This is a genomic window from Streptomyces sp. NPDC004111, from assembly GCF_042874215.1.
In the GTDB taxonomy this organism is placed as follows: Bacteria; Actinomycetota; Actinomycetes; order Streptomycetales; family Streptomycetaceae; genus Streptomyces.
The window spans coordinates 97,820-146,290 of record NZ_JBIAMU010000008.1; the positions used below are offsets into that span (position 1 = coordinate 97,820).

Here is a 48,471-nt window from a genome sequence, read left to right on the forward strand (position 1 = left end):
CGGACAGGTTAATCATCCCCTCCGCCGCCTGCCGGGGGGGGGGGGGGGGGGGGGGCCCGGGGGGGGCCGGGGGGGGGGGGGGGGGGGGCGCCGGGGGCCCCCCCGGGGGGGGGGGGGGCCACCGCACCTCTCGGTACGGGGCGGCCGGGTGTGCGGGGGCGCTCCGACTCACGTACCAGAAGCGGGAGTTACTTGATACCCGCCGCGTCGCAGGCCTTCTTGTACTCCGGCGTGCAGATCTCGGACGCCTTGTAGACCTTGTCCTTGATCAGCGTGTCGTCGATGTTGTCCTTGGTGACGATCTGCGCGTCGTACAGCTTGGACGGGGTGCCCTTGAACTCTCCGGAGATGCTGTCCACCTTGAGCGGCGCGAGGTCGTCGAACTTCTCGCCCTTGAGGATCCGCACCGCGATCTCGGCGGTGGTCTCGGCCTCCGGCTTGATCTGCTTGTAGATCGAGAAGGACTGGGCGCCGGACAGGATGCGCTGGAGACCGGCGAGCTCGGAGTCCTGGCCGCCGACCGGGACCTTGACGCCCTGCTTGTTCAGTGCGGTGATGATGCCGCCGGCCATGCCGTCGTTGGCCGAGTAGACGCCCTGGAAGCCGTCCTTGCCGAGCGAGTCGATGGCGGCACCCATCTTCTTGTTCGCCTCGTCCGGGGACCAGTCCGGGATGTCCTGGGAGTAGACGATCTTCTTCGTCTCCTTCTTCAGGACCTCCTCGGCGCCCTTCTTGAAGAAGCCGGCGTTCGGGTCGGTCGGGGACCCGTTGATCATGACGACGTTGGAGTCCTTGGCCTTCGCGCCCAGGGCCTTGACCAGGGCCTGGCCCTGGAGGGTGCCGATCTTCTCGTTGTCGTAGCTGACGTACGCGGAGATCGGGCCCTCGGTGAGGCGGTCGTACGCGACGACCTTGACGCCCTGCTTGGCCGCCTGGGTGATCCACGCCTTGGGGGCCTTGAAGTCGACGGCGTCGAAGATGATCACCTTGACGCCCTGCGTGACGAGCGCGTCGAACTGCTTCTTCTGCGTCTCGATGTCCTGCGCGGCGTTGTTGTACTTGACCTCGCAGTCCGCGCAGAGTTCCTTGATCTTCGCCTCCATGATGGGGCGGTCGAAGGTCTCGTAGCGGGTGGTCTTGTTCTCCGGCAGCAGCAGGCCGATGGTCTTGCCCAGGCTGCCGCTGCCGCCCTTCGTGCCACCGTCACCCTTGTCGCTCTCGCCCGCCTTGCCGCAGGCGGAGAGCGAGACGGCCATGGAGATCGCGGCCGTGGCTATGACGACGCGACGCGTCATTGCGTTCATGTGGATTGCCTCCCTGACGAGGCCGCGTCGTTGCGGCCGAGGTGTCGAGAAGTCAACTCGCGCGTCGCCATAGCGTCAAGGAGTAAACCCTTAACGAGATAACAACGGTGCCATTCGTTATCTAAGTGAAGGCGGGGGCCGAACGCTCGTCCGTGGCAGCCGAGTTGGCCGCTCGGGACGTGTCGAGAAGCGTGGAATCTCCCATTTCGCTCAGCACCAGAGCGAGCGCGCCGAGCACCTCCGCACGGCCGCCGAGCGCCCCCGGCAGCACGCTCAGCTGCCGCGCCGCACTCGGGATCGCGTACCGCGACACCGAGTCGCGGATCGGGCCGAGCACCAGCTCACCGGCCTCGGCGAGATCACCGCCGAGGACGACCCGGCTGGGATTGAGCAGATTGCACAGGTTCGCCACCCCGCTGCCGATGTGCCGGCCGACGTCCGCGATCACCCGGCGGCAGCCCGGGTCGCCGTCCTTGGCGAGCCGCACGACGCGCTCCATGGTCAGGTCCGGGCCGTGGCCCGGCATCAGCAGCGGCAGCACGTAACGGGCCGCCGTGAAGGTCTCCAGGCAGCCGCGGTTGCCGCAGCGGCAGACCGGGCCCGACTCGTCGAGGGTGATGTGCCCGATCTCGCCCGCCGTGCCGCCGGGCCCGCGGTAGACCCGGCCGTCTATCACCAGACCCGCGCCGACACCGCTGGCGACCTTGATGTACGCGAGGTCCTTCACCCCGCGCCCGGCGCCCCACACCAGCTCGCCCAGCGCACCGAGGTTGGCGTCGTTGTCCACGTACACCGGAACCCCGAGCCGCGCCGAGAGCTCCTCGCTCGGGTTGATGCCCTGCCAGCCCGGCAGGATCGCCGTGGAGCCCAGCCGCCCGGACTCCACGTCGATGGGGCCCGGCACGCCCAGACCGACGCCGATGACCTTGTCCTGGGTGATCCCGGTGGCCCCGATCAGCCGCTTCACCAGCTGTTCCGCCCGGTCGAAGCCCTGGGCCGCGGAGGCGTCGACGTCCAGCGGCTCGGACTCCTCGGCGAGTACCTGGTGGGCCAGGTTGCCGACCGCCACCCGCAGGTGGGTGTGGCCGAAGTCGACGCCGATGACGACGCCCGCGTCACCGCTCAGGGACACGCTGCGGGCCCGGCGCCCGCCCGCCGAGGTCGGGGTGACCTCGACCGTCCCGCCGTCCTTCAGCTCGCGCACGATGTTGGAGACCGTGGCCGCGGAGAGACCGGTGCTTCTCGCGATCTCCGCCTGGGTCAGCGAGCCCGCCATGCGCACCGCGCGCACGACCCGCTCCAGGTTGGCCCGGTGCAAAGAGGTCTGCGACCCCGGAGTCTCCATCGACTCATCCACTCCTGATCCCGGCGGACGGCACGACGGCCGTCCGCTCCGGGGCCGCGCCTGTGGGGCCCCGCCGTTCTTCCAACATGTGAACCCTAAGCAGAGACTTTGCCGCCCGCTCCCGTCAAGGCCTGGACCGAAGAGCTTGCGCCGCGCTCCCCCGTTCACCTCCCGCACACACAAAAGCGCCTGCCGACCGTGGTCGACAGGCGCTTGGTCGCGTACGCGCGGGGTCTCGGGCCCTACTTGACCGATCCCGCGGTCAGTCCGGACACCACGTGCCGCTCGATGAACGCGAACAGGACGACGACCGGCACGATCGCCACCACGGACGCGGCGAAGAGGTAGTTCCACTGCACCGTGTAGGCACCGATGAAGTTGTTGATGCCCACCGTCAGCGGCTGGCTCGCCGGGTCGGTGGTGAGGGTCAGCCCCATCGCGAACTCGTTCCACGTCGTGATGAACGTGAAGATGAGCGCGGTCACCACGCCGGGCAGCGCCAGCGGCAGCGTCACCCGGATCATCGCGCCGAACCTGCTGGTGCCGTCCACCATCGCCGCCTCCTCCAGCTCCGCCGGAATGGAGCCGATGTAGGCGGTCAGGATCCACACCGCGAAGGCGAGGTTGAACGCCGCGTTGGTGATGATCAGCGTCCAGACCGAGTTCAGCATGCCCAGCTGGAAGAACTCCCGGTACAGACCGATCAGCAGCGCCGTCGGCTGGAACATCTGGGTGACCAGCACCAGCAGCAGGAAGAACTTCCGCCCCCGGAACTTCATCCGCGCCGTGTAGTACGCGGCCGGCAGCGCCACCAGCAGCACCAGCACCGTCGCGCCGCCCGCGACCAGCAGCGTCACCTGGAGGTTCTGGCCGAGCGTGGAGTCCTTCCAGACGTTGACGAAGTTCGCCCACTCGAAGCTGCTCGGCAGATAGGTGCGGTCGCGCAGCTCCGACTTCGGACGCAGCGCGGTGATGATCATTTCGAGGTACGGGGCCAGGAAGAGCGCGGCCAGACCCCAGGCGACGACGGCGATCACCAGGGTGCGCGGCTTGAAGGTGCGCTTGGGGGGCCTGAGAGAGGGCCCCGTCGTCTTCGGCCGGGCGGCCGTAGCGGTGGCCATCAGTCCTCCTCGTTCCAGCGGCTGACCTTCAGGAAGATCAGCACGAGCACCACGACCAGCACGAAGTTGACGACCGACATGGCCGCCGACTCCCCGAGGTCGGTCTCCTTCAGCTTGTACATGAACACCATCGACGTGGAGGTGTCGTAGCCGGGACCGCCCTGGGTCATGGCCCAGATGATCGGGAAGGAGTTGAAGACGTTGATCAGGTTGATGACCACGCCGATCAGGAACGCCGGACGCAGCATCGGCAGGGTGATGTGCCGGTACGTCTGCCAGGTCCCCGCACCGTCGATGCGCGAGGCCTCGTAGACCTCACCGGGAATGGTCTGGAGCCCGGCGAGCAGCGTGTAGGTGGTGAAGGGCAGCGACACGAAGACGGCGACGGCCATCATCCACGGCCAGGCGGTGGACGAGTCGCCCAGCCAGTCCTTGGGCCCGTCGATCAGCCCGAGGTCCATCATCAGCGTGTTCAGCACGCCGGCCGTCTGGTTGAGCATCCACTTGAAGCCGACGGCGGTCATCAGCACGGAGGCCGCCCAGGGGGCGATCAGCGCCCACCGGGTGATCGTGCGGCCGGGGAACTTCTGGTTGAAGAGCTGGGCGAGGGCCAGCGACAGAAGCATCGTGAAGGCCACGACGACGACCGTCCAGATCACCGTCCACAGCAGGACGGCGCCGAGGTCGGTCTCCTCGAAGAGCTTCTTGTACTTGTCGGTCCCGGCGCTGCCGCGCACCTTGCCGGAGACGGAGATGTTCAGGAACGACGTGCGGATCAGCTCGACGACCGGCCAGACGACCACGAAGAGGATCAGCAGGATGACGGGCGCAATCCAGGGCAGCGGGCCGAGCCTGGCCAGTCCGCTGCGGCGGCTCACCGGCCTGGGCGCGCGCCCGCCCCGTCCCCCGCCGGTCTCGGCGGGGGACGGAGGGGCCTTGAGTGACACGGTTTCTCCTGGGAGAGGGTGCGAGGTACGAGCTGAACGGGCTTGTGCCGCGCCTTACTTGGCGTTCTTGGCCGCGTCCTCGGCCTTCTTCTGCAGGTCGTCCAGGACCGTCTTCGGGTCCTCGCTGGCGGCCTTGCCACCGGTCTTCTTGATCTCGGCGGAGATGACGTCCCAGGCGGTGTCGTTGACCGGGTAGAACTTCGCCGTCGGCAGCGCCTCGAAGAAGGGCTTCAGCGACTCGTGCTTCGGGTTGGCCTTCATCTCGGCGACCGCGTCGGTGGTGACCGGCATGAAGTTGTACATCTCGGCGAACGCCACCAGGTTCTTCTTGGTGTACGTGAAGTCGAGGAACTTCTTCACCGCTTCCTTCTCGGCCTTGCCGTCCTTGAACGCCATGGTCCAGTCGGCGACACCGAGGGTGTTCTGCAGCGGTCCGGTCTTGCCGGGGATGGTGGTGACGCCGTAGTCGACCTTGCCCTCCTGGGCCATCTGGACGACGCTCGGGTGACCGTTCATCATGCCGACCTTGCCGCCCGCGAAGTCGGCGAAGGCCGTCTTGCGGTCGGTGGAGGCGGGGTTGGGGTAGGTGAGACCGGGCTTGACCAGGTTGTCCTGGAGCCACTTGAAGGTCTCGATGTTCTGCGGGCTGTTGATCGTGTACTTGCCGCCGGCGTCGGTGTAGCCGCCGCCGTTGCCCATCTCCCACATCATGCTCTCGCCCTGGGCCTCCTCGGGGCCGAGCGGGAGGGCGTAGGGGGTGTCCGCGGCCTTCTTGTCCTTGATCTTCTTCGCGGCCTCGGCGACCTCGGCCCAGGTGGTCGGCGGCTTGGTGATGCCGGCCGCCTTGAAGACCGTCTTGTTGTAGAAGAGCACCCGGCTGGAGGAGACCCACGGGATGCCGTACGCGGCGCCCTTGACCTCGCCCGCCTTGGCGAACGCGGGGACGATGTTGGCCTTGGTGGCCGGGGAGAGCACGTCGTCGACCTTGTAGAGCAGGTCGTCGGCGACCTTGTCCGCGTAGCCGCCGGTCTGCAGGATGTCGGGCTCGTTGCCCGCCTGGACCATGCTGGTGACGCTCTTGTCGATGTCGTTCCAGTTGATGATCTGGACATCGACCTTGTAGCCGGCGTTGGCCGCCTCGAAGTCCTTGGCGACCTTGTCCCAGAAGATCTTCGAGGCGTTGGAGGCCTTGTCGCCGTAGTCGGCGGCGACGACCTTGATGGTCTTGCCCTTGCCCTCGCCGCCGCCACCGTCACCGTCGCCACCGCAGGCGGTGAGCCCCAGTGCCATCACGAGCGTTGCCGCACCGGTGGCGATAACCCGATTCCTCATGCTGTCCAACCCTTCGACATCAGCGTCGATTTGCAGTCTCGTCCCGGGGTCGGCCCCGGACCCACCGGCCCGGGTGAAGATCTCCCCGCAGCGCCGTGGCGCAGACACTACTCAGCCTCCGCGAAGACGCAACAGGCCTAGACCACTTTCGTGTCCAAGCCGAAATGAGGCTTCAAAAGGGTTCCTGCACAAGTCGCCCGGAGGCCTACTTGAGGGCACCCGCGGTGAGGCCCGCCTGCACCTGGCGCTGGAACACCGCGTACACCACGAGCACCGGGACCATGGCGATCGTCAGGCCCGCGAAGAGCGCTCCCCAGTCGCCCCGGTAGCCCTGGGCGATGGCGAGCGAGGCCAGGCCCTGCGGCAGCACGTAACTCGTCTCGTTCTCGCTGTTGAGCAGCAGCGGCAGCAGGTACTGGTTCCACTGGCCCAGGAAGTTGAAGATGCCGATGCTGACCAGGCCCGGCTTGGCCATCGGCAGCATGATCTGGAAGAACGTCCGGGTGTGCGAGGCGCCGTCCATCATGGCCGCCTCCTGCACGCCGGTGGGCAGCGTGCGGAAGAAGGAGGTCAGGAAGAAGGTGGTGAAGGGCAGCGAGTAGGCGATGTACGAGATGATCAGGCCGAGCTTGGTGTCCAGCAGCTGGAAGTTCTCCATCACCGCGAACAGCGGGATCAGCGCCAGGATCACCGGGAACATCATGCCGCCCGCGAAGAGCATGAAGACCAGCCGGTTGCCGGGGAAGGTGAAGCGGGCGATCACATAGGCGGCCATCGACCCGAGCAGCATGGTGCCGGTCAGCGATCCGGCCAGGATGACCAGCGAGTTGAGCGCGTACTGGCCGATGTGCGCCTTGGTCCAGGCGTTGGCGAAGTTCTCCCAGTGCAGCGAGGACGGCAGCCCCATCGGGTCGTTCAGGATGTCGCCCGAGGTGCGGAATGCGGTGATCGCGACCCAGATCAGCGGTCCGGCGGCCATCACCACCCACAGGACGAGGAAGGCGTGCGAGAAGACGTTGAGGGTGGCGCCCTCGCGGACCTGCTTGGGCGGTGCGGCTGCGGGCGCGGGCGCGGCGGATCCGTCGGACCGGGCCCCGGCGTCGAGTGTCGTCATGGTGCTGTGGCTCCCAGGTCTTCTCAGTATTCGATCCGGTCGCGGTTCCCGACCCGCATGATGATCATGGAGAACACCACGCTGAGGACCAGGAGCACGACGCCGATGGCGGTGGCGTAGCCGAACTGGCCGTCCCGGAACCGCTCGTAGAGGAAGACCGGGGTCACCTTCATGGCGTGCTTGGGCATCATCACGAGGACGATCGCGAAGGAGTCCAGGGCCTGGATGCCCATGTAGATCCAGCCGGTGCGCACGGTGTCCCAGATCAGCGGCAGCGTGACCTTGAAGAAGGTGGTGCCGCGGCCCGCCCCGTCGAGCAGGGCGGCCTCGTAGATGTCCTTGGGGATGGCGCCCATCGCCGCCGAGAACAGCACCACGTAGAAGCCGACGAAGCTCCAGCAGATGACCGTCAGCACCGCGATCAGGGCGAGGCTGTACTCGCCGCCCAGCCAGGCGGGCCCCTTGATGCCGAGGGAGTTCAGGCCGCCGTTGAGCAGACCGCTGTTGGTGTTGAAGACCCGGCCCCAGACCACCGCGATGATCGCGACGGAGAGGACCTGCGGGAAGAAGTAGACGACCTTGTAGAACGAGGAGCCGGCGACGCCCGCGATGGCCTGGCCCTTACGGTGCCGGCCGCCCGCGGTGATCATGTAGGCGAAGAACATGCCCAGGATCAGGGTGATGACCGGGGCGATCACCAGCAGCGTGAGGCTGGTGGTGACCGAGTCCCAGAACCGCTCGTCGTTCCACATCTTGACGTAGTTGTCGAAGCCGATGAAATTCGCGATCGGCCCGCCCGCCCAGTCGGTGAACGAGTAGTAAATCGCCTGAATGAAGGGCGAGATGACGAACAGCGCGTAGAAGGCAAGCGGAATCGCCAGGAATCCCACGATGAAACGGTATTTGTCGAGCGTGCGGTATCTGCGGTCGTAGCGCACCCGTTCCGGGGTGAATCGGGGCGGCAGGAGAACTGCCAGCAGGAACAACAGCCGGTTGGGGGGCTTTTCCGCCCGTGTCTCAATGCTCATGCCGCTCCGATTTCACCCGCTCGTACGCGCGCCCGCGGCGCGCGTCACGTACTTCGATGCGGGCCCGCCGAGTACCGGGCCCGCGTCAACCCTGTGTTTGCGTCAGGCCTTCTTGATCTTTGTCACGTCGGGGTCCTTGGCGACCCGGTCGGCGGCCTTCTGCATGGTGTCCAGGGCCTCCTTGGTCGACATGTCGCCCATCATGAATTTGCCCATCACCGCGTTGAAGTCCTCGGTGAAGAGTTCGCCGTACCACTCCTTGAAGAAGGGGATGACGATGTTGTCGCCGGCCGCGGTGATGGCCTTCTGCGCGCTGTCGGTGCCCGGCGGGAGCTGTACGCCCTCGATCGCGCCGGTGACGGCGGGAATGGAGCCGACCTCCTTGAAGAAGTTCTTGGCCGCCTCCTTGCTGTACATCATCCGCATCCACTCCAGACCGCCCTGGAGGTTGGCCGCCTTGGCCGGGACGATGAAGGGCTCGCCGGGCGGGGCGTACAGCGTGCCGAAGGGCATGACGTCGCTCTTGCCGAGCGACGGGGTGGCGCCGACCCGCATCTCGAAGCCCTTGGGCGTGGTGTCCTTGGCCTCGTTCTCCACCCAGGAGCCGTTGGGCACGAAGACGCACTTGCCCTTGGTCCAGGCGGTCTGCATCTCGGTGTGGGCCTCGGTGCCGTCGAAGCCGGTGAGGACGTACTTCTTGGCGACGAGCTCCTCGAACGCCTCGAAGACGGACTTCACGGCGTCGTGCTTCCAGGCGTTGGGCTCCAGGTAGTCCATGGCGTCCAGCACCGGACGGCCGCCGGCCTGCGCGAACATGCCGTACATGGAGAAGAGCATGTAGCGGGGGTGGCCGCCGGGGTAGCTCCAGCCGTGGATGCCCTTGGCCTTGGCCTTCTTGCAGACCTCGATCATCTGGTCCCAGGTCTTGGGGTACTCGACCTCCAGGGTCTCCTTCAGCATCCGGTCCGAGTACCAGTTGCCGTACGCCGTCATGGCGATGTTCAGCTGGTAGCAGCCCTTGGTGCCGAAGGCGCCCATCGGCTGCATGGCGGGCGAGAGGGTGTCGCGGACCTTGACCTTGGGGTCGTCCCAGGAGGGCGCGTCGAGCAGCTCGGAGAAGTCGGCGACCTGCTTGTTGTGCACCAGCTTGCTGATGTTCATCTGGTCGGCGCCGGAGTTGTTGATCACGTCCGCCGACGGATTGCCCCGGACGATCTTCGGCTGGAGCTGGGTGGCGATCTTCTCCGTGGACTTCTGTCCGGCCTTCGACTTGGGGTAGTGCTTCTGGTACATGTCGGTGACGAACTGCGCGTACTTGTCACCGTAGCCGCCGTTGAAGATGTACACCGACAGCGCGGCGTCCTCCTTCACGGCGAGCGGGTTCTTGTCGGACTTCGTGCCCTTCTCGGCCTTTTCCCCGGATCCGCCGCCGCTCGCACACGAGCTGAGGGCACCGACTCCGGGCACCGCGAGCAGACCGGCGGCCGCCGTCCTCTTCAGTACGTCACGACGGTTGACGTGGGTGGGTCCCATGCTCAAGTCCTCGCCCTCTTCAGGACTCAGGCGGTGTACCGGAGTTGCCCCGCACAAGAAGCACCAGGAATGCGCCTCGGGCGAAGGTCCCGCCACCGCGGTCGGTCGACTCGAATGATTCAGCGGAATTTCCGGAGTGCGCGAAGGGGCTTCTTCCACCGCCCCCGTGTTCCCCGTTCCCCCTGGTCCGCAGCCGGTTTCGACGGCAGTGCGGACGCCGATAGGTATAGTCCACTTCCCGCCAACTGGGCAAGATCGAAAGCAAGGTTGAGCAGCCATCTTTCCCTAGTTGAGACCTCTTGGATATCTAGGCCCACTTTTGTCCAACGGGTCTTGTCACAACACCCTTGACACCACTGGCAACTTGGCTCCCTACTGGGGGTACGTACGCTCATGACAACGTTGTCCAAGTAAAGGGAGCCTGCGGGATGCCGCCCAGTCGGAGAACCGGAACCAGACCTGGCGGGGGCGCCTCGGCGGCCCTCGCGAGCCTCGCCGCGGGTGCGCTGTCACTCGCCCTGCTGGCGCCGTCGGCCGCCGTCGCCGTACCGGCACAGCCCTCCCAACCCCCGCCTGCCGCGGGGACGTTCAGCTCCTCCTTCGAGGCGGACGAACCCGCCCCCACCTGGCGCAACACCGTCGAAACGGACGCACAGGGGCGCAAGCGGACCGCCGGTGTCGACGGCGGGGACGTGGCCGGCATCCCCGGCAACGTGACGGACCGGGTCACCGCGCTGCGGGCCAGCGCCGAGAACACGGCGGGCGGCGAGGTCAAGGAGAACCTGGTCGACGTCACCCCCGGCAGCAAATGGCTGACGTTCCTGCCGATGGGCTGGGTCGAGTTCGACCTGGACGAACCGGCCAAGGTCGTCACGTACGCGCTGACTTCGGCCAACGACGCCGCCGAGCGCGACCCCAAGGACTGGACCCTCCAGGGCTCCACCGACGGCAAGACCTGGAAGACGCTGGACACCCGCAAGGACGAGACCTTCACGTCCCGCTTCCAGACCAGGACGTTCTCCTTCGCCAACGACACCGCCTACCCGCACTACCGGCTGGAGATCACCCGTAACGGTGGTGCGCCCATCCTCCAACTGGCGGACGTGCAGTTCTCCAACGGGGACACCTCCTCCCCGATCCCCGAGGACATGCGCAGCCAGGTGGACCGGGGCCCCTCCGGCTCCCCCACCGCCAAGTCGGGCGCGGGCTTCACCGGCAAGCGGGCGCTGCGCTACGCGGGCACCCACAAGGCGGACGGCCGCGGCTACTCGTACAACAAGGTCTTCGACGTGAACACCCGGGTGGGCCGGAACACCGAGCTGTCCTACCGGGTCTTCCCCTCCCTCCCGGCGGGCGAGGACGGCAAGGACACCGACCTCTCCTACCCGGCCACCAACGTGGCGGTGGACCTCGCCTTCACCGACGGCACCTACCTGAGCGACCTGCGCGCCCTCGACCAGCACGGCGCGGTGCTCTCCCCGCAGGGCCAGGGCGCGTCCAAAACGCTGTACGCCAACCAGTGGAACCACAAGGCGTCGAGGATCGGCGCGGTCGCGGCCGGCAAGACCGTCGACCGGATCCTGGTGGCGTACGACAACCCGAAGGGCCCGGCCAAGTTCCGCGGCTGGATCGACGACGTACGGATCGCGGAGAAGGCCCCCGAGAAGCGGCCGGCCCGCCTCTCGGACTACGCGAACACCACCCGGGGCACGAACTCCTCCGGCTCCTACTCGCGCGGCAACAACATCCCCGCCACCGCCGTCCCGCACGGCTTCAACTTCTGGACCCCGGTGACCAACGCCGGATCCACGAGCTGGCTGTACGACTACGCGCGCGGCAACAACAGCGACAACCTGCCCACCCTCCAGGCGTTCAGCGCGAGCCACGAGCCGAGCCCCTGGATGGGCGACCGGCAGACCTTCCAGGTGATGCCGTCGGCCGCCGCCGGCACCCCGGACGCCTCCCGCACGGCCCGCGCGCTGCCCTTCCGCCACGAGAAGGAGACCGCGAAGCCGCACTACTACGGGGTGACCTTCGAGAACGGGCTGCGCACCGAGATCACGCCGACCGACCACGCGGCGATGATGCGCTTCACCTATCCCGGTGACGACGCCAGCATCGTCTTCGACAACGTCTCCAACGACGGCGGTCTCACCCTGGACGCGGCGACCAGCTCCTTCACCGGCTTCTCCGACGTCAAGAGCGGCCTGTCCACCGGCGCCACCAGGCTCTTCGTGTACGGCGTCTTCGACGCGCCGGTCACCGCGAGCGGCAAGCTGAGCGGCGGCGGTGGCGCGGACGTGACCGGCTACCTCCGCTTCAAGCCGTCGGCCGACAAGAAGGTCACGCTGCGGCTGGCGACCTCGCTGATCAGCGTCGACCAGGCGAAGGCGAACCTGGCCGCCGAGATCCCGGCGGGCTCCCGCTTCGAGCGGATCCGCGACCGCGCGCAGGACGCCTGGGACGACATCCTGGGCCGCGTCGAGGTCGAGGGCGCGAGCCACGACCAGCTGACCACCCTCTACTCCAGCCTCTACCGGCTCTACCTGTACCCCAACTCCGGGCACGAGAAGGTGAACGGGAAGACCAAGTACGCGAGCCCCTTCTCGCCGCAGACCGGACCCGACACCCCCACCCACACCGGCGCGAAGATCGTCGACGGTGAGGTGTACGTCAACAACGGCTTCTGGGACACCTACCGCACGACCTGGCCCGCGTACTCCTTCCTCACGCCGAAGAAGGCGGGGAAGCTGGTCGACGGGTTCGTGCAGCAGTACAAGGACGGCGGCTGGATCTCCCGCTGGTCCTCGCCGGGGTACGCGGACCTGATGACCGGCACCTCCTCGGACGTCGCGTTCGCCGACGCGTACGTCAAGGGCGTCGACTTCGACGCGAGCGCCGCGTACGAGGCGGCCCTGAAGAACGCCACCGTCCTGCCGCCCTTCTCCGGCGTCGGCCGCAAGGGCATGGACACCTCCCCCTTCCTCGGCTACGCCTCGACCAAGACCCACGAGGGCCTGTCCTGGTCGCTGGAGGGCTACCTCAACGACTACGGCCTGGCGAAGATGGGCGAGGCGCTCTACAAGAAGACGAAGAAGGCCCGCTACAAGGAGGAGTCGGCCTACTTCCTCAACCGGGCGCAGAACTACGTGAAGCTCTTCGACGACAAGGCCGGCTTCTTCCAGGGCCGCGACCTGGCGGGCGCCTGGCGCGTCCCCTCGGAGAAGTACGACCCGCGCGTCTGGGGCTACGACTACACCGAGACCAACGGCTGGGGCTACGCCTTCACCGCCCCGCAGGACAGCCGGGGCCTGGCCAACCTCTACGGCGGGCGCTCCGGTCTGGGGAAGAAGCTGGACACCTACTTCGCCACCCCGGAGACGGCGTCCCCCGAGTTCACCGGTTCCTACGGGAGCGTCATCCACGAGATGACCGAAGCCCGCGACGTCCGGATGGGCATGTACGGGCACTCCAACCAGGTCGCCCACCACGCCACCTACATGTACAACGCGGCCTCGCAGCCCTGGAAGACCCAGGAGAAGGTCCGCGAGGTGCTCTCCCGCCTCTACACCGGCAGTGAGATCGGCCAGGGCTACCACGGCGACGAGGACAACGGCGAGCAGTCGGCCTGGTTCCTCTTCTCCTCGCTCGGCTTCTACCCCCTCGTCATGGGCAGCGGCGAGTACGCCGTCGGCTCCCCGCTCTTCACCAAGGCGACCGTCCGCCTGGAGAACGGCCGCACCCTGACCGTGCGCGCCCCGAAGAACAGCGCGAAGAACATCTACGTCCAGTCGCTGCGGGTGAACGGGAAGCCCTGGAACTCCACCGCCCTCCCGCACGACCTCCTGGCGCGCGGCGGCACCCTGGACTTCGCGATGGGCGACCGCCCCACCGCCTGGGGCTCGGGCCGGGGCGCCGCTCCCGTCTCCATCACCCAGGACGACAGGACCCCCGCGCCGCGCACCGACGTGGCCGCCGGACAGGGCCCGCTCTTCGACAACACGTCGGCCACTCAGGCACCGCTGACGGCGGAGACGGACATCCCGGTGGCCGCCCCCACCCGCGCGATCCAGTACACCCTCACCTCCGCCGACCGCACGAAGGCCCCGCGGGGCTGGGTGCTCCAGGGCTCCGCGGACGGCAAGAAGTGGGACGTCCTGGACAGGCGGACCGGCGAGGAGTTCGCCTGGGACCACCAGACCCGCGCCTTCTCGGTACGCGCCCCGGGCAGGTACGCGCACTACCGGCTGCTCCCGGACCCGGCCGGCGGCACGGTCGCGGAGCTGGAGCTGCTGTCCTGATTACGCCCCCAAGTAATCATCAATTGCCCTGAAATGATCGTTCACGCACTTCAAATACCAATTCCCGAGAGGTAATTGCCATGTGAAGATGACGTGGATAGATCCTGCCGGAGCCGTGACGCACCCCTGAGGATGCGTCACGGCTCCTTCATGCCCCTGGAGTCATACGTGGCCGAACTCTCTGGCCGTAAGCACGGACGTTTCCTGTCCCGCGCGACCGTCGCGGCGGTGGCCGCGGCACTCGTGGCCACCACGACCGGTGCCCACGCCGCGGACAACCCGCAGCGCGACAAGGCGGCCGACGCGGCCGTCTCCGTCAAGAAGGCGGACCGTGCCGCCGCACCGCGGAAGTCGCGTGCCGCCGCACCGGCCGCCGTGGCCCCCGCGGTGGTCAAGGGCACGTTCGGGGCCACCGGCTCGGACCTGTACATGCACAAGCCGGACTTCAACGGCGGCCTGGCCGCCCGCGACTTCGTGACCGACGGCTACACCTCCACCAACTCCGCCCAGGTGGACGTCGACGGCGACGGCGCCATCGACGGCATCTGGGACTGGCTGTCCACCGGCGAGCTCTACTACACCGGTGACACCGACAGCGTCCTGGTCGGCCCGGGGTGGAACACCTACAACCGCTCCTTCTCCCCCGGTGACCTGGGCGGCGACGCGGCGTACGACCTCATCGGCCGTGACTCCACCGGCGCCCTCTGGGTCCACCAGGGCACCGCCGACGGCCGCACCACCGGCCGCACCAAGGTCGGCACCGGCTGGCAGCAGTACAACCTGATCGCCGGTCTCGGCGACATCAGCGGGGACGGCTTCGCGGACGTCGTGGCCCGGGACTCCTCGGGCACGCTCTGGCTGCACGCCGGAACGGGCGACATCGCCAAGCCCTTCAAGTACCCGACCAAGATCGGTACCGGCTGGAACCAGTACAACCTGGTCCAGGGTGCGGGCGACCTCGACATGGACGGCATCGTCGACATCGTCGCGCGGGACTCCTCGGGCACGCTGTGGCGCCACTCGGGCACCGGCAACGCCGTCGCCCCCGTCGCCGCGCGCGGCAAGGTGGGCACGGGCTACCAGCAGTACCGCCTGATGTTCTGATCCACCGTCATGAAGGAAGGGCCGCACCCCGTGGGGTGCGGCCCTTCTTCGTGGAGCTACCGGCGACCGGCCCGTACTAGCTGCGGATCAGCGAGCGCAGGACGTACTGCAGGATGCCGCCGTTGCGGTAGTAGTCCGCCTCGCCGGGGGTGTCGATGCGGAGCTTGGCGTCGAACTCGACGTCGCCCGCCTTCACCTTGAGGGTCTCCGGGATGCCGCCCTCGTTGAGGCCGGTGACGCCCGTGATGGAGAAGGTCTCCTCGCCGGTCAGGCCGAGGGACTCCGCCGAGGCGCCCTCCGGGTACTGGAGCGGGAGGACGCCCATGCCGATGAGGTTCGAGCGGTGGATGCGCTCGTAGGACTCGGCGATGACGGCCTTGACGCCCAGGAGCGCGGTGCCCTTGGCGGCCCAGTCGCGGGACGAGCCCGAGCCGTACTCCTTGCCCGCCAGGATGACCAGCGGGGTGCCGGCGGCCTGGTAGTTCTGCGAGGCGTCGTAGATGTACGAGACCGGGGCGTCGGCCTGCGTGAAGTCACGCGTGAAGCCGCCCTCGGTGCCCGGCGCGATCTGGTTGCGCAGGCGGATGTTGGCGAAGGTGCCGCGGATCATGACCTCGTGGTTGCCGCGGCGCGAGCCGTAGGAGTTGAACTCCCGGCGCTCGACACCGTGCTCGGTGAGGTACTTGCCGGCCGGGGTGTCGGCCTTGATCGCACCGGCCGGGGAGATGTGGTCGGTGGTGACCGAGTCGCCCAGCTTGGCCAGCACGCGCGCACCGGAGATGTCCTCGACCGGGGTCGTCTCCATCGTCATGCCCTCGAAGTACGGGGGCTTGCGCACGTAGGTGGACTCGTTGTCCCACTCGAAGGTGTTGCCGGTGGGGATGGAGAGGGCCTGCCACTGGGCGTCGCCCGCGAAGACGTCCTGGTAGGACTTGTTGAACATGTCCTCGCCGATGGAGTTGGCGACGACGTCGTTCACCTCGGCCTCGGTCGGCCAGATGTCGGTCAGGTAGACCGGCTTGCCGTCCTGGTCGATGCCCAGCGCGTCCTTGGTGATGTCCACCTTCATGGAGCCCGCGAGGGCGTACGCGACGACCAGCGGCGGGGAGGCCAGGTAGTTCATCTTGACGTCGGGGTTGATGCGGCCCTCGAAGTTCCGGTTGCCGGAGAGGACCGAGGTGACCGCGAGGTCGTTGTCGTTGACGGCCTTGGAGACCTCGTCGGGCAGCGGGCCCGAGTTGCCGATGCAGGTGGTGCAGCCGTAGCCGACCAGGTTGAAGCCGACCTTGTCGAGGTAGGGGGTGAGCCCGGCCTTGTCGAAGTAGTCGGTGACGACCTTGGAGCCCGGGGCGAGGGTGGTCTTGACCCACGGCTTGCGGGTCAGGCCCTTCTCGACGGCCTTCTTCGCGACGAGCGCGGCGGCGACCATCACGTACGGGTTGGAGGTGTTGGTGCAGGAGGTGATGGCCGCGACCGTCACCGCACCGTGGTCCAGCTCGTAGGTGGAGCCGTCGGGGGCGGTCACGGTGACCGGGTTCGACGGGGTGCCGTTGGCGGTGGCCGGGGCGTCGGACGCCGGGAAGGACTCCTTGCCGGCCTCCTCGTCGTCGGCGACGTAGTTGCGTACGTCCACGGCGAACTGCTGGGCGGCGTTGGCGAGGACGATGCGGTCCTGCGGGCGCTTGGGGCCGGCGATGGACGGGACGACCGTCGCGAGGTCCAGCTCCAGCTTCTCGGAGAAGTCGGGCTCGGCGGCCGGGTCGAGCCAGAGGCCCTGCTCCTTGGCGTACGCCTCGACGAGCGCGACCTGCTGGGCGTCGCGGCCGGTCAGACGCAGGTACTTCAGCGTCTCGTCGTCGATCGGGAAGATCGCCGCGGTGGAGCCGAACTCCGGCGACATGTTGCCGATGGTGGCGCGGTTGGCGAGCGAGGTGGCGGCGACGCCCTCGCCGTAGAACTCGACGAACTTGCCGACGACGCCGTGCTTGCGCAGCATCTCGGTGATCGTCAGGACGAGGTCGGTGGCGGTGGTGCCGGCCGGGAGCTCGCCGGTCAGCTTGAAGCCGACGACGCGCGGGATCAGCATGGAGACCGGCTGGCCGAGCATCGCGGCCTCGGCCTCGATGCCGCCGACGCCCCAGCCCAGCACGCCCAGGCCGTTGACCATGGTGGTGTGCGAGTCGGTGCCGACGAGGGTGTCGGGGTACGCCTGGCCGCCCCGCACCATGACCGTGCGGGCGAGGTGCTCGATGTTGACCTGGTGGACGATGCCGGTGCCCGGGGGGACGACCTTGAACTCGTCGAAGGCGGTCTGGCCCCAGCGCAGGAACTGGTAGCGCTCCTTGTTGCGGCCGTACTCCAGCTCCACGTTCTGCTGGAAGGCGCCGGCGGTGCCGAACTTGTCGGCGATGACGGAGTGGTCGATGACCAGCTCGGCCGGGGCCAGCGGGTTGATCTTCGCCGGGTCGCCGCCCAGCTCCTTGACGGCCTCACGCATCGTGGCGAGGTCCACGACGCAGGGCACGCCGGTGAAGTCCTGCATGATCACGCGGGCCGGCGTGAACTGGATCTCCTGGCTGGGCTGAGCCTGGGAGTCCCAGTTGCCGATCGCGCGGATGTGGTCGGCGGTGATGTTCGCGCCGTCCTCCGTGCGGAGCAGGTTCTCCAGCAGCACCTTCAGGCTGTAAGGGAGGCGCGCGGAGCCCTCGACCTTGTCCAGCTTGAAGATCTCGTACGACTCGTCGCCCACGCGCAGCGTGCTGCGGGCGTCGAAGCTGTTCGCCGACACGACAGTCTCCTTCTTCAAAAAAGTGCGCGTTCTACCGCAATCCTGCCGTCACACCTCCGGGCAGACCCGCTAAGGTAAGGCTTAGTTAGGTAACCCTTACCGAGAAGTGGCGACTGCGGCGCGCTGGGCAGATATCTCGATGTCGAGATAACTCTAGTACATGGCCGCTGTTCGGTCATGCCCAGGAGTCGCCGTCGGCCACGTCCGGGCCTGAGCCGTGCGTCACGCGGCCGGGCCGGAATCCGGCGATTGGGACCGGCGGACGGGGCGCCCGGCCGACCCGCCGGGGCCCGCGGCGCGGCCGACGAGGCTCGCACACCCGTCCGCGACCGTGGCACCCGGCACGGCGAAGCACGTCGGGGCACGGTGCATGCCGCGTCGCCGCGCGGGCAGCAGGGGCGGGAGTCAACCGGTGCGGCAGCGGCCCGAGTTAGGGTTTGCGATCACCCGCACCCCACCCCCGAGGAGTCGCGCCCATGTCACCCACCGCATCCCCGCCGTCCGGCCGCCCCCGTGTGCGGATCACCGAGTTCGAGGTGTCCGACGGCAAGGCGGGGCCCTACGGGGTGGCCGCCGGGCCGGACGGCGCCCTGTGGTTCACCAAGGTCCACGAGGGGAGCATCGGCCGGTTCCCCGCGGCGGGCGGCGAGGCGTCCTCGTACCCGCTCCCGCAGAGCGACGGGAACCCGACGGTGATCGCCCCGGGGCCGGACGGCGCCCTGTGGTTCACCGAGTTCCAGGGGCACCGGATCGGGCGCGTCGCCGTGGACGGCACGCTCAGCAGCTTCGCGCCGCCGACCCCCGGGTCCGGTCCCTACGGGGTCGCGGCGGGCGCGGACGGCGCGATGTGGTTCACCGAGTTCCACACCGACCGGATCGGGCGGATCGCCCCCGACGGCGAGGTGACCGAGTTCGAACTGCCGGTCACCGGCGGTTTCCCGTCGGCCCTCGTCGCGGGCCCCGGCGGCGACCGGATGTGGTTCACCCTGAACCAGGCCAATGCCGTCGGGTCGATCCGCCTGGACGGCACCGGCATCGAGATCCACCCGCTGCCGACGCCCGGCGCGGGCCCGGTCGGCATCGCGGCCGGAGCGGACGGCGCGGTCTGGTGGGTGGAGATCCTCGCCGGACAGATCGGCCGGATCGCCCCCGACGGTGCCATCGAGGAATTCCCGCTGCCCGACCGGGCGGCCCGCCCGCACGCCCTGGTGACCGGCGCGGACGGCGCGCTGTGGTTCACCGAGTGGGGCGCGGGCCGGATCGGCCGGATCGCCCTGGACGGCAGCCGCGTGGACTCCTACGACCTCCCCTCCCCCGCCTCCGAACCGCACGGCCTCACCCTGGGCCCGGACGGCGCGCTGTGGGTGGCGCTGGAGATCGGGAAGCTCGCCCGCGTCGAACTGGTGTGAGGCTCCCGGCGCGGCGCGAGGCGCCCGGCGCACGGGCCGGTCCGCGCCGCCCGGACGCCCGCCGGGAACTGACGATCCGACATGTCCCTCACCCCTCCGGCCCATCCCGGTGAGTTGTCATCTCATATCTGAGATAGCCTTCCCCCATGGCAGACGACTACCTCGTACGCATCGGCAAGCTCATCCGTGACGCGCGTCAGCACCGTGGCTGGACACAGACGCAGCTCGCGGACGCCCTGGGGACCAGCCAGAGCGCGGTGAACCGGATCGAGCGCGGCAATCAAAACATCAGCCTTGAGATGATCGCCCGAATCGGTGAAGCCCTGGACAGCGAGATCGTGTCGCTGGGGTACTCGGGTCCGATGCACCTCCGGGTGGTCGGTGGTCGCCGCCTGTCCGGTGCCATCGAGGTGAAGACCAGCAAGAACGCCTGTGTCGCCCTCCTGTGCGCCACCCTCCTCAACAAGGGCCGCACGGTGCTGCGGAAGGTCGCCCGGATCGAGGAGGTGTACCGCCTTCTGGAGGTACTGAGCTCGATCGGCGTGCGGACCCGCTGGATCAACGACGGCAAGGACCTGGAGATCGTCCCGCCGGCGGACCTGGACATGGCCGCGATGGACGCGGACGCGGCCCGCCGCACCCGCTCGATCATCATGTTCCTGGGCCCGCTGCTGCACCGCATGGACCGCTTCAAGCTGCCGTACGCGGGCGGCTGCGACCTCGGCACCCGCACCATCGAGCCGCACATGATCGCGCTGCGCCGGTTCGGTCTGGACATCACGGCGACCGAGGGCATCTACCACGCCGAGGTCGAGAAGTCGGCGGGCCCGGACCGCCCGATCGTGCTGACCGAGCGCGGCGACACGGTGACCGAGAACGCGCTGCTGGCCGCCGCCCGCCACAACGGCACGACCGTCATCCGCAACGCGTCCTCCAACTACATGGTCCAGGACCTGTGCTTCTTCCTGGAGGCGCTGGGCGTGCGGGTCGACGGCGTCGGCACCACCACCCTGACGGTCCACGGCGTCCCGGAGATCGACGTGGACGTGGACTACTCCCCCTCCGAGGACCCGGTCGAGGCGATGAGCCTGCTGGCCGCCGCGGTCGTCACGGAGTCCGAGCTGACGATCCGCCGGGTGCCGATCGAGTTCCTGGAGATCGAGCTGGCGGTCCTGGAGGAGATGGGCCTGGACCACGACCGTTCCGCCGAGTACCACGCGGACAACGGCCGCACCCGGCTCGTCGACCTCACGGTCCGCCCCTCGAAGCTCGAAGCGCCGATCGACAAGATCCACCCGATGCCCTTCCCTGGCCTCAACATCGACAACGTGCCCTTCTTCGCGGCCATCGCCGCCACCGCGCAGGGCCAGACGCTGATCCACGACTGGGTCTACGACAACCGCGCGATCTACCTCACCGACCTCAACCGCCTCGGCGGCCGTCTCCAGCTCCTGGACCCCCACCGCGTCCTGGTCGAGGGCCCGACCCGCTGGCGCGCGGCGGAGATGATGTGCCCGCCGGCCCTGCGCCCGGCCGTGGTCGTCCTCCTCGCGATGATGGCCGCCGAAGGCACCTCGGTGCTGCGGAACGTGTACGTCATCAACCGCGGCTACGAGGACCTGGCGGAGCGCCTGAACTCGGTGGGCGCGCAGATCGAGATCTTCCGCGACATCTAGGGGCGCTCCCGCCCCGCCCTCGCTTCGCGGCACACCGGCGCGCCGTGCGCCGGCCCTCCCTCCGGGGAACGGCCGGCGCACGGCGCTTTCGCGTACGGGGCGCGCCCGCGCCTGCGGTCGCGACGGCCGCCGCCCGGACGCTCAGTCCCCCGCCGCCCCGGCCTCCGGGTACACCGCCGCCAGCAGGTTCCGTGCGAAGCGGACGGGGTCGTCCAGGCCCGCGGCCGCCAGGGTGGCCGGGCCGTCCGCCAGCAGGTGGGGGATGGCGGCGTGCAGCGCCAGGGTGACCGTGGCCGCGCGCTCCCGGGTGACCGGCAGGCCGGCGGCGAGCTGGGCCGCCTCCAGGCCCGCGAAGTCGGCCGCCGCGATGGGGTCGAGGACCGCCGACAGCCACGGGCGGCGGGCCGCTTCGGCCTGGAGTTCCAGGTAGGCGAGGAGACGGCTGCGGCCCGGTCCCGCGACGTCGGCCAGCAGGGCGCCGAGCATCGCCGTCAGGGCCTCGCGGTCGGCGGGCGGCGGGCCGCCCGCCGACCGCGCCGCCAGTTCCCGGTACTGCTCCAGGCAGCGCTCGGCCACCGCGCGCAGCAGGGCGTCGCGGGTGGGGAAGTAGTTCTTGGCGGTGCCCGGCGGCACGTCGGCCCCGCTGTCGACGGCCCGGTGCGTGAGGCCCCGGCCGCCCGCTTCGGCCAGCACCGCCATGGCGGCGTCCCGCAGCCGGTCACGTCGTTCCTGATTCACCTGGCCAAGACTACCCCAGCCGTGGTACCACAGTTGTGGTAGCGAAGACGCACGGCGATGAGCGGGAGTACGTCATGGCTCGAACGGCAGTGGTCGTGGGTGCGGGGGTCGGCGGGCTGGCCACGGCGATCGGTCTGCGCCGGGCCGGCTGGAGCGTCACGGTCCTCGAACGGCGGGCCGGCCTGGAGGACTACGGGGCCGCCTTCGGCATCCACCCCGGCGCGCAGACCGCCCTGGAGCGCCTCGGGCTCGGCGAGGTGCTGCGCGACCGCGCGGTGCCGTACCGCGGCGCACGGATCCGCAATCCCGCGGGCAAGGTGCTGGCGAGCCTCCCGCTGGAGCGCATCGAGAAGAAGGCCGGCCGCCCCGAACTGCTCATCGCCCGGCCCCACTTGATCCGGGCGCTGCTCGCCGGGCTGGAGCGGTTCGGCGACGTCCCGCTGAAGTTCGGCGAGAACGTCCGGGACGCGGCGGCCGTGGACGCCCTGGTGGCCGGGCACGACCTGGTGGTCGGCGCGGACGGCATCCGCAGCGCGGTGCGGACCGCCGCGTTCGGCGCCCGCAGCGGACCCCGCGAGATCGGCACCGTCGCCTGGATCGGCATCGCCGACTTCGAGAGCGGGACGTACGGGGAGACCTGGGGCCGCGGCCGGTTCTTCGGGATGACGCCCGTAGAGCCGTGGCGCACCAACTGGTACGCCACGGTGCCCGGAGCGACCACCGCCGACGAGCTGCGCGGCCACTTCGAGGGCTGGCACGACCCGATCCCCCGGCTGCTCGCCGAGACCGACCCGGCACACTGGATCCGGTACGAGATGCGCCATCTCCACCCCGCGCTGCCCACCTTCGTCCACGGCGGCAGGATCGCCCTGGTCGGCGACGCGGCGCACGCCATGACGCCCAACCTGGGGCAGGGCGCGTGCACGGCGGTACTGGACGCGGAGGCGCTGACCCGGGCGGTCACCGAACGGCCCGACCTGCCGGGCGCGTTGCGGGCGTACGACGCGGAACGGCGCCGCAGCGCCCAGCGGGTGGCCCTCGGCTCGCGCACCCTGCACCGCTTCATGTCGACGGAGCACTCCGGGCTGCGCGACGCGCTGGTCGGGCTGCTGCCGTAGGGGCCGGGCGCGGCCGTCGGGCGGGCGCGCGCACCGGCCGCCCGGTCGGCCGGGTCCGGTCGCGAACACGCTGGTCACGCGCCCGCCGCCGCCGGGACCGTCCACTCCGGATCAAGCGGCCGGGATACCCCGGCAAATGGGGTGGAGACGGTCATCGAGCTTGCGTTCGAGGGTGGTGCGCGTGGTGGGATGCTTCGATGCGACCCCCCACACGCATGAACGCGCATTCCGCACGCCCCCACGAAGAAGACAAACCGCCCAATCCGTACGAAGAGCTCGCCCGTCTCGCTCCTCCCGAGCCCGACTACGGCGCCTACGAGCCCGATGTCGGACTCCTGGGCCTCGGCCTGAAGTCGGACGAGGACGACGAGGACGACGAGTGGCAGCCGCCGAACCACCGGGGACGCAGCCGGCTGGCAGCCGTGCCCGTCGTCCTCAAGGTGGCCGTGGCGGCAGTGGTCTGCGCGGCCTTCCTGCTGCTCGCCGACCGGTTCGCGCTGCTGTACGCGCAGAACAAGGCCGAGGACCAGCTGAAGAAGTCGATGAAACTGGCGACCAGGCCCGAGGTCGACATCCACGGCTTCCCGTTCCTCACCCAGGTCTTCGACAAGCGTCTCGACCGGGTCGACGTCGCCGTGCCCGACGTCGACGCGGACCGGGTGTCCATCGCCGAAGTACGGGCGACGGCCCGTGACATCAGCATCGTCGGCAGCCTGCCGACCTCCATCCAGGGCGCCGTCATCGGCAGCGTGGAGGGCGACGTCCTGCTGTCCTTCGACGACCTGAACCGTGAACTCGGCTCGTCCCAGGCCAAGTTCAGGAAGGACGGGCACGACAGGATCAAGGTCACCGGCGAGCTGCCGATCGCCGGCACGAAGGTACTGCTCGGCGCCGAGGCGCACATCAGGCGCGACGGCGACCAGGCGGTCTCCACCACCATCGACCACATGCGGGTGGACCTCCCCGGCCTGGTGACGTACCGGCCCGGCAAGGACCGCGCCACCTCGGGCCTGCGGCTGCACCCCCAGGCCGCGGCGGCGCTCGCCAAGCAGGCGGCACGCGTCAAGGAACTGCTGGCGGTGCCCGCCGTGGTGGAGCGGCTCGGCATACCGAAGGAGTGGGTGGACAAGGCGCTCAGCAGCGAGGCCGAACTGCACCGGCTGACCGGGTCGCCGCGGTTCGTGAAGCAGCTGATGGGGCTCAACCTCGTGGACGTGGTGATCGACCACCCGTGGCTGCTGGAGAAGGTCGGCATCGACCCGAAGATGATCGCCTCGCTGCTCGCGATGCGGCCGCCGGAGCTCTCGGAGAAGCTGTCGATGAACTTCCGGCTGCCGAAGACCCCCGGTGAGCTGCGGCTGCGCGAGATCAAGGTGGAGCCGGAGGGAATCCGGGCGGACCTGGCGGGCACCGGACTGTCGTTCGGCGACGTGGCGAACAAGGCCGGGTAGCTCCAGGCCCCGGGTCCTGCCCCGCCATGCCAAGGGGGGCGGGGCCCCGGGTCCTGCCCCTCCGCCGTACGCCCCGTCCTCGTACCGCCCCGCGCACCGCGACCCTCCGAACCCGCTGTGCCATTTCATATGTGACATCCTTGACCGGGGTCGCGCGGCCGGGGGACGATTCCCCCATGTCTACAGATCCCGTCGCCGATCCGTTCCTCGCCCTCTCCGCCCGTACCGGCCGCTTCTCCTACGGCGCCCCGCGCGCCGCCGCCTTCGCCGCCGGGGGACGGCTGCTCTGCTTCCTGCGCTCCGCCGGGCCGACGGACTCGTACGACGCCCTCTGGGCGCTCGACACCACCACCGGCGAGGAGCGGCTGCTCGCCGACCCCCGCGTGCTCGCTCCCGGAGGTGGTGAAGTCCCGCTCGTGGAGCGGCAGTTGCGGGAGCGCATCCGGCTGACGGCCGCCGGTATCGGCACCTATGCCCTGTCCGGCGACGGCCGCTTCGCCGTCTTCGCACTGTACGGCCGGCTGTTCCGCACCGGCACGGGCGCCGACGGCAAGCCGGAGGAGATCCCCACGCCGGGGCCGGTCTTCGACCCCCGGCCGAACACCGACGGCTCGCGCGTCGCCTACGTCCACCAGGACCGGCTGTACGTCGCCTACTGCGACGGGGCGGCCCCCGGCGGGGACCGCAGCGCCGTCTCCCCGCACGACGGGGCCCGCTGGGGTGTCGCCGAGTTCGCGGCGGCCGAGGAACTGGGACGCGCGCGCGGGCACTGGTGGGCCCCGGGCGGCCGGGCGCTGCTCGCCGCCCGGGTCGACGAGTCGGCGCTCCCCCGTTTCGACTACGGCGGCGACTTCGCCTATCCGAGGGTGGGCGGCCCCAACGCGGACGTACAGCTGTGGGTGCTGGACGCCGGAGCGGCGGACGCCGCGGACGGGCGGGCCGGGGGTGTCCGGCTGGAGTGGGACGCCGCGGCCCACCCCTATGTCACCGACGCGAGCTGGGAGTCGGACGGCGAGATCCTGCTGACCGTGCAGGACCGCCTCCAGCGGGAGGCCCTGCTGCTCTCCGCCGACCCGGCCACCGGGACGACGCGCCCGCTGTCGCGGACCGCGCACCCGCTGTGGGTCGATCCGCTGCCGGGCACGCCCGCGAGGCTCGCGGACGGCCGGATGCTGACGGCGGCCGACACTCCGGGGGAGAAGGCGCGCGCACTGGCCGTGGACGGCCGGCTGCTGACCGGCGACGAGGTGCAAGTGCGTGCGGTGGAGGGCGAGTTCGAGGGCTCGCTGGTCGTCACCGCGGCGTTCGACGAGCCCGCCGACCAGCATGTCGTCCTCGTCGACCCGGACACCGGTGCCCTGCGCCGGCTCACGGACGGGCCGGGTGTGCACACCGTCGCCGTGGCCGCCGGCCACCTGCTGATCACGGCCGCGCGGCCCGGGGAGGAGGCGGTGCGGCGCACCGTACGCACCCCTGGCGGGCGGGAGTGGACGCCGCGGGACCTCTCCGAGCCGCTGCCGTACCGGGTCGCGCCCCGGCTCGCCCGGGTCACCGCGTACCGGCTGCCGACCGCCGTGGTGCTGCCTCGCGGACACGCGGCGGGACAGCCGCTGCCCGTCCTGCTCGACGTGTACGGCGGGCCCGGCGCCCAGGCCGTCACGAACGACCCGCGCGCCCAGCAGCACCGGCAGTGGTGGGCCGACCGGGGCTTCGCGGTGGTGACGGTCGACAACCGGGGCACCTCCAACGTGTCGCCCGCCTTCGCGTACGCCATGTACCGGGGGTTCTCCCGGGTCACCCTGGACGACCAGGTGGCGGCGCTGCACGAACTCGCCGCGCTGCACCCGGAGCTGGACCTGACCAGGGTGGCGGTGCGCGGCTGGTCGTACGGCGGCTATCTGGCCGCGCTCGCGGTACTGCGGCGGCCCGACGTGTTCCACGCGGCCGTCGCGGGGGCCCCGCCCACCGACTTCCGCGCCTACGACACCGCCTACACCGAGCGCTATCTGGGGATTCCGGCGGACAACCCCGGGGTGTACGAGGAGGACTGCCTGGTCAAGGACGCGGCGGGGCTGAGCAGGCCGCTGCTGCTGGTCCACGGGCTGGCCGACGACAACGTCCACCCGAGCCACAGCCTGCGGCTGTCCGAGGCGTTGACGGCGGCCGGGCGGGAGCACGAGCTGCTCACCCTGCCGGGAGTCAGCCATCTGACGCCGGGCGGGGTGCGGGAGCGGCTCATGGAGAAGGAGCTCGCCTTCCTGCGGGCGGTGCTGTAGCACGCCGGACTCCCCCGCCCCCGATCGCGCGGGGCGGGGGAGTCCGGCCGGTGGGTGGTCAATACGGGAAGTGGCAGGCCACCTCCCTGGTCTCGCCCGGGGTGCCGATCCTCAGCAGCGGGCGCTCGGTGCGGCAGATGTCCGCCGCCTTCGGGCACCTCGGATGGAAGGTGCAGCCCGGTGGCGGGGCGGCCGGGCTCGGCGGGTCGCCGAGCAGGGTGATGCGTTCGCGGGCCCGTTCGGCTGCCGGGTCCGGCAGCGGCACGGCGGAGAGCAGCGCCCGGGTGTAGGGGTGCGCGGGGTTGCCGTACAGCGCGTGCTTGTCGCCGATCTCGACGATCCGGCCGAGGTACATGACGGCGACGCGGTCACAGACCCGCTTGACCACGGACAGGTCGTGCGCGATGAAGACGTACCCCAGGCCGAGTTCGCGGCGCAGCCGCTCCATCAGGTTGACCACCTGCGCCTGTACGGAGACGTCCAGGGCGGAGACGGGTTCGTCGGCGACCACCAGACGGGGGCCGGTGGCCAGCGCGCGGGCGATCCCGATGCGCTGTGCCTGGCCGCCGGAGAACTCGTGCGGATAGCGGTCGATGTGTTCGGGGATGAGGCCGACCAGGTCCATCAGCTCCGCCGCCCTGGCGCGCGCCTCGGCGGCCGGCCTGCCCTGCACCAGCAGCGGGTCGGCGATGATGCGGGCCACCGTCTGGCGGGGGTTGAGGGAGGAGTGCGGGTCCTGGAACACCATCTGGAGGTGTTTGCGGTACGGGCGCATGGCGCCGGGCGACAGACGGGTGAGGTCGGTGCCCTCGAAGGCGACCGTGCCGGAGGTCGGCTCCAGGAGGCGGACGATCGTGCGGCCGGTCGTGGACTTGCCGCAGCCGGACTCGCCGACCAGGCCGAGGGTCTCGCCGGGCGCTACGTCGAAGCTGATGCCGTCGACCGCCCTGACCGGCGGCCCCTTGCGCCCGGTACGGCCGCGGCGGCCGGGGAAGTGCACGGTCAGGTCGCGCACGGAGAGCAGCGGGGTCGTGGTGTGCTCGGTCGCCGGGGTGTCCGGTGGGGTGTGGGCCGGTGCGCTCACCGGGCGGCCTCCTGCGCTCGGGGTGCGGTCAGATGGCAGGCGGCCCGGTGCTGCGGGCCGCTCAGGGGAAGCAGGGCGGGCCGTTCGTCCACGCAGCGTGCGCGCAGTTCCGCGGGCACCGGGTCGGCGGCCCGCGCCCCGCAGCGGGGGGCGAACGCGCAGCCCACCGTGGGCGCGAGCAGCGACGGCGGTGAGCCGGGGATGGCCCGCAGGGGTTCCTCGTCGGTGTCGTCGAGGCGGGGCAGCGAGTCGAGCAGGCCGCGGGTGTAGGGGTGCGCGGGGGCGGTGAACAGGGTGTCCACCGGGGCCTGTTCGGCCGCCCGGCCGCCGTACATGACCAGGACGTCGTGGGCGACCCGGGCGACCACCCCCAGGTCGTGGGTGATCATGACGACGCCGAGGCCGCGGTCCTGCTGGAGGCGGGCGACGAGTTCGAGTATCTGCGCCTGGACGGTGACGTCGAGCGCGGTGGTCGGTTCGTCGGCGATCAGCAGGTCGGGTTCGCAGGCGAGCGCCATCGCGATCATGGCGCGCTGGCGCATTCCGCCGGAGAACTGGTGGGGGTACTCCCCCGCCCGGCGCGCGGGTTCCGGGATGCCGACCTCGCCGAGCATGTCGACGGCCCGGCGCCGGGCGGCGGCCCGGCCGGTGCGGAAGTGGACGCGGTGGTGCTCGGCGATCTGTTCGCCGACCGTGTAGTAGGGGTGCAGGCTGGACAGCGGGTCCTGGAAGATCATCGCCATCCGCCGGCCGCGCAGCCGGGACAGTTCCTTCTCCGGCAGTCCGATCAGCTCGCGTCCGGCGAGGGTGATGGAGCCCTCCACGCGGGCGGCCCGGTGCAGGCCGAGGACGGCGAGGGAGGTGACGGACTTGCCGGAGCCCGACTCGCCGACGATGCCCAGGGTGCGGCCGGCCTCGACGGTGAACCCGATGCCGTCGACGGCCCGCACGGGGCCCGCCGGGGTGGTGAACTGCACGCTCAGGTCGGTGACCGCAAGGAGCGGTGCCTCTGCCATCAGTACCTCACCCTCGGGTCGACGACGGCGTACAGGAGGTCGACGGCCAGGTTGGCGACGACGATGAAGAAGGCGGCCATCAGCGTGACGCCGAGGACCACGGGCTGGTCGGCGGTGGTGAGCGCGCCGTAGAAGAGGCGGCCCACCCCGGGGAGTCCGAAGATGGACTCGGTGATGACGGCCCCGGCGAGCAGTCCGCCGAGGTCCATGCCGAAGAGGGTCAGGATCGGGGTCATGCCGGAGCGCAGCCCGTGCTTGACGACGACGGTCCGCTCGGGCATTCCCTTGGCGCGTGCGGTGCGGATGTACGGCTCGGCCATCGCCTCGATCATGGAGCCGCGGCTCTGCCGGGCGTACATCGCGGCGTACAGCAGGGCCAGCGCGGTCCACGGCAGCAGCAGGTTGAGCGCCCAGGCCCCGGGGGACGCGGTGAAGTCGTGGTACTCGGGGTAGGGCAGGATTCCGGCGACCCGGATCACCCCGTAGATCAGCATGACCGAGGTGAAGTAGACGGGCAGCGAGGCGGCGGCGACGGCGCCGACCATCAGGGTGCGGTCGGTGAGGGTGTCCTTGCGCAGGGCGGCGACGACGCCCGCGCCGAGGCCGAGCACCAGCCACAGGGCAGCGGCGCCGACGGCCAGCGAGGCGGAGACGGGCAGCCGGTCCAGCAGCAGGTCCCAGACGGGCAGCGAGTTCTCGTAGGAGTAGCCGAGGCAGGGGAAGTCGCAGGTGAGGGCGTACTGGCCGGTGCCCAGGGTGCGGCCGGTGAAGATGCCGGTGACGAAGTCGGCGAACTGCCGCCACAGCGGGAGGTCGAGCCCGAGGTGGTGGCGTACGGCTTCCAGGCGTTCGGGGCTGCACGTCTTGCCGCACGCGGAGGCGGCGGGGTCGGCGGGCAGCACGTAGAAGATGACGAAGGTGACGGCCGCGATGGCGAGCAGCACCCCGAGGACGCCGGCCAGGCGGCGCAGCAGGTAGAGGGTCATGCGCCGCGCGCTCCCCTCGGGTCGAGGATGTCGCGCAGGGCGTCGCCGAGGAGGGTGAAGGCCAGGACGGCGAGGAAGAGGAAGGTGCTGGGGATGAGGAAGTAGGTCGGGTCGGTCTCGTAGAAGGTGACGCTCTCGGCGATCATCTGGCCCCAGGAGGCGGTCGGCGGGCGGACTCCGACGCCCAGGTAGCTGAGGGCGGCCTCGGTGCTGATCATGCCGGGGACCAGCAGGGTCGTGTAGGCGATGACGGGTCCCAGGACGCCGGGGAGGATGTCGCGGGTGAGGATGCGCCAGGGCGTGGAGCCCGCGACGCGGGCGGCGTCGACGTACTCGCGGTGTTTGACGGAGAGGGTCTGGCCGCGTACGACCCGGGCGACGCCGGGCCAGCCGAAGATGCCGATGACGGCGGTCATCAGCACGATCCGGTTGACGTCCCTGGCCACCGACATCATCGCGATCATGAAGATGAGGGACGGGAAGGACATGGTGAGGTCCATCAGCCGGCTCAGCAGCGAGTCGACGCGCCCGCCGAAGTAGCCGGCGGCGATCCCGGCGGCGGTGCCGACGAGGACGACGATGGCGGTCGCGGTGAACGCGATGAGCAGGGAGACCTGCGCCCCGTGCACGACGCGGGCGAACAGGTCGCGGCCGGTGACGGGTTCGACGCCCAGCCAGTGGTCGCCGCTGATCCCGCCGAACGGGCCGATCGGCAGGCCGCCGAGGTAGGGGTCGACGGCCGACTTGTCGAACTCGTCGGGGGACCAGCCGCCCAGGGCGCTCAGCCAGGGTGCGGTGAGTGCCATCAGGACGAACAGGACGACGACGCCGAGGCTGATCCTGACGGCGGGCCGGTGGCGCAGTTCGCGGCGCACCAGCTGCCAGGGGCTGCTGCCCGGCGGGGGGACTGCGGTTGCCTTGTGCGGGGTGCCCGGGGCGGGGGCGGGGTGTTTCCCGGTACTGCCCGGAGGTTCTTTCGCGTCCGGGGCGATGGCTGCGTTCATGGTGTGACGGACCCTCAGCCCTGGCTCTTCGACGGGTCCTTGAGACCGATCGTGGCGTAGTCGAGCTGTCCGGCCCAGATCGGGTGGCCGAAGGCGCCCGCGACATTGGTGCCGATCATGAGCGGCTTGCGCTCGATGAGCATGGGCACGGCGGGGTGCTTGGCGAGGATCTGCGCGTCGAGTTCCTGCCAGGCCCGGTCGGCGGACGCGACGTCGGTCATGGCGGCGATCTCGTCCATCCGCTTCATGGTGGCCCTGTCGCGGAACTGGCTGTTGTTGCCGGAGTTTCCGGTCTCCTTGATGTAGCGGCCGTCGAAGACGAACGGCAGGAAGGAGGAGCCGTTGGGGTAGTCGGGGCACCAGCCGCTGACGACCATGTCGGGGGCGGACTTGATCTCGCCGATGGCGTCGTTGTACGCGGCCGGGTCGACGGTGTCGATCCTCACCTTGATCCCGGCCCGGCCCAGGCCCTGCTGGATGGCCTCCGCCTTGGTCTTGTCGCCGGTGGAGACGGTGAGGGTGGCGTCCACGGAGGGCTTGCCCGCTGCCGCGAGGAGCTGCTTGGCCTTCTCCGGGTCGCCCGCCGGGGCGATCTTCAGGCTGTCGCTCTGTCTGCCGCCGGTCATGGAGGGCGGCATGTAGGCGGTGGCCGTCTCGTTGAGGGCGGGTCCGCCGCCGGAGGTGACGACGGCCTCCTTGTCGAGCGCGTACTGGACGGCCTCGCGCACCTTGGGGTCGTTGAACGGGGCGCGGGAGGTGTTGAGCTGGAGCATGTCGGTACAGCCGCTGAGCTCGGCGACCAGCCGCTGCTTGATCTCGGGCTTGGGCAGCACCTTGGGGGCGCTGGCCGGGTTCAGGTCCCACCACTGCACGGCGGAGGCGTCCGGGCCGGCGGAGGCGATGATCCGGTCGTCGATCTGGGCGCCCTTGAGGCCCATGACGACCACGAACCTGTCCGGGTAGGCCTTGCGGACCGGGTCGGTGGCCGGGTCCCACTGCGGGTTGCGGACCAGCACCAGCTTCTTGTCCCGGGCGTACGACTCGATCTTGTAGGGCCCGGAGGAGAACGGCCGCGCGTCGTACTGGGCGCCCTTCTCCTGCGCCTCGGGCACCGGCGAGAAGGTGGTGAGGGTGGCGATGGACGCGAACTCGGCGACCGGGCGGGCGAGTTCGAAGACGATGGTGTGGTCGTCGGGGGTCTTCACCGAGTCGAGGTGCTTGCCCTGGAGGGGGCCGGTGTAGCCCTTGGCGCCGGCGAGGAGGCGGGCGGCGTAGTCGGGGCCGCCGGTGAGGTCGGGGGCGAAGGAGCGCTCGACGTTGTACTTGACGTCCTGCGCCCGGATCGGTGTGCCGTCCTCGTACTTCAGGCCCTTCTTGAGGGTGAAGGTCCACGTCCGGCCGCCGTTGGAGGACTTGCCGAGGTCGGTGGCGAGGTCGGGCACCAGTTCGCTGCCGCCCTTGCCGGGTTCCGCCTTGAAGGTGACGAGGGTGCGGTAGAGCAGCCGGGTGCCGAAGTCCATGGCGGGCATGACCCAGTTGCGCGCCGGGTCGAGGTGGGCGAAGTCCTGGTTGGACAGGACGGTGAGGGTGCCGCCCTTGGCCGGGGTGCCGCCGAGGATCTTGCCCTCGTTGGCGGCGGCGGGGTTGTTCTTCGCCCGGTTCTGGCCCTGGCCCTGGCTGCCCTTGCCGCCGGTGCCGCCGCAGGCGGAGGCTCCGAGGGCGAGGGCCGCCACCAGGGTGGTGGCGAGGGCGAGACGGGTGTGCTTGGTCATGGCTACTCCACTGGTACGGGCATGCCGGGGCCCGGCCCGGCCTGACGGGCCGGGCCCCGGGGGTGAGGGTGGTGGTGCGCCGCACCGGGACGTACGGGGGTGCGGGTGGTGCGGTGGCGCCGGGTCGTGCCGTGGTGCGTCGGGGGTGCCGTGGTGCTTCGGGTGTGCGGGCGGTTTCCCGCCGGACCGCTAGCGGCGCAGGGGTCCTTCGCAGACGTAGTCCGCGGTGCCGGCCCGGCCGTCCGTCCAGACGTCGACCTTGCCGAAGGAGCAGTTCATGTCGGCGAAGTTGTTCGCGACGGGCTTGGAGCGGTCGAGGAGGTAGTAGTCGACCGTCTCGGACATGTCCTGGAACACCTTGCTCGGGTCACCGGAGTTGCTCAGGTTGGCGGTGATGCGCCCGGTGCAGACGAACCGGCCGAGTTCCTTGCCGCCGTCGTCCTTGCAGGCGGTGGGGTCCATGTACGTGGCGTTCTTGAACGCCGTCCTGACGTCGGCGGCGGCCGTGAACTTCAGGGAGGCGTTCGGGGTGTACTGGGTGTCGGGGACGAAGAGCCGGTCGACGATGGCGATCTGCTGGTCGAGGAACGCGTCGTAGCCGCGCTGGAGGTTGGCGTCGGAGCCCTGCTGGTTGCGCCAGGCGTCGTAGGCGGCGACGTCGTTGGCGCGCAGGTACCGGTACATCTCCTGGAGCTTGCCGGGGTGGTCGCGCCACAGGTACTCGAAGAAGGTTCCGGCGTAGGAGTAGAAGCGGAAGCCGTCGCCGTCGTAGGTGGCGTGCAGGAGCTGGTTGACGCTCATGCGCGGGCCGCCGCCCGAGGTGTCGTTGATGATGTCCTCGACGAGCGACTGGCGCACCGCGATGCCGTCGTCGCGGGTGGCGCCGTCGAAGAACTCGCCGGTGCCCTCGTCCATGGCGGTGGTGCGGTCGTTCTGGTACCAGGGACCCTCGCCGAAGGAGCCGTGCACGGCGAAGCGGCCGTTGAGGTAGTGCGTGTACTCGTGGCGGAAGAGCTCTTCGAGGGTGAGCGAGGAGTCCTGGGGGACGCGGCGCTGGTAGGTGTAGAAGGTGGCGCCCCGCTCGATGTAGATGCCGCCGTTGTTGGTGTCCATGCCGGTGAGCAGCGGGTGGTACGTCTCGTAGTCGGCGCGGGAGGCGTACAGGACGATGTTGAGGGTGGTGTTGGTGTCGCCCGCGAGCGGCTCGGTGGTGCCGATCACCCGGTGGAACTGGGCCTTGACCTGCTTGGACGCGTAGTAGAGCTGGTCGACGGTGGCGCGGCTGAGGCCGGTGCGCACCTTGATGGCGCCGTTGTCGTAGGTGTAGGTGTACGGGAAGATCCGCTTCTCGATGTCCTCCTTGCAGATGCCGTACTGCTTGCAGGCGCCGAAGTAGTTGAGCCAGGTGGCGACCTTGGCCCAGGGCTGGCTGCCTTCGCCGAAGTTCTGCTTGGCGGTGGTCAGCAGGGTGCCGAGGTCGGCGACGACGCCGTCCTTGAGTGCGGGGATCTCGCCGAACCGGCCGTACTCGCTGAGCGCGTCGCGCACCACCCACTCGTTGCCGGTGCCCTTGAGGTGGGTGTAGCCGGCGAAGGCCTTGAAGGCGGCGCGGTAGGCGGGGTCGGCGCTGACGGCTGCTCGGAACGCGGCGTCCTGGTTGCCGGGGTAGACGCCCAGGTAGTTGAGGGAGAGCGCGGACAGGGCGGCGCCGGCCCACCCGCGGTCCTTGTGGGTGGCGGTGTGGGCCGGGTCCATGGTGGCCAGGACCTTCTGGACCAGGCCGAGCTGGTGCTGGCGCAGGCCGGGCGCGCTGCCCGCGATGAGGGCTTCGCGGAGGGTCTCCGCGTTGGCCCCGGTGACGTCGAAGGTACGGGCGGCGGTGCCGAAGGCGGCGATGGCGCGGCGCATCGCGTCGACGGTGGGGGCGTCGGTGATGTCGATCTCGTCGCGCGAGAAGTCGTGGTAGGCGACCGCGTGGAGGTAGGTGAACATCTCCAGGAGGTGGCTGGTGTTCCTGCCGTCGTGGGAGGCGGCGAGGGTTTCGGCGCGGCGGGCGACGGCCTGGACGTGGGCGTCGGACATGACGGGGACCAGCCGGGCGTCCCAGGTCCAGATGAGGTCGCGCAGACAGCCGTCGGCGGTCACGGCGGGGTCGGCGAGGAAGTCGGCGAACTGGGTGGGGTTCAGCCGGGTGATGCCGTCGAGGGTGCAGGGGGCGACGGCGGCTCTGGCGAGCGAGGGTCTTGGCCCGCTGGTGGCCGCCTTGGTCTGTGCGCCGGGTATGCGGCCCTTGGCGGTGACGGTACGGGGAGCCGGGGCCGCTTCCCGCTTCAACTGCGGTGTGCTGGCGAGGCGTTGCACCTCGTCGAAGGGGTTGGCGGTACGGGCCTGCGGCTGCTGCCGGGCCGCCGCGGCGGAGGGCGCGGCGGTCGGGGACGGCTGGGGCGCGGCCTGGGCGGAGTTCTGGAGGACCGGCAGTGCGAGGGCGGTGGAGAGGGTTGCGGCCAGCAGGATCCTGCGCGGCATACGCGGGTGTGACACCTGAATCTCCGGATCTGTGTGGGGAGTTGAGGGGTGGGGCGGACGGTTTCCGTCGGCCCCTACGCCCGAGGTGTGACCCGTAACATAGTAATGTGAAATTGCACTGACAAGGCTTCAGACAACTCTCCTGCCCCCGGAGGCGAAAACGTGACCTCGCACCCCGCCCAGCTGCGTACCGTCAGCCACGATCTGCCGGTGTCTCCGGCGCTCGACTCCTTCATGGGCTCCCACTGGGCGCCGACTCCCGCCCCGCCGGACGAGCGGGTCCCGGGCTTCGCGCACTTCGCGCAGCGGCGGGCCCGGCTCGCCGCCCGCTTCCCGGGCGAGCGGCTCCTCGTCCCGGCGGGCGAGCTGAAGGTCCGCTCCAACGACTGCGACCACCGCTTCCGCCCGCACAGCGCGTACGCGTGGCTGACCGGACTGACCGGCGAGGACCAGCCCGGCCACGTGCTGGTGATCGAGCCCGACGGCGACAGCGTGCTGTACGTGCGCCCGCGCTCGCCGCGCGCCTCGGGCAACGGCGAGTTCTACCGGGACCGCAGGTACGGCGAGTTCTGGGTGGGCCGCAGGCCGGACCTCGCGGAGGCCGGGCGGCTGACCGGCATCCGGTGCGCGCACCTCGACGACCTCGCCCCTTCCGCGGATGCCCGCAACGCGGCCCGCGACCCCGAACTCGCCACCTGCCTCAGCGAGTTGCGCCTGGTGAAGGACGCCTGGGAGGTGGGCCAGATCCAGCTCGCGGTGGACCACACGGTCACCGGCTTCGAGGACGTCGTACGGGCGCTGCCCGCGGCCCTGCGCCATCCGCGCGGCGAGCGCTGGATCGAGGGCGTCTTCGGGCTGCGCGCCCGCGCGGAGGGCAACGGCACCGCGTACGACACGATCGCCGCCTCGGGCGCGCACGCGGGGGTGCTGCACTGGATACGCAACGACGGCCCGCTCGACCGCGACCAGCTCCTGCTGCTGGACGCGGGCGTGGAGACCGACAGCCTGTACGCCGCCGACATCACCCGCACCCTCCCGCTCTCCGGCCGCTTCTCCCCCGTCCAGCGCCAGGTGTACGACCTGGTGCTGGCCGCGCAGGACGCGGGCATCGCCGCACTGAAGCCGGGCGCCAGCTTCCGCGACTTCCACCGGGAGTGCTCGCGGGTGCTCGCCGAGGGACTGGCCGACTGGGGCGTGCTGCCGGTGTCGGCCGAGGAGTCGCTGCGGCCGGAGAGCGGGCTGCACCGGCGGTACTCGCTGTGCAGTTCGGGGCACATGCTGGGGCTGGACGTGCACGACTGCGCGCAGGCACGCGCGGAGCAGTACCTGGACGGGGTCCTGGAGGAGGGCCAGGTGCTCACCGTGGAGCCGGGGCTCTACCTCCAGCCGGACGACGAGACACTGCCGCGGGAGCTGCGCGGGATCGGCGTCCGCATCGAGGACGACCTGGTGGTGACCGCCGAGGGCGCCCGGCTGCTGTCGGGCGCCCTGCCGCGCGAGGCGTCCGCCGTCGAGGCCTGGATGGCGGACCTGCTGGGCTGAGATCCGCGGTGCCGCCGGCCCGGGACCGGCGGCACCGCGTCAGCACTTCACGCCGGTTCCCGGCCGGTGAGGTTCGATCCGGTGCGGTGCAGCCCGGCCCGGTGCGGTGCGGCCCGGTGCGGTGCGGCCCGGCCGGAGCCGCGTGGCCACGCCCGCGCCCGGGGCTAGCGCTCCGCCAGCGGGGCCGGGGCCTCCTGGAGGGTCCAGCCGTTGCCGTCCGGGTCCTTGAAGAAGGCCCAGGAGTTCCAGGTGTCGCCCCTGCCCTCGGCCCACCCCTTCTCCCCCAGGTGCATCACCGGGCTCACCTCCACCCCGCGCCGCGCCAGCTCCTCCCGGGCGGCCGTCACGTCCAGCACGCACAGCTGCCCGGCGTGCAGGGAGCCGGGCGGCGGGGTGGTGACCCATGCGGCGGGCGGCGCGGTGCCCTGGGTGAGGGCGATCGAGCACCGCGACCCCGGCGGGGTCAGCTGGACGACCCGTACCCCCTCGGCCACCTTCAGGTCGACGTCGATCTCGAAGCCGCACTTGTCCGCGTAGAAGTTCTTGGCCCGGTCCAGATCACTGACGGGCACGCTGACGATTTCCAGGGTCCACTCCATGACGGCATTCCTCCGGAGTTCCGCGACTGCCGACTGCTCGGACGGCACCATCCTGGTACGCCGCCCGGCGGGCCGCTAGCGGACGCCCAGCTTCCGTGCGGTGGGCCGCTGCTCGACCGGTTCGTCGCGGGCGCGGGCCCACAGGGAGCGCACGTGTCCCAGGTGGCGGGCCATGCACGCCTCGGCCGCCCCGGCGTCCCCGGCCAGCATCAGGTCCAGCAGTTCCAGGTGCTCCTCGGCCGAGGGCAGCAGTTCGTTGCGCGCGTCCAGCATGGTCAGCCCGTACAGCCGCGAGCGCTTGCGCAGGTCGCCGACGGTTTCCACCAGCCGGTCGTTGCCGCTGAGGCCGAGCAGGGTGAGGTGGAAGCGGCGGTCGGCCTCCAGGTAGCCGATGAGGTCGTGCTCGCGCGCGGCGGCGACGATCTCCTCGGCGACCGGACGCAGCGCCTCCAGTTGCTCCCGGGAGGCGGTGGCGGCGATCCGGCCGACCATCGGCACTTCGATGAGCGCCCGGATCTCGGCGTACTGGTCGAGGTCGCGCTCGCTGACCTCGGTGACCCTAAAGCCCTTGTTCCGTACGGGCTCGACCAGGCCCTCCCTGGCCAGGTCGAGCATCGCCTCGCGGACGGGGGTGGCGGAGACGCCGAAGTCGGCGGCCAGGCCGGGCGCCGAGTAGACGGAGCCCGGCTGGAGTTCACCCGAGATGAGGGCGGCCCGCAGGGCGTTGGCGACCTGGTCGCGGAGTCGCTCCTGCGCGGTGATGAGGTGGCGTTGCTGCTTGAGTTCGCCCATGGCGGCCCTCCGGATTGCTACGGACTGCCCAGCGTACAATGTCACGTTGCGCTGTCGGCGGCCCGGTGGAGGGAGTAGGTGCGGGTCGAGGTGTAGAAGTCCAGTGCGGTGCGGCCCTGTTCGCGCGGGCCGTGGCTGGATGCCTTCGTACCACCGAAGGGCAGGTGGAAGTCCACCCCCGTGGACGGCGCGTTGATCCGGATCATGCCGGTGTCGAGTCCGTCGAGTCCGTGCAGGGCCGCGTCGAGATCCCCGGTGTGCACGGAGGTGACCAGTCCGTAGGGGACGGCGTTGGCCGCCCGGACCGCCCGGTCGAGGTCGGGGGCGTGCAGCAGGACGGCGACCGGCCCGAAGACCTCCTCGCGCAGCAGTTCGTGTCCGGGCGGCGCCTGCTCGACGAGGGTGGGCTCGACGTACCAGCCGGGTCCCTCGCCGGCCCGGCCGCCCGCCAGTACCGGCAGGCCGCGGGTCGCGTCCAGCACCTTCTCGCGGGCCGCCGCGGAGATCACCGGACCGCACACGGTGCCGGGCGTGGCCGGATCGGCGGGGACCACGGCCCGCAGAGCCTCCGCGAGGGCGTCGCGCAGCGGGCCCAGTGCGCTGCCGACGGCGATCACCCGGCTGGTGGCGGTGCACTTCTGGCCCGCGTAACCGGCGATGGCGGCGGCGATGTGCGCGGCGGCGCGGGCCGGGTCGGCGTCGGGCAGCACGAGTGCCGCGTTGAGTCCGCCGGTCTCGGCCTGGACGGGGATGCCGCGCGCGTTGGCGGCCCGTACGACGGCGCCGCCGGTGACCGTGGATCCGGTGAACGACACCGCGTCCACGGCGGTGACCAGCGCGTTGCCCTCCGGCGCGGCACCGGGCACGACCGTGAACACCCGCTCGGGCAGCGCCTGTTGGAGCAGCTCGGCCAGCCGCAGCGCGCACGCGGTGGCCTCGGGGGCGGGCTTGAGCACGACGGTGTTCCCGGCGGCGAGCGCGGGGGCCGCCTTCCAGACGGGGATGGCGAAGGGGAAGTTCCAGGGGGTGACGAGTCCGGCGACCCCGCGCGGGCGGCGGCGGGTGAGCAGGAGACCGCTCCCGGCGGCGGGTTCGTGGACGGATCCGGTGGCGTCGTAGGGGAGTTGGGCGTAGTAGCGGAGGATGGCGACGGTGCGGGCGACCTCGGCGTGCGCCTCGGCGGCCGGTTTGCCGACCTCGCGCACGGCCAGTTCCGCCAGTTCGGCGCCCGCCTCCTCGACGGCGCGGGCGGCGGCGGTGAGGGCGGCCGAGCGGGCGGCGGCCCCGGCCGCGTACCAGGCGCGCTGGGCGTCCCTGGCCCGGTCGACGGCCTCGACGGTGGCCCAGGTGCCGGTGCTCGGCACGTCGGCGACGGTCTCCCGCGGGTCCGCGGGGTTGTGGGAGAGGGTCCTGGCCGTCGTGGCGAGGGAGGTGCCGGTCACAGGACGAAGCCTCCGGGGAAGGGGTCCGTGGGGTCGAGGAAGTACTGCGCGGTGCCGGTGATCCAGGCGCGTCCGGTGACGGTGGGCACCACCGCGGGCCGTCCGCCGACGGTGGTGGTGCCGACGAGGCGGCCGGTGAACTCCGTACCGATGAAGGACTCGTTGACGAAGTCGCGGTCCAGGGGCAGTTCGCCGCGGGCGTGCAGCTGCGCCATCCGGGCGGAGGTGCCGGTGCCGCAGGGCGAGCGGTCGAACCAGCCGGGGTGGATGGCCATCGCGTGCCGGGAGCGGACGGCGTCGGAGCCGGGGGCGGCGAAGTAGACGTGCTTGAGGCCGGCGATCCGGTCGTCCTCGGGGTGCACGGGCCGGTGGTCGGGGTCGGCGTTGACCGCGTCCATCAGGGCGAGTCCGGCGGCTAGGATGTCGTCCTTGCGGGCGCGGTCGAAGGGGATGCCGTCGGGGCCGACGGACTCCAGCGGGACGAAGGCGTAGAAGTTTCCGCCGTAGGCCAGGTCGTAGGTGAGGGTGCCGAGGCCCGGCACGTCGATCTTGCGGTCGAGGGCGACGCTGAAGGCGGGCACGTTGGTGAGGGTGACGGCGGTGGCCGCACCGTCCTTGACCTGCACGTCGACGGAGACGAGGCCCGCGGGGGTGTCGAGGCGGACGGTGGTGACGGGTTCCACGACCTCGACCATGCCGGTCTCGACGAGGACGGTGGCGACGCCGATGGTGCCGTGGCCGCACATGGGGAGGTAGCCGGAGACCTCGATAAACAGGACGCCGTAGTCGGCGTCGGGGCGGGTCGGCGGCTGGAGGACGGCGCCGCTCATGGCCGCGTGGCCGCGCGGCTCGTTCATCAGGAGGTTGCGCACCTGGTCGCGGTGGGCCGCGAAGTGCAGCCGCCGCTCGGCCATGGTGGCGCCGGGGATGGTGCCGATGCCGCCGGTGACGACCCGGGTGGGCATGCCCTCGGTGTGGGAGTCGACGGCGTGGAAGACGTGCCGGGTGCGCAACGTGGTCTCCTGACTGACGGGTGGGTGCGGGAGGGGCGGGTGTGGAACGGGGGGGGTGTACGGGTCAGTGGTGGCCGTCGGCGATGAGCTTCTCGGTGGCGGCCCGCACGGCTGCCTCGTCGGCGGCGGGCAGCGGGAAGCGCGGCGGCCTGACCGGTCCGCCGTAGTGTCCGGCCAGGTCCGTGGAGAGCTTGATGGCCTGCACGAACTCGGTCTTGGAGTCCCACCGCAGCAGCGGGTGCAGCGTGCGGTACAGGGGCAGGGCGGTGTCCAGGTCGTGCGCGACGGCGGCCCGGTAGAGGGCGACGCAGGAGTCGGGCAGCGCGTTGGGGTATCCGGCGATCCAGCCGACCGCCCCGGCGAGCGCGAGCTCCAGCAGGACGTCGTCGGCGCCGATCAGCAGGTCCAGCTCCGGGGCGAGTTCGGCGATCTCGTAGGCCCGGCGGACGTCGCCGCTGAACTCCTTGACGGCGACGATGCTGCCGTCGGCGTGCAGGGCGGCGAGCAGTTCGGGGGTGAGGTCGACCTTGGTGTCGAAGGGGTTGTTGTACGCGACGACGGGGACGCCGGCGCGCGCGACCTCGGCGTAGTGCTCGCGCACCGAGGCGGCGTCCGCGCGGAAGGCGTTGGGCGGCAGCAGCAGGACGGAACCGGCGCCCGCGTCGGCCGCCTGCTCGGCCCAGCGGCGCGACTCGGCGCTGCCGTACGCGGCGACACCGGGCATGACCCGGTCCCCGCCGGCCACCTCGACGGCGGTACGCACCACCCGGTCGCGTTCGTCGTCGGTGAGGGTCTGGTACTCGCCGAGGGACCCGTTGGGCACGACACCGTCGCAGCCTGCTTCGACGAGCCGGGCCACCTGGGCGGCGTAGGCGTCGTAGTCCACGGAGAGGTCGTCGCGGAAGGGCAGGGTGGTGGCGACCATGATGCCGTGCCAGGGGCGCGGGCGGGCGGGGGCGGGGGAAGGGGTGTGTGCGGTGTTCATACAACGACTCCTCAAGTAGTGTGTGACATTTTATTGAAGGGTGTGCGGGTCCGGCAAGGGCGCGTTCCCGTCAACTCGCTTGTACGCACAAGTCGGTTCGCGGGAGCGGTGCGGCCCCGGCCGGTGCCGCTCAGCCGTCGGCCAGTTCGCCGAGGGTGAGCGGGCAGGCGAGGGGGCGCCGGTCGGGAGCGTCGCCGGCCGTGCCGCCGCCTTCGGCGGACGCCGCGAGCCGGGCGACGGCGGGACCGCACATCCGCCCCTGGCACCAGCCCATTCCGGCCCGGGTGAGGAGTTTGACGGTACGGGTGTCGCGGGCACCGAGGTCGTCGACGGCCTCGCGGATCTGTCCGGCGGTGACCTCCTCGCACCGGCACACGTCGGTGTCGGGGCGCAGCCAGTCCCGCCAGTGCGGGCCGGGGGCGTGTGCGGCGGCCATGGCGTCGGCGAACCGCCGCAGCCGGTCGCGGCGGCGGGCCGGGAGACCGCCGGTCCGCCGCCGGGCGCCGCCGTCCCCGGCGATGTCCCCAGCGATGTCCCGGGCGGCCAGTTCCCCTTCCAGCAGGGCGAGTTCGGCCCCGCCGACGCCCGCGGTCTCGCCCGCCGTCCAGACGCCGGGGACGGTGGTGCGCTGGTACCGGTCGACGACGAGGGCGTGGCTGCCGTCCGCGGTGCGCCGGGTGGCGCAGCCCAGTCCGGTGGCCAGTTCGATCTGCGGGACGAGTCCGTGGCCGACGGCCAGCGCGTCGCAGGGGATGCGCACCCCGGGTCGTCCCGGCAGCGGGCGCCACTGGGCGTCGAGCGGCCGTACGGTCACCGCCTCGACGCGGTCGCCGCCGTGCACCGCCGTGACGGCGCTGCGGGTGCGGACGCGGATGCCGTGCCGGACGAGCGCGGCGGCGTGCACGGCGCCCTCGGCCAGCTTGCCGGGGTTGGCCGCGAGCGCGCCGGGGGTGCGGGCGTAGCCGGTGTAGCCGCTCGCCTCGACGACGACGGGCACGGTGGCACCGGCGGCGGCGAGCGATCCGGCCACCGCGAGCAGCAGCGGCCCGCTCCCGGCGACCACGATCCGCCGGCCGGGCAGCACCAGCCCCGCCTTGAGCATGGCCTGCGCCCCGCCCGCCCCGACGACACCGGGCAGCGTCCAGCCGGGGAAGGGCAGTTGGCGCTCGTACGACCCGGTGGCGAGCAGCACCTTGGCCGCCCGCACGGTCGCCTGCCGCCCGCCGCCGTCCGGCCCGCGCACCGCCCGCACCTGCCACTGGCCCGCCTCGCCGGTCACCGCCCACACGTGGTGCTCGGCGAGGTGGCGCACCCGGCCGGCCGCGATCTGCGCGGCGAGCCTGGCGGCGCGTCCCGTGTACGCGGACCACGCGTGGTGCAGCGCCTGCGGCCTGCGGGCCCGCAGGCCGGGGGCGGGATGCCGGTAGAACTGTCCGCCGGTCTGTGCGGCGGAGTCCACGAGGGCGACGCTCAGGCCGAGTTCGGCGGCGGTGACGGCGGCGGCGAGCCCGGCGGGGCCTGCGCCGACGACGGCGAGGTCGTAGCGGGTGTCGTCAGACGGCGAGGTCACCACGGCCGTTCCCTTCCTGGGTGGTCACCGCGTCGCCCGGCCGGGCCGGGACCAGGCAGGCGCGCTGGTTGGCGGTGGAGTTGACGGTCGCCAGGCAGTCGAAGCACGACCCGATCCCGCAGAACGCGCCGCGCGGCCGGTCGCCCTGGCGGGTGGTCCGCCACGACAGCACTCCGGCCGCCCACAGCGCGGCGGCGACGCTCTGTCCGGGCAGCGCCGCAATCGGCTTCCCGTCGAGGGTGATCTCGAAGGGTTCGACGGGGTCGGCCCCGGTCAGCGCCTGTGGCGTACGGGACCCACGTCGGGCACGGAACACGGGTGCACTCCTGTCGGGCGTAGGGGTGGGGGCGTTGGGCCCGGTGGGGCGTGGGCGGGGTGGGGCGAGAGCGTGGGCGGGGTGGGGCGTCGGGGGTCGGGTGTCGGGTGCTGCGGGAGCGGAGGTGCAGAGGGTCGAGTGTCGCGGGTGCGGGTGCTGGAGCGGAGGTGCGGGGTGTTGCGGGTGCGGAGGGTCGAGTGCGGCGGGAGCAGAGGTGCGGCGGGCCGGTCGGCGGCGGCCCTCCGCTCCTCACCGGGCCCCGGCCGCAGTCCCGGGGCCGGTTCCGTCTCCCCCGCCGTCGCCCGCACCGAACCGTTCCGGCCGGAACGGCCCGAGGTCGAGCGCGGCGAGGGCCGAAGCGAGGTCCGGGGACACGACCGGGGCCGGGGCCCTGACCGAAGCCGGGGCCGCTGCCGGGGTCGGGCTCCCTTCCCGGATCGGGTGCTCGACCGGCATCGGGCTCCCCTCCCGAATCCCGCGCTCGGCCGGGGCCGGAGCCCCCTCCCGAATCACGTGCTCGGCCGTTGTGCGGCGCCCGGCCGGATTCGTGGCCGGGCTCCCGCCGGGTGCAGCAGGTGCCCCCGCGTCCCCCGTTTTCCCCCACTCCCCCAGCCGTCCCACCAGTCCCGCCGCGATCAGCGCCCCCGTCACCGGGGCGAGCCCGACTCCCGCGCCCTCGTGTCCGCAGGCGTGCCAGAGTCCGGGTGCCCGTGTGTCCGGGCCGATCGCGGGGAGGTGGTCCGGCAGGTACGGCCGGAAGCCGTGGTACGTCCGCATCACCCGCACCCCCCGCAGCACGGGGAACAGCTCTCCCGCCTGTCGCGCCAGCCGCTGAAGCACCTCGACCGACAGGGAGCGGTCGAATCCGACCCGTTCGCGGCTCGCCCCGATCAGCACCGGCCCGGCGGCGGTGCCCTCCACCACCGCGGAGGTCTGGAGGGCAGCCGAGCCGCTCGCCACGTCGGCGACGTAGTCGGCCGCGTACACCTTGCGTCGGACGATGCGCGGCAGCGGCTCGGTGACCAGCACGAATCCCCTTCTGGGGAGGACGGGCAGGGTGACGGAGGCGAGTTGCGCCAACTGTCCGCCCCAGGTGCCCGCGGCGTTGACCACGGCGCCCGCGGGGATGTCGCCGTGCGGGGTGCGGACGCCGCGTACCGAACCGTCCGCGCCGCGCAGCACGCCCACCACCTCCGTGCCCAGGTGGAGCGTGGCTCCCGAGGCCTTCAGCAGGTGGGCGGCGGCCAGCGCGGGCTGGACCTGGGAGTCCTGGGGGTAGTGGATGCCGCCGGCGAGGTCCGGGGAGAGATGGGGTTCGAGGTCGGCGAGGCGGTCGGCCTCCTCGCACCGCACGCCCGCCCCGGCCTGTGCGGCGGCGAAGGCACGCAGCGCCTTGAGGCCGCTCTCCCGCGCCGCGACGACGAGTCCGCCCTTCGCCTCGTACTCGAAGGCCCCGGGGAACTCCTCGGCGAGCTCGCGCCACAGTCTCGTGGACAGCAGCGCGAGTTCGAGTTCGGGGCCCGGTTCCTTGTCGGAGACGAGCAGGTTGCCTTCGCCGGCCCCGGTGGTGCCGCCGGCCACCGGGCCCCGGTCGACCACGGCGACGGAGAGCCCGGAGCGGGCGGCGTAGAAGGCGCAGGCGGCGCCGACCATTCCGGCACCGACGACGACCACGTCAAAGAGGCGTCTCGTGAACACGGCAGTAATATGTCACACAACACATGGGCTGCCAAGGGTGCCTGGGCACCCTGATCCACAACCGTCCCTCAGAGCACGGCGATTCCGTCCAGCTCCACGAGTGCCTGGGTGTCCCACAGCCGCACCACGCCCACGACGGCCATCGCGGGGTAGTCGCGCCCCGCCAACCGGCGCCAGACGCGGCCCAGTTCGGGGGCGTGCTCGCGGTAGTCGGCGACATCGGTGGCGTACACCGTGACCCGGGCGAGGCTGTCGGGGGTGCCGCCCGCGTCGGCGAGCGCGGCGAGCAGATTGCTCAGGGCGGTCTCGAACTGCTCGGGCAGGGTCTCGCCGACCACCTTCCCGTCCCCGTCGAGGGCGGTCTGCCCGGCGAGGAAGACCAGCCGGGAGCCGGTGGCGGCGACGCTGACGGCGTGCGAGAAGCCGGTGGGCGGGGAGAGTTCCGCGGGGTTGTGGCGCTGGAGGGTCATCGGGCGTACAGCTCCTTGGCGATGATCGTGCGCTGGACCTCGGTCGCACCCTCGTAGATGCGCGGGGCACGCACCTCCCGGTAGAGGTGTTCGAGGAGGTGGCCGCGCTGGAGGGCACGGGCCCCGTGCAGCTGGACGGCCGCGTCGACGACGAACTGGGCGGTCTCGGTGGCGAAGAGTTTCGCCATGGCGGAACTCCTGGGCACCTGCGGTTCGTTCCTGTCGTACGCGGACGCCGCCGCGTAGACGAGCAGCCGGGCCGCCTCCGTGCGGGTGGCCATCTCGGCGACCTGGTGCGCCACCGACTGGAGGTCCTTCAGCGGCCCGCCGAACGCGGTCCGTGCCGAGGTGTGCTCCAGCGTCGCGTCCAGCGCGGCCTGCGCCATGCCCACGGCGAAGGCGCCCACGCTCGGGCGGAACAGGTTGAGGGTGTCCATGGCGACCCGGAAGCCCCGGTCCGGTGCGCCGATGACGTCCGCCCGCGTGACGTGCACCCCGTCGAAGGCGAGGCTGCCGAGGGGGTGCGGGGAGAGCATGTCGAGGGCGCTGCCGGTCAGCCCCGGCCGGTCCGCGGGCACCAGGAACGCGGTGATGCCGCGCGCGCCCGCGCCCTGCGTCGTACGGGCGAAGACGGTGTAGAAGTCGGCGTACGGGGCGTTGGAGATCCAGCACTTCTCGCCGCTCAGCCGCCAGCCCCCGGCGTCGCTCCGGTCGCCCGCCACGGGTTCGGCCCGTAGGGTCAGAGCAGCGGCGTCCGAACCCGCGGCCCGCTCACTGAGGGCGAATCCGGCGACGGTGCGGCCCTCCCGCACCCCGGGCAGCCAGCGGGCGCGCTGCTCCTCGGTGCCCGCGCGGGCGACCGGGGAGGCGCCGAGCCCCTGGAGCGCGAGCGCGGTCTCCGCCTCCGTACAGCCGTGCGCGAGCGACTCGCGCATCAGGCACAGATCGAGCGCCCCGGAGGTGAACAGCCTCTCCAGCAGACCGAGCCCGCCGAGTTCGGCGACCAGCGGACGGTTGAGCTGTCCGGGCTCCCCCTTCTCCGCCAGCGGCACCAGCCGCTCCCGGGCCAGGGTGCGCAGTTCCCCGCACCACGTCAGCTGTTCCGGCTCCAGTGTGAATCCGGGCAACGGTGGCCCCTCTCGTCGCGCGTGTTATCGCGGAGCGTTGACTGTCGTCACCATCACGATACGCTCGGAAGCACCGGCACTGAAGAACGAGCGCGCGAGCGCGAGCACTGAGGCACCGGCACGACAGCGCACACCGCACGGCCGGATCACCCACCCGTCAGACCGTCAGTCGCATCCCGGACTGCTCGCTGCAAGGGGGCCAACCCGACATGGCCATGGACCTGCACCCGTCGGCCCACACCGACACCTTCCCGCGCGACCATCTGCCGCCCGCCGGGCAGTGGCCCGACCTCCTCTTCGAGCTGCCGGAGCTGCGCTACCCCGCCCGGCTCAACTGCGCGGTGGAACTGCTGGACCGCACCCTCCAGGACTTCCGCGCCGACCGGCCCGCCCTGCGCACCCTCTCCGGCGAGATCTGGTCGTACGGCGAGCTGCGCGACCACGCAGACCAGATCGCGCACGTACTGACCCAGGACCTGGGGGTGGTGCCCGGAAACCGCGTCCTGCTGCGCGGCCCGGCCACACCCTGGCTGGTGGCGTGCTGGTTCGCCGTGATGAAGGCGGGCGCGGTCGCGGTGACCGTACTGGCCCAGCAGCGGCCCGCCGAGCTGGCGGTCGTCTGCGACATCGCGCGGGTGAGCCACGCCCTGTGCGACGTGCGGACCGTGGACGACCTGGTGAAGGCGGAGGTGCCGGGGCTGCGGCTGACCGCGTTCGGCGGGGACGCCCCCGACGACCTGGTGCGGCGGGCGGCCATCAAACCGACCCGGTACGAGGCGGTGGACACGGCGTGCGACGACGTCGCGCTGATCGCCTTCACCTCGGGGACGACCGGCCGCCCCAAGGGGTGCATGCACTTCCACCGGGACGTGCTGGCCATCGCCGACACCTTCTCCCGGCACGTGCTGCGACCGGAGCCGGACGACGTGTTCACGGGCAGTCCGCCGCTCGGTTTCACCTTCGGCCTCGGCGGTCTGGTGATCTTCCCGCTGCGGGTGGGCGCCTCCGCCCTGCTCCTCGAACAGGCCGGGCCCAAACAGCTGCTGCCCGCGCTGGCCGAGCACCAGGTGTCGGTGGTGTTCACCGCCCCGACCGCCTACCGGCTGATGCTCGACGAGCTGAACTCGCCGACCGCGTACGACCTGAGCGCGCTGCGCCGCTGCGTGTCCGCGGGCGAGAACCTGCCGGCCGCCACCTGGCAGGCCTGGCAGGAACGCACCGGGCTGCGCATCATCAACGGCATCGGCGCCACCGAACTCCTGCACATCTTCATCTCCGCCGCCGACGACGACATCCGTCCCGGCACCACCGGCCGCCCGGTGCCCGGCTGGCGGGCGCGCGTGGTGGACGCGGCGGGCGCCGAGGTCCCCGACGGCGAACCGGGACTGCTGGCCGTACAGGGCCCGGTGGGCTGCCGCTACCTGGCCGATCCGCGCCAGGAGGTGTACGTGCGCGACGGCTGGAACATCACCGGGGACACCTACGTGCGCGACGCGGAGGGCTACTTCCGCTACGTCGCCCGCGCGGACGACATGATCATCTCGGCCGGTTACAACATCGCGGGCCCCGAGGTCGAGGACGTCCTGCTGCACCACCCGGACGTGCTGGAGGCGGCGGTGGTGGGCCGCGACGACGAGGTCCGCGGACAGGTCGTCACCGCGTACGTGGTGCTGCGCGAGGGAGTGCCGCGGACCGAGGCGACGACGGCACTGCTGCGGGACTTCGTGAAGGCGGAGCTGGTGCCGTACAAGTGCCCGCGCGAGATCGTCTTCCTGGAGGCGCTGCCCCGCACCCCCACGGGCAAGCTCCAGCGCTTCAGGCTGCGCGGCGCACCGGAGACGGCGCCGCCGGGTGCTCCGGGTGCTCCGGGTGCTCCGGGTGCTCCGGGTGCTCCGGGTGCTCCGGGTGCTCCGGGTGCTCCGGGTGCTCCGGGTGCTCCGGGTG

34 protein-coding genes and 1 pseudogene are annotated in these 48,471 nt (G+C 71.2%); 9 read left to right on the top strand and 26 right to left on the bottom strand.

Going from position 1 to position 48,471, the window contains the following annotated elements; all coding sequences use genetic code 11:
• Positions 1-188: 188 nt before the first annotated feature.
• The 8 genes from ACFYVL_RS17560 to ngcE all read right to left on the bottom strand — a co-directional run bounded on the left by ACFYVL_RS17560 (position 189) and on the right by ngcE (position 9,724).
• Positions 189-1,304: a sugar ABC transporter substrate-binding protein gene (locus ACFYVL_RS17560; protein WP_389245587.1), complete on the bottom strand. Its 1,116-nt coding sequence runs from the start codon at positions 1,302-1,304 to the stop codon at positions 189-191.
• A 121-nt stretch (positions 1,305-1,425) separates the two neighbouring features.
• Positions 1,426-2,649, bottom strand: a complete 1,224-nt coding sequence (locus ACFYVL_RS17565) for an ROK family protein (protein ID WP_389245589.1) — start codon at positions 2,647-2,649, stop codon at positions 1,426-1,428.
• A gap of 242 nt (positions 2,650-2,891) precedes the next feature.
• Entirely contained in the window at positions 2,892-3,770 is an 879-nt protein-coding gene (locus tag ACFYVL_RS17570) for a carbohydrate ABC transporter permease (protein ID WP_389245591.1), read from the bottom strand.
• Complete coding sequence (locus ACFYVL_RS17575) at positions 3,770-4,717, bottom strand: carbohydrate ABC transporter permease (protein WP_389245593.1); 948 nt, start codon at positions 4,715-4,717, stop codon at positions 3,770-3,772. Before ACFYVL_RS17575 ends, ACFYVL_RS17570 begins: the two co-directional genes overlap by 1 nt.
• Positions 4,718-4,771: 54 nt before the next feature.
• On the bottom strand, positions 4,772-6,049 hold the full coding sequence (locus ACFYVL_RS17580; RefSeq protein WP_389245595.1) for an extracellular solute-binding protein: 1,278 nt from the start codon (positions 6,047-6,049) through the stop codon (positions 4,772-4,774).
• A gap of 205 nt (positions 6,050-6,254) precedes the next feature.
• Positions 6,255-7,163, bottom strand: coding sequence for a carbohydrate ABC transporter permease (locus ACFYVL_RS17585; RefSeq protein ID WP_389245597.1), 909 nt, complete (start codon positions 7,161-7,163; stop codon positions 6,255-6,257).
• Positions 7,164-7,186: 23 nt separating this feature from the next.
• Positions 7,187-8,191 (bottom strand): carbohydrate ABC transporter permease, encoded by a 1,005-nt coding sequence (locus ACFYVL_RS17590; protein WP_389245599.1) that lies wholly within the window; start codon positions 8,189-8,191, stop codon positions 7,187-7,189.
• A 102-nt stretch (positions 8,192-8,293) separates the two neighbouring features.
• Positions 8,294-9,724: an N-acetylglucosamine/diacetylchitobiose ABC transporter substrate-binding protein gene (ngcE, locus tag ACFYVL_RS17595; RefSeq protein WP_389245601.1), complete on the bottom strand. Its 1,431-nt coding sequence runs from the start codon at positions 9,722-9,724 to the stop codon at positions 8,294-8,296.
• Between the two features lie 428 nt (positions 9,725-10,152).
• On the opposite strand from ngcE, the gene ACFYVL_RS17600 reads away from it, so the two are divergent.
• On the top strand, positions 10,153-14,025 hold the full coding sequence (locus ACFYVL_RS17600) for a GH92 family glycosyl hydrolase (protein ID WP_389245603.1): 3,873 nt from the start codon (positions 10,153-10,155) through the stop codon (positions 14,023-14,025).
• A gap of 168 nt (positions 14,026-14,193) precedes the next feature.
• Positions 14,194-15,129, top strand: coding sequence for an FG-GAP repeat domain-containing protein (locus tag ACFYVL_RS17605; protein WP_389245605.1), 936 nt, complete (start codon positions 14,194-14,196; stop codon positions 15,127-15,129).
• 76 nt (positions 15,130-15,205) lie between these two features.
• Here ACFYVL_RS17605 and acnA read toward each other — a convergent pair whose 3' ends face one another.
• Complete coding sequence (acnA, locus tag ACFYVL_RS17610) at positions 15,206-17,917, bottom strand: aconitate hydratase AcnA (protein ID WP_389245607.1); 2,712 nt, start codon at positions 17,915-17,917, stop codon at positions 15,206-15,208.
• A 476-nt stretch (positions 17,918-18,393) separates the two neighbouring features.
• Between acnA and ACFYVL_RS17615 the strand changes: the two genes are divergently transcribed.
• Both ACFYVL_RS17615 and ACFYVL_RS17620 read left to right on the top strand, forming a co-directional pair.
• Entirely contained in the window at positions 18,394-19,326 is a 933-nt protein-coding gene (locus tag ACFYVL_RS17615; protein ID WP_389245609.1) for a virginiamycin B lyase, read from the top strand.
• A 146-nt stretch (positions 19,327-19,472) separates the two neighbouring features.
• A complete protein-coding gene (locus tag ACFYVL_RS17620) occupies positions 19,473-21,002 on the top strand; it encodes a helix-turn-helix domain-containing protein (RefSeq protein WP_389245611.1) in 1,530 nt (509 codons plus the stop codon).
• Between the two features lie 141 nt (positions 21,003-21,143).
• Here ACFYVL_RS17620 and ACFYVL_RS17625 read toward each other — a convergent pair whose 3' ends face one another.
• Positions 21,144-21,740, bottom strand: coding sequence for a TetR/AcrR family transcriptional regulator (locus ACFYVL_RS17625; protein WP_389245613.1), 597 nt, complete (start codon positions 21,738-21,740; stop codon positions 21,144-21,146).
• A 74-nt stretch (positions 21,741-21,814) separates the two neighbouring features.
• Between ACFYVL_RS17625 and ACFYVL_RS17630 the strand changes: the two genes are divergently transcribed.
• The 3 genes from ACFYVL_RS17630 to ACFYVL_RS17640 all read left to right on the top strand — a co-directional run bounded on the left by ACFYVL_RS17630 (position 21,815) and on the right by ACFYVL_RS17640 (position 26,585).
• Positions 21,815-22,858 (top strand): FAD-dependent oxidoreductase, encoded by a 1,044-nt coding sequence (locus ACFYVL_RS17630; RefSeq protein ID WP_389245615.1) that lies wholly within the window; start codon positions 21,815-21,817, stop codon positions 22,856-22,858.
• 215 nt (positions 22,859-23,073) lie between these two features.
• The gene (locus tag ACFYVL_RS17635; protein ID WP_389245617.1) at positions 23,074-24,309 is read left to right on the top strand and encodes a DUF2993 domain-containing protein; all 1,236 of its coding nucleotides are present in this window, start codon (positions 23,074-23,076) and stop codon (positions 24,307-24,309) included.
• 176 nt (positions 24,310-24,485) lie between these two features.
• A complete protein-coding gene (locus ACFYVL_RS17640; protein ID WP_389245619.1) occupies positions 24,486-26,585 on the top strand; it encodes a prolyl oligopeptidase family serine peptidase in 2,100 nt (699 codons plus the stop codon).
• 58 nt (positions 26,586-26,643) lie between these two features.
• Here the strand turns inward: ACFYVL_RS17640 and ACFYVL_RS17645 are convergent, their stop codons facing one another.
• From ACFYVL_RS17645 to ACFYVL_RS17670, 6 genes are all read right to left on the bottom strand, one after another.
• Positions 26,644-27,669, bottom strand: a complete 1,026-nt coding sequence (locus ACFYVL_RS17645; RefSeq protein WP_389245621.1) for an ABC transporter ATP-binding protein — start codon at positions 27,667-27,669, stop codon at positions 26,644-26,646.
• Entirely contained in the window at positions 27,666-28,685 is a 1,020-nt protein-coding gene (locus tag ACFYVL_RS17650; RefSeq protein ID WP_389245623.1) for an ABC transporter ATP-binding protein, read from the bottom strand. The genes ACFYVL_RS17645 and ACFYVL_RS17650 overlap by 4 nt, the downstream gene beginning before the upstream one ends.
• Positions 28,685-29,671 (bottom strand): ABC transporter permease, encoded by a 987-nt coding sequence (locus ACFYVL_RS17655; RefSeq protein WP_389245625.1) that lies wholly within the window; start codon positions 29,669-29,671, stop codon positions 28,685-28,687. The genes ACFYVL_RS17650 and ACFYVL_RS17655 overlap by 1 nt, the downstream gene beginning before the upstream one ends.
• A complete protein-coding gene (locus tag ACFYVL_RS17660) occupies positions 29,668-30,675 on the bottom strand; it encodes an ABC transporter permease (RefSeq protein WP_389245627.1) in 1,008 nt (335 codons plus the stop codon). The genes ACFYVL_RS17655 and ACFYVL_RS17660 overlap by 4 nt, the downstream gene beginning before the upstream one ends.
• Before the next feature lie 14 nt (positions 30,676-30,689).
• A complete protein-coding gene (locus ACFYVL_RS17665) occupies positions 30,690-32,447 on the bottom strand; it encodes an ABC transporter substrate-binding protein (protein WP_389245629.1) in 1,758 nt (585 codons plus the stop codon).
• A gap of 189 nt (positions 32,448-32,636) precedes the next feature.
• On the bottom strand, positions 32,637-34,973 hold the full coding sequence (locus ACFYVL_RS17670; protein ID WP_389245630.1) for a collagenase: 2,337 nt from the start codon (positions 34,971-34,973) through the stop codon (positions 32,637-32,639).
• Positions 34,974-35,135: 162 nt separating this feature from the next.
• Between ACFYVL_RS17670 and ACFYVL_RS17675 the strand changes: the two genes are divergently transcribed.
• A complete protein-coding gene (locus ACFYVL_RS17675) occupies positions 35,136-36,515 on the top strand; it encodes an aminopeptidase P family protein (RefSeq protein WP_389245632.1) in 1,380 nt (459 codons plus the stop codon).
• 164 nt (positions 36,516-36,679) lie between these two features.
• Here the strand turns inward: ACFYVL_RS17675 and ACFYVL_RS17680 are convergent, their stop codons facing one another.
• The 10 genes and pseudogenes from ACFYVL_RS17680 to ACFYVL_RS17725 form a co-directional block, all read right to left on the bottom strand.
• Complete coding sequence (locus ACFYVL_RS17680; RefSeq protein ID WP_389245634.1) at positions 36,680-37,114, bottom strand: VOC family protein; 435 nt, start codon at positions 37,112-37,114, stop codon at positions 36,680-36,682.
• Between the two features lie 75 nt (positions 37,115-37,189).
• Positions 37,190-37,906: a GntR family transcriptional regulator gene (locus tag ACFYVL_RS17685; protein WP_389245636.1), complete on the bottom strand. Its 717-nt coding sequence runs from the start codon at positions 37,904-37,906 to the stop codon at positions 37,190-37,192.
• Positions 37,907-37,947: 41 nt separating this feature from the next.
• A complete protein-coding gene (locus tag ACFYVL_RS17690) occupies positions 37,948-39,348 on the bottom strand; it encodes an aldehyde dehydrogenase family protein (protein WP_389245639.1) in 1,401 nt (466 codons plus the stop codon).
• Complete coding sequence (locus ACFYVL_RS17695) at positions 39,345-40,361, bottom strand: proline racemase family protein (RefSeq protein WP_389245641.1); 1,017 nt, start codon at positions 40,359-40,361, stop codon at positions 39,345-39,347. Before ACFYVL_RS17695 ends, ACFYVL_RS17690 begins: the two co-directional genes overlap by 4 nt.
• 64 nt (positions 40,362-40,425) lie before the next feature.
• Positions 40,426-41,346 (bottom strand): dihydrodipicolinate synthase family protein, encoded by a 921-nt coding sequence (locus ACFYVL_RS17700; RefSeq protein WP_389245643.1) that lies wholly within the window; start codon positions 41,344-41,346, stop codon positions 40,426-40,428.
• Positions 41,347-41,476: 130 nt separating this feature from the next.
• Positions 41,477-42,919, bottom strand: a complete 1,443-nt coding sequence (locus tag ACFYVL_RS17705) for an NAD(P)/FAD-dependent oxidoreductase (RefSeq protein ID WP_389245645.1) — start codon at positions 42,917-42,919, stop codon at positions 41,477-41,479.
• Positions 42,900-43,232, bottom strand: coding sequence for a (2Fe-2S)-binding protein (locus tag ACFYVL_RS17710; RefSeq protein WP_389245647.1), 333 nt, complete (start codon positions 43,230-43,232; stop codon positions 42,900-42,902). Before ACFYVL_RS17710 ends, ACFYVL_RS17705 begins: the two co-directional genes overlap by 20 nt.
• 615 nt (positions 43,233-43,847) lie before the next feature.
• Positions 43,848-44,930: pseudogene (locus tag ACFYVL_RS17715) on the bottom strand (NAD(P)/FAD-dependent oxidoreductase); the annotation flags it as partial.
• 68 nt (positions 44,931-44,998) lie between these two features.
• The gene (locus ACFYVL_RS17720) at positions 44,999-45,400 is read right to left on the bottom strand and encodes a RidA family protein (protein ID WP_389245649.1); all 402 of its coding nucleotides are present in this window, start codon (positions 45,398-45,400) and stop codon (positions 44,999-45,001) included.
• Entirely contained in the window at positions 45,397-46,527 is a 1,131-nt protein-coding gene (locus ACFYVL_RS17725) for an acyl-CoA dehydrogenase family protein (protein ID WP_389245651.1), read from the bottom strand. Before ACFYVL_RS17725 ends, ACFYVL_RS17720 begins: the two co-directional genes overlap by 4 nt.
• 215 nt (positions 46,528-46,742) lie before the next feature.
• Here ACFYVL_RS17725 and ACFYVL_RS17730 point away from each other — a divergent pair.
• Positions 46,743-48,471, top strand: a 1,729-nt coding sequence (locus ACFYVL_RS17730) for an AMP-binding protein (protein WP_389245945.1), incomplete at its 3' end; no start/stop codon positions are given.

Bases quoted from the DNA above. Each gene is read 5' to 3' on its own strand.
- ACFYVL_RS17615 (WP_389245609.1), top strand. From the start codon at position 18,394: ATGTCACCCACCGCATCCCCGCCGTCCGGCCGCCCCCGTGTGCGGATC.
- ACFYVL_RS17655 (WP_389245625.1), bottom strand. From the start codon at position 29,671: ATGACCCTCTACCTGCTGCGCCGCCTGGCCGGCGTCCTCGGGGTGCTG.
- ACFYVL_RS17600 (WP_389245603.1), top strand. From the start codon at position 10,153: ATGCCGCCCAGTCGGAGAACCGGAACCAGACCTGGCGGGGGCGCCTCG.
- ngcE (WP_389245601.1), bottom strand. From the start codon at position 9,724: ATGGGACCCACCCACGTCAACCGTCGTGACGTACTGAAGAGGACGGCG.
- ACFYVL_RS17585 (WP_389245597.1), bottom strand. From the start codon at position 7,163: ATGACGACACTCGACGCCGGGGCCCGGTCCGACGGATCCGCCGCGCCC.
- ACFYVL_RS17590 (WP_389245599.1), bottom strand. From the start codon at position 8,191: ATGAGCATTGAGACACGGGCGGAAAAGCCCCCCAACCGGCTGTTGTTC.
- ACFYVL_RS17720 (WP_389245649.1), bottom strand. From the start codon at position 45,400: ATGACCCTCCAGCGCCACAACCCCGCGGAACTCTCCCCGCCCACCGGC.
- ACFYVL_RS17565 (WP_389245589.1), bottom strand. From the start codon at position 2,649: ATGGAGACTCCGGGGTCGCAGACCTCTTTGCACCGGGCCAACCTGGAG.
- ACFYVL_RS17685 (WP_389245636.1), bottom strand. From the start codon at position 37,906: ATGGGCGAACTCAAGCAGCAACGCCACCTCATCACCGCGCAGGAGCGA.
- ACFYVL_RS17630 (WP_389245615.1), top strand. From the start codon at position 21,815: ATGGCTCGAACGGCAGTGGTCGTGGGTGCGGGGGTCGGCGGGCTGGCC.
- ACFYVL_RS17660 (WP_389245627.1), bottom strand. From the start codon at position 30,675: ATGAACGCAGCCATCGCCCCGGACGCGAAAGAACCTCCGGGCAGTACC.
- ACFYVL_RS17680 (WP_389245634.1), bottom strand. From the start codon at position 37,114: ATGGAGTGGACCCTGGAAATCGTCAGCGTGCCCGTCAGTGATCTGGAC.
- ACFYVL_RS17570 (WP_389245591.1), bottom strand. From the start codon at position 3,770: ATGGCCACCGCTACGGCCGCCCGGCCGAAGACGACGGGGCCCTCTCTC.
- ACFYVL_RS17700 (WP_389245643.1), bottom strand. From the start codon at position 41,346: ATGAACACCGCACACACCCCTTCCCCCGCCCCCGCCCGCCCGCGCCCC.
- ACFYVL_RS17620 (WP_389245611.1), top strand. From the start codon at position 19,473: ATGGCAGACGACTACCTCGTACGCATCGGCAAGCTCATCCGTGACGCG.
- ACFYVL_RS17640 (WP_389245619.1), top strand. From the start codon at position 24,486: ATGTCTACAGATCCCGTCGCCGATCCGTTCCTCGCCCTCTCCGCCCGT.
- ACFYVL_RS17560 (WP_389245587.1), bottom strand. From the start codon at position 1,304: ATGAACGCAATGACGCGTCGCGTCGTCATAGCCACGGCCGCGATCTCC.
- ACFYVL_RS17670 (WP_389245630.1), bottom strand. From the start codon at position 34,973: ATGCCGCGCAGGATCCTGCTGGCCGCAACCCTCTCCACCGCCCTCGCA.
- ACFYVL_RS17665 (WP_389245629.1), bottom strand. From the start codon at position 32,447: ATGACCAAGCACACCCGTCTCGCCCTCGCCACCACCCTGGTGGCGGCC.
- ACFYVL_RS17650 (WP_389245623.1), bottom strand. From the start codon at position 28,685: ATGGCAGAGGCACCGCTCCTTGCGGTCACCGACCTGAGCGTGCAGTTC.
- ACFYVL_RS17580 (WP_389245595.1), bottom strand. From the start codon at position 6,049: ATGAGGAATCGGGTTATCGCCACCGGTGCGGCAACGCTCGTGATGGCA.
- ACFYVL_RS17635 (WP_389245617.1), top strand. From the start codon at position 23,074: ATGAACGCGCATTCCGCACGCCCCCACGAAGAAGACAAACCGCCCAAT.